47 protein-coding genes and 2 tRNA genes (1 of these 49 running past the window's edge) are annotated in these 57,671 nt (G+C 67.8%); 26 read left to right on the top strand and 23 right to left on the bottom strand.

Going from position 1 to position 57,671, the window contains the following annotated elements:
• On the bottom strand, positions 1-271 hold the 5' end (the start) of the coding sequence (locus tag VH571_RS06455) for an acyl-CoA thioesterase (RefSeq protein WP_423263811.1). The gene continues 617 nt to the left of window position 1, outside the view; the window shows 271 of its 888 coding nt (coding positions 1-271); it begins with the start codon at positions 269-271; the stop codon falls past the left edge of the window.
• Positions 272-292: 21 nt separating this feature from the next.
• On the opposite strand from VH571_RS06455, the gene VH571_RS06450 reads away from it, so the two are divergent.
• Entirely contained in the window at positions 293-970 is a 678-nt protein-coding gene (locus VH571_RS06450; protein WP_423263810.1) for a hypothetical protein, read from the top strand.
• Between the two features lie 105 nt (positions 971-1,075).
• Here VH571_RS06450 and VH571_RS06445 read toward each other — a convergent pair whose 3' ends face one another.
• From VH571_RS06445 to pepN, 3 genes are all read right to left on the bottom strand, one after another.
• Positions 1,076-1,561: a globin gene (locus tag VH571_RS06445; protein ID WP_423263809.1), complete on the bottom strand. Its 486-nt coding sequence runs from the start codon at positions 1,559-1,561 to the stop codon at positions 1,076-1,078.
• Positions 1,558-2,619 carry a mechanosensitive ion channel family protein gene (locus VH571_RS06440; RefSeq protein WP_423263808.1) on the bottom strand — a complete coding sequence of 354 codons (1,062 nt, stop codon included), beginning with the start codon at positions 2,617-2,619 and terminating at the stop codon, positions 1,558-1,560. The genes VH571_RS06445 and VH571_RS06440 overlap by 4 nt, the downstream gene beginning before the upstream one ends.
• Before the next feature lie 359 nt (positions 2,620-2,978).
• A complete protein-coding gene (pepN, locus tag VH571_RS06435; RefSeq protein ID WP_423263807.1) occupies positions 2,979-5,531 on the bottom strand; it encodes an aminopeptidase N in 2,553 nt (850 codons plus the stop codon).
• Positions 5,532-5,626: 95 nt separating this feature from the next.
• Here pepN and VH571_RS06430 point away from each other — a divergent pair, with 95 nt between their 5' ends.
• Positions 5,627-6,889 carry an MFS transporter gene (locus tag VH571_RS06430; RefSeq protein ID WP_162237126.1) on the top strand — a complete coding sequence of 421 codons (1,263 nt, stop codon included), beginning with the start codon at positions 5,627-5,629 and terminating at the stop codon, positions 6,887-6,889.
• Between the two features lie 130 nt (positions 6,890-7,019).
• Here VH571_RS06430 and VH571_RS06425 read toward each other — a convergent pair whose 3' ends face one another.
• Both VH571_RS06425 and VH571_RS06420 read right to left on the bottom strand, forming a co-directional pair.
• A complete protein-coding gene (locus VH571_RS06425; protein WP_423263806.1) occupies positions 7,020-7,580 on the bottom strand; it encodes a cysteine hydrolase family protein in 561 nt (186 codons plus the stop codon).
• Positions 7,577-9,064 (bottom strand): purine-cytosine permease family protein, encoded by a 1,488-nt coding sequence (locus tag VH571_RS06420; RefSeq protein ID WP_423263805.1) that lies wholly within the window; start codon positions 9,062-9,064, stop codon positions 7,577-7,579. Before VH571_RS06420 ends, VH571_RS06425 begins: the two co-directional genes overlap by 4 nt.
• Positions 9,065-9,103: 39 nt before the next feature.
• Here VH571_RS06420 and VH571_RS06415 point away from each other — a divergent pair, with 39 nt between their 5' ends.
• The 6 genes from VH571_RS06415 (at position 9,104) to VH571_RS06390 (ending at position 15,024) form a co-directional block, all read left to right on the top strand.
• Positions 9,104-9,727, top strand: coding sequence for a DsbA family protein (locus tag VH571_RS06415; RefSeq protein ID WP_055962805.1), 624 nt, complete (start codon positions 9,104-9,106; stop codon positions 9,725-9,727).
• Between the two features lie 242 nt (positions 9,728-9,969).
• Positions 9,970-10,455 carry a ribose-5-phosphate isomerase gene (locus VH571_RS06410; RefSeq protein WP_423263804.1) on the top strand — a complete coding sequence of 162 codons (486 nt, stop codon included), beginning with the start codon at positions 9,970-9,972 and terminating at the stop codon, positions 10,453-10,455.
• Between the two features lie 89 nt (positions 10,456-10,544).
• Positions 10,545-11,570 (top strand): Fpg/Nei family DNA glycosylase, encoded by a 1,026-nt coding sequence (locus VH571_RS06405; RefSeq protein WP_055962802.1) that lies wholly within the window; start codon positions 10,545-10,547, stop codon positions 11,568-11,570.
• Between the two features lie 48 nt (positions 11,571-11,618).
• Positions 11,619-12,233 (top strand): FMN-binding negative transcriptional regulator, encoded by a 615-nt coding sequence (locus VH571_RS06400; RefSeq protein WP_423263803.1) that lies wholly within the window; start codon positions 11,619-11,621, stop codon positions 12,231-12,233.
• Complete coding sequence (locus VH571_RS06395; RefSeq protein ID WP_423263802.1) at positions 12,230-13,720, top strand: amidohydrolase; 1,491 nt, start codon at positions 12,230-12,232, stop codon at positions 13,718-13,720. The genes VH571_RS06400 and VH571_RS06395 overlap by 4 nt, the downstream gene beginning before the upstream one ends.
• A gap of 86 nt (positions 13,721-13,806) precedes the next feature.
• A complete protein-coding gene (locus VH571_RS06390; protein ID WP_423263801.1) occupies positions 13,807-15,024 on the top strand; it encodes an acyltransferase family protein in 1,218 nt (405 codons plus the stop codon).
• Here VH571_RS06390 and VH571_RS06385 read toward each other — a convergent pair.
• Complete coding sequence (locus VH571_RS06385; protein ID WP_055962791.1) at positions 15,014-15,499, bottom strand: Dps family protein; 486 nt, start codon at positions 15,497-15,499, stop codon at positions 15,014-15,016. The two genes, VH571_RS06390 and VH571_RS06385, sit on opposite strands and share 11 nt — an antisense overlap.
• Before the next feature lie 214 nt (positions 15,500-15,713).
• On the opposite strand from VH571_RS06385, the gene VH571_RS06380 reads away from it, so the two are divergent.
• Together VH571_RS06380 and VH571_RS06375 are read left to right on the top strand one after the other, a co-directional pair.
• A complete protein-coding gene (locus VH571_RS06380) occupies positions 15,714-17,354 on the top strand; it encodes a histidine kinase (RefSeq protein WP_423263800.1) in 1,641 nt (546 codons plus the stop codon).
• Between the two features lie 9 nt (positions 17,355-17,363).
• Positions 17,364-18,029, top strand: a complete 666-nt coding sequence (locus tag VH571_RS06375; RefSeq protein WP_123942648.1) for a response regulator transcription factor — start codon at positions 17,364-17,366, stop codon at positions 18,027-18,029.
• A gap of 247 nt (positions 18,030-18,276) precedes the next feature.
• Here the strand turns inward: VH571_RS06375 and VH571_RS06370 are convergent, their stop codons facing one another.
• Together VH571_RS06370 and VH571_RS06365 are read right to left on the bottom strand one after the other, a co-directional pair.
• Complete coding sequence (locus VH571_RS06370; RefSeq protein ID WP_423263799.1) at positions 18,277-18,990, bottom strand: SGNH/GDSL hydrolase family protein; 714 nt, start codon at positions 18,988-18,990, stop codon at positions 18,277-18,279.
• Between the two features lie 105 nt (positions 18,991-19,095).
• Positions 19,096-19,166 (bottom strand) — tRNA-Gly (locus VH571_RS06365).
• 158 nt (positions 19,167-19,324) lie between these two features.
• Between VH571_RS06365 and VH571_RS06360 the strand changes: the two genes are divergently transcribed.
• The 5 genes from VH571_RS06360 (at position 19,325) to clpX (ending at position 23,974) form a co-directional block, all read left to right on the top strand.
• Positions 19,325-19,397: transfer RNA gene (locus tag VH571_RS06360), tRNA-Pro, on the top strand.
• Between the two features lie 119 nt (positions 19,398-19,516).
• Positions 19,517-20,842: a trigger factor gene (gene tig, locus VH571_RS06355; RefSeq protein ID WP_423263798.1), complete on the top strand. Its 1,326-nt coding sequence runs from the start codon at positions 19,517-19,519 to the stop codon at positions 20,840-20,842.
• 309 nt (positions 20,843-21,151) lie between these two features.
• Positions 21,152-21,739: an ATP-dependent Clp protease proteolytic subunit gene (locus VH571_RS06350; protein ID WP_055962771.1), complete on the top strand. Its 588-nt coding sequence runs from the start codon at positions 21,152-21,154 to the stop codon at positions 21,737-21,739.
• 28 nt (positions 21,740-21,767) lie between these two features.
• Positions 21,768-22,436: an ATP-dependent Clp protease proteolytic subunit gene (locus tag VH571_RS06345; RefSeq protein WP_055962768.1), complete on the top strand. Its 669-nt coding sequence runs from the start codon at positions 21,768-21,770 to the stop codon at positions 22,434-22,436.
• 260 nt (positions 22,437-22,696) lie between these two features.
• Entirely contained in the window at positions 22,697-23,974 is a 1,278-nt protein-coding gene (clpX, locus tag VH571_RS06340; protein WP_055962765.1) for an ATP-dependent Clp protease ATP-binding subunit ClpX, read from the top strand.
• Positions 23,975-24,047: 73 nt separating this feature from the next.
• On the opposite strand, the gene VH571_RS06335 is transcribed toward clpX, so the two are convergent.
• Positions 24,048-26,117, bottom strand: a complete 2,070-nt coding sequence (locus VH571_RS06335; RefSeq protein WP_423263797.1) for a M3 family metallopeptidase — start codon at positions 26,115-26,117, stop codon at positions 24,048-24,050.
• 43 nt (positions 26,118-26,160) lie between these two features.
• On the opposite strand from VH571_RS06335, the gene VH571_RS06330 reads away from it, so the two are divergent.
• On the top strand, positions 26,161-26,982 hold the full coding sequence (locus VH571_RS06330; protein WP_423263796.1) for a methyltransferase domain-containing protein: 822 nt from the start codon (positions 26,161-26,163) through the stop codon (positions 26,980-26,982).
• Positions 26,983-27,135: 153 nt separating this feature from the next.
• Here VH571_RS06330 and VH571_RS06325 read toward each other — a convergent pair whose 3' ends face one another.
• The 4 genes from VH571_RS06325 to valS form a co-directional block, all read right to left on the bottom strand.
• A complete protein-coding gene (locus tag VH571_RS06325; RefSeq protein WP_423263795.1) occupies positions 27,136-28,605 on the bottom strand; it encodes a LamG-like jellyroll fold domain-containing protein in 1,470 nt (489 codons plus the stop codon).
• Positions 28,606-28,746: 141 nt separating this feature from the next.
• Positions 28,747-29,349, bottom strand: a complete 603-nt coding sequence (locus tag VH571_RS06320) for a hypothetical protein (RefSeq protein WP_423263794.1) — start codon at positions 29,347-29,349, stop codon at positions 28,747-28,749.
• Between the two features lie 89 nt (positions 29,350-29,438).
• Positions 29,439-29,708, bottom strand: a complete 270-nt coding sequence (locus VH571_RS06315) for a hypothetical protein (RefSeq protein ID WP_423263793.1) — start codon at positions 29,706-29,708, stop codon at positions 29,439-29,441.
• Complete coding sequence (valS, locus tag VH571_RS06310; protein WP_423263791.1) at positions 29,708-32,377, bottom strand: valine--tRNA ligase; 2,670 nt, start codon at positions 32,375-32,377, stop codon at positions 29,708-29,710. Before valS ends, VH571_RS06315 begins: the two co-directional genes overlap by 1 nt.
• A gap of 218 nt (positions 32,378-32,595) precedes the next feature.
• Between valS and proP the strand changes: the two genes are divergently transcribed.
• On the top strand, positions 32,596-34,182 hold the full coding sequence (gene proP, locus VH571_RS06305) for a glycine betaine/L-proline transporter ProP (RefSeq protein ID WP_423263790.1): 1,587 nt from the start codon (positions 32,596-32,598) through the stop codon (positions 34,180-34,182).
• Positions 34,183-34,266: 84 nt separating this feature from the next.
• Here proP and VH571_RS06300 read toward each other — a convergent pair whose 3' ends face one another.
• The 4 genes from VH571_RS06300 to VH571_RS06285 are packed head-to-tail and all read right to left on the bottom strand — an operon-like array spanning position 34,267 to position 39,459.
• Positions 34,267-35,967 carry a dipeptide ABC transporter ATP-binding protein gene (locus tag VH571_RS06300; protein ID WP_423263789.1) on the bottom strand — a complete coding sequence of 567 codons (1,701 nt, stop codon included), beginning with the start codon at positions 35,965-35,967 and terminating at the stop codon, positions 34,267-34,269.
• Positions 35,964-36,827 carry an ABC transporter permease gene (locus VH571_RS06295; protein ID WP_423263788.1) on the bottom strand — a complete coding sequence of 288 codons (864 nt, stop codon included), beginning with the start codon at positions 36,825-36,827 and terminating at the stop codon, positions 35,964-35,966. Before VH571_RS06295 ends, VH571_RS06300 begins: the two co-directional genes overlap by 4 nt.
• The gene (locus VH571_RS06290) at positions 36,824-37,756 is read right to left on the bottom strand and encodes an ABC transporter permease (RefSeq protein ID WP_423264016.1); all 933 of its coding nucleotides are present in this window, start codon (positions 37,754-37,756) and stop codon (positions 36,824-36,826) included. Before VH571_RS06290 ends, VH571_RS06295 begins: the two co-directional genes overlap by 4 nt.
• 41 nt (positions 37,757-37,797) lie before the next feature.
• Positions 37,798-39,459, bottom strand: coding sequence for an ABC transporter substrate-binding protein (locus VH571_RS06285; RefSeq protein ID WP_423264015.1), 1,662 nt, complete (start codon positions 39,457-39,459; stop codon positions 37,798-37,800).
• Between the two features lie 38 nt (positions 39,460-39,497).
• Between VH571_RS06285 and VH571_RS06280 the strand changes: the two genes are divergently transcribed.
• Both VH571_RS06280 and VH571_RS06275 read left to right on the top strand, forming a co-directional pair.
• Positions 39,498-40,112, top strand: coding sequence for a TetR/AcrR family transcriptional regulator (locus VH571_RS06280; RefSeq protein WP_423263787.1), 615 nt, complete (start codon positions 39,498-39,500; stop codon positions 40,110-40,112).
• 139 nt (positions 40,113-40,251) lie between these two features.
• The gene (locus VH571_RS06275; RefSeq protein WP_423263786.1) at positions 40,252-42,006 is read left to right on the top strand and encodes a hypothetical protein; all 1,755 of its coding nucleotides are present in this window, start codon (positions 40,252-40,254) and stop codon (positions 42,004-42,006) included.
• 126 nt (positions 42,007-42,132) lie between these two features.
• Here VH571_RS06275 and VH571_RS06270 read toward each other — a convergent pair whose 3' ends face one another.
• Together VH571_RS06270 and VH571_RS06265 are read right to left on the bottom strand one after the other, a co-directional pair.
• Positions 42,133-43,143 (bottom strand): cation diffusion facilitator family transporter, encoded by a 1,011-nt coding sequence (locus VH571_RS06270; RefSeq protein WP_423264014.1) that lies wholly within the window; start codon positions 43,141-43,143, stop codon positions 42,133-42,135.
• A gap of 112 nt (positions 43,144-43,255) precedes the next feature.
• The gene (locus VH571_RS06265) at positions 43,256-44,788 is read right to left on the bottom strand and encodes a hypothetical protein (RefSeq protein ID WP_423263785.1); all 1,533 of its coding nucleotides are present in this window, start codon (positions 44,786-44,788) and stop codon (positions 43,256-43,258) included.
• Positions 44,789-45,286: 498 nt separating this feature from the next.
• Between VH571_RS06265 and ileS the strand changes: the two genes are divergently transcribed.
• Genes ileS through ndk form a run of 4 tightly spaced genes read left to right on the top strand, consistent with a single transcriptional unit; the run spans position 45,287 to position 51,032 of the window.
• On the top strand, positions 45,287-48,580 hold the full coding sequence (ileS, locus tag VH571_RS06260) for an isoleucine--tRNA ligase (RefSeq protein ID WP_423263784.1): 3,294 nt from the start codon (positions 45,287-45,289) through the stop codon (positions 48,578-48,580).
• Entirely contained in the window at positions 48,573-50,090 is a 1,518-nt protein-coding gene (locus VH571_RS06255; RefSeq protein WP_423263783.1) for a bifunctional folylpolyglutamate synthase/dihydrofolate synthase, read from the top strand. Before ileS ends, VH571_RS06255 begins: the two co-directional genes overlap by 8 nt.
• Complete coding sequence (locus tag VH571_RS06250; protein WP_423263782.1) at positions 50,087-50,572, top strand: DUF4233 domain-containing protein; 486 nt, start codon at positions 50,087-50,089, stop codon at positions 50,570-50,572. Before VH571_RS06255 ends, VH571_RS06250 begins: the two co-directional genes overlap by 4 nt.
• 40 nt (positions 50,573-50,612) lie before the next feature.
• Positions 50,613-51,032: a nucleoside-diphosphate kinase gene (gene ndk, locus VH571_RS06245; protein WP_055962733.1), complete on the top strand. Its 420-nt coding sequence runs from the start codon at positions 50,613-50,615 to the stop codon at positions 51,030-51,032.
• Positions 51,033-51,108: 76 nt separating this feature from the next.
• Here ndk and VH571_RS06240 read toward each other — a convergent pair whose 3' ends face one another.
• Positions 51,109-51,981, bottom strand: coding sequence for a DsbA family protein (locus VH571_RS06240; RefSeq protein ID WP_423263781.1), 873 nt, complete (start codon positions 51,979-51,981; stop codon positions 51,109-51,111).
• A gap of 277 nt (positions 51,982-52,258) precedes the next feature.
• Positions 52,259-52,879: a vitamin K epoxide reductase family protein gene (locus VH571_RS06235; RefSeq protein WP_235481035.1), complete on the bottom strand. Its 621-nt coding sequence runs from the start codon at positions 52,877-52,879 to the stop codon at positions 52,259-52,261.
• A 341-nt stretch (positions 52,880-53,220) separates the two neighbouring features.
• Here VH571_RS06235 and VH571_RS06230 point away from each other — a divergent pair, with 341 nt between their 5' ends.
• Positions 53,221-56,073, top strand: a complete 2,853-nt coding sequence (locus VH571_RS06230) for an Rne/Rng family ribonuclease (RefSeq protein ID WP_423263780.1) — start codon at positions 53,221-53,223, stop codon at positions 56,071-56,073.
• 28 nt (positions 56,074-56,101) lie between these two features.
• The gene (locus VH571_RS06225; protein ID WP_423263779.1) at positions 56,102-56,917 is read left to right on the top strand and encodes a hypothetical protein; all 816 of its coding nucleotides are present in this window, start codon (positions 56,102-56,104) and stop codon (positions 56,915-56,917) included.
• Positions 56,918-57,026: 109 nt separating this feature from the next.
• Here the strand turns inward: VH571_RS06225 and VH571_RS06220 are convergent, their stop codons facing one another.
• Positions 57,027-57,302, bottom strand: a complete 276-nt coding sequence (locus VH571_RS06220) for a DUF4031 domain-containing protein (protein ID WP_423263777.1) — start codon at positions 57,300-57,302, stop codon at positions 57,027-57,029.
• Positions 57,303-57,473: 171 nt separating this feature from the next.
• Here VH571_RS06220 and VH571_RS06215 point away from each other — a divergent pair.
• The coding region (locus VH571_RS06215) for a large ribosomal subunit protein bL21 (RefSeq protein ID WP_423263776.1) at positions 57,474-57,671 on the top strand (198 nt) is incomplete at its 3' end.

Here is a 57,671-nt window from a genome sequence, read left to right as displayed (position 1 = left end):
TCCGGTCGACCTGGAACGACACGGGAAACTCGACCTTGCCGGCGCGCAGGAAGTAGGCGTGCAGGGAATGCGGCACGCGCTCGCCATCGACGGTCTGCGCGGCCGCCATGAGCGACTGCGCGAGCACCTGCCCACCGAACACACGCCCATTGGGCATCCACTGGCTCGAGCCCTCGAAGGTGTCGGTGCCCGACGGTGTGAGCTCGAGAGCATGGAGAAGGTCGGCCAGGGGGTCGGTGGCGGCCGCGAGGTGCGACGGGTCGGAGTTCATCAGCGGTAGTTTAGATCGCTCATGACTACCGCATTCACGCTCCCCGACTCGCTCTCGCTCGACGACTTGCACACCTTCCTCGCGCGGGCTGCCGCGGTCGACGACGGTGCCGTGCGCCTCATCGGAGCGGGCGGGGTGCTCGCCGCCTACGTCGGCGTCCTCAGCCCGGCCGGTCTCCTCGACGCGAGCCCGACGGTCTTGGGTTTGCGAACGTATGCCCTGGCCGAAGGAAGCGAAGCGACCTTCGACTCCGTGGTGCCGATCCGCTCCGTCCAGGAGCGACTTGTGCGGCTCCAGAACGAGGTCGTCGACCCCACCGCCGCCGTCGTCGTCGCGCTTCCACCCGTCGTGATCGCGGCCTCCTGGGCCGCCATCTCCCCGCCGCGAGGTGGCTGGCAGGCGGCGGCCGCAGTCGACGCGGCCGTCCTCGAGGCCACGGCCAAGGCGGGAATCGACGAGGTCGCCCGAGTCATCCCGACGGGAACGGGCGAGCAGATCGTGCAGAAGGTCCGCTCGGGCGTCTGGACGCGCCCGATCGACGGCACCGACGGGGTTCCGGCCGGTGCGGCCTTTGCGGCGCTGACGCTCGGGTTCCTCTCCGGTGAGGAGCCGACCCGGGTCTTCACGGTGGGTGCCTGGACACGCCTCTCAACCAGCCGCGGGCACGTGCTCGTGAAGCGGCGTTCCTCGTTGCTCTAGCCGTCGGATCCTGGGGTCGAGCCGAACACGGCCCGGCGCCATCGCGCGCGAGCCTCGTCGACGACCTGCGCGCAGGCAGCTACGAGAAGCTTGGTCGCGTGTGAGTCATTCGGCGAACGAGTTGACCATCGCGTGTGCGGCTCGATCGAGGTAGCCCCACAGCATCGCGTCGTCGAGAGGCGCGAGGTCGAGCGAGTCGACCGCATCGCGCATGTGCACGAGCCAGCGGTCCCGTGCCGCGGGAGTGATCGTGAACGGGTTGTGCCGCATGCGAAGCCTCGGGTGTCCGCGTTCGTCGCTGTACGTCGTCGGGCCACCCCAGTACTGCTCGAGAAACCCCGTCAGCCGCTGAATGGCGCCCTCGAGGTCGTCGGCCGGGTACATCGGCCAGATGATCGGATCGGTCTGCACGCCCTCGTAGAAGCGTCGCACGAGTTTCTCGAACGTCGGGCGACCGCCGACCTTGACCCAGAAATTGCCCTGGGCATCGTCGTCGCCCCTACCTGACCGAAGTGTGACGGGTTGCCCCAGAGGCAGAGAGCGCTGGTGTTCCACCGGCTCACCAGAAGGGACAGGGTGCGTTTCGGTCATGCCTCATTGTCTCCCGTGGGCGGGGCGTTCCTGCCCCGACGTGGTGCCCGCGGCGCCTTGTTCCGCCCCTGCACCGGCGTCGGCTGCGTCTCGATCGGGCGAGCCCCCCGGATGTTGGTGGCCTCCTCGAAGCCCGACAGGACCACGCTCTGCAGCGAGGGGAGGTGGATGCCCTTCGCGTCGAGCGCGCGGACGATGCGGAGGCGCAGCTCGCGTGCGACCGCGTCTTTGTCGGCCGACCGGGTTCGAACGGCGAGACGGATGACGAGGTGCGACTCCGAGATCGACTGCAGGCCCCAGATCTCGGGCTTCTCGAGCATGCGCGTCTTCCAGCGGGGCTGCGCGGCAACCGCCGCCGACGTCGTGAGCACGATCGACTCGACTTCGTCGATGTCGTTTTCGTATGGAACGGCGATGTCGATGATGGCGCGGGCCCAGCCCTGCGACATGTTGCCGACGCGCAGGATCTCGCCGTTGCGGACGAACCAGAGGGTGCCGTTGACGTCGCGCACCTGAGTCACACGTATGCCCACCGCCTCGACGACGCCGGTCGCCAGCTGGACGTCGACGATGTCGCCGACTCCGAGCTGGTCTTCGACGACCATGAACAGGCCGCTCAAAATGTCTTTGACGATGTTCTGCGCGCCAAAGGCGAGGCCGGCCGCGATCACGCTCGCCGCACTGACGAGCCCGACCGTGGCGACATTCAACGTGGCGAGGATCGTCGCTATGGCGATCACCGCGATGACGACCGTCGCGACGTTGTTGAGGACGCTGCCGAGAGTTCGAGTGCGCTGGACCACCCGCACCGCGCGCAGGGGAGAGTTGAGCGCCTGAGTGTCGTCGACGTTTTGCTTCTTCTTGACGCCCGTGACGATCTGGTCGACCACACGACGGATGACGAAGTGGACGATGATGCGGAGCACTACCGCACCGACGATGACGCCGGCGACCGCGATCGGCGTGCCCCAGGCGTCCCAGAAGGCGCTGGCCCCGGTCGCGATGTCGTCGGCGGCGCTCGTCTTGGTCGCAGCGGCTGCGAGGAGTTGAGTGACCATTCGGCCAATGCTACGAGGAAGAGTTCAAGGGTCTGCTGAGCGACCCGGGCCTGCGGCGCCGAGATCGCAGTAGTGGTCGGGCCCTGGCGACCTCAACTGCGATCTCGACGCCTGGCCCGGGCCTCGCGAGGTGCCTGGGGCTCGCGAGCCGCCGGCGACCCGCGAGATGGCCTGATCTCCGCGATCGCAGCGCATTCGCCGGAGATCAGGCCATCTCGCGGGACCAGGCCAGCGAGACGCACGATCCGGCCGGCACACAGCGAAGCGGCGGCACCCGTGAAGGGTGCCGCCGCTCGGCGTCGGGATGCAGCTCGCCAGCCGGCTAGCCCACTAGCCGGCCAGGCTGCCGGCCGCAGCCGCTACTTGTCGGCGGCCTGAACCCGCAGAGCGCGCTCCGTGCCGGCCACGTTTTCCGTCACGATGCGTCGCAGGGCCGGTGTCTCCGGGTTGGCCGCGAGCCACGCCTGGGAGGCTTCGACGAGGGCGGAGTCGGCGAGCACGGCCGGGTAGAGGCCCGAGACGAGGGTGTCGGCGATGTGGTAGCTGCGCGTCTCCCAGATCGTGGTGAGCGAGTCGAAGTACTTCGCGACGACCGGCTCGAGGATCGACGGGTCGTTCGTGTGCTGGAAGCCCATCGTCGTGGCCCGCACGATCGCATTCGGCTGCTCGTCGGAGTCGACGATCGACGCGAAGGCAGCGAGCTTGCCCGCGCTCGTGGGGATCGTCGCTCGAGCCCGTGCCGCCGCCTGAGCGCCGTTTGCCGTGTTGTCGGCGGCGAGTGCCGCATCGATCTCGGCGGTGCCGGCTCGGCCGACGAGCACGAGGCCCTCGAGGATCTCCCAGCGCAGGTCGGTGTCGATCTCGAGACCCTCGAGAGCGATCGATCCGTCGGAGAGGCCCTGGAGGGCGTCACCGTGGGCATCGGTCGACGCGATGTTCGCGAAGAACTTCACGAACTGGAACTGCGCGTCGGAACCGGCCTCGGCCGCCTGCGCAAGCGCCCACAGGGCGTCGCCGACCTCGGTGATCGTCGCCGCACGGGTGGCGGGGTCGACGTAGCTGCGGGCCGCCTGCGTGAGCTGCGACAGCGTGGTGCGGATGGTCGTCGACTCGGTCTCGGTCGCGATGTTGGCCAGTACCAGCTTCACGTAGTCGCGAGCGGCGCTCTCGGCGTCGCGGGTGGCATCCCACATCGAACCCCAGACGAGCGCGCGAGCCAGCGGGTTGTGGATCTTCGCGAGGTGCTCGATCGCCGTGGCGCGGGAGACGTCGTCGAGACGGATCTTCGCGTAGGCGAGGTCGTCGTCGTTGATCAGCACCAGGTCGCCTCGCTTGAGGCCGACCAGCTCGGGCACGTCGGTGCGTTCGCCGTCGACGTCGATCTCGACACGGTCGGTGCGCACCAGCGAGTCGCCGTCGAGCGAGTACAGGCCGATCGCGAGGCGGTGAGGCCGGATCGTCGGGTAGTCGGCGGCAGCGGTCTGCAGCACGGCGAACGAGGTGATGGTGCCCTCGGCGTCGACCTCGATCTCGGGGCGGAGCGTGTTGACGCCCGCCGTCTCGAGCCAGAGCTTCGACCAGCTCGTCAGCTCGCGCCCGCTCGTGACCTCGAGTTCGGTGAGGAGGTCGCTCAGCTCGGTGTTGGAGTGGTGGTGCTTCTTGAAGTAGGCGGCGACACCCGCGTAGAACGCGTCGATGCCGACCCAGGCGACGAGCTGCTTCAGCACCGAGCCGCCCTTGGCGTAGGTGATGCCGTCGAAGTTGACCTGGACGTCTTCGAGGTCGTTGATCGTTGCGACGACCGGGTGGGTCGAGGGCAGCTGGTCTTGGCGGTAGGCCCAGCTCTTCTCCATCGCCTGGAAGGTCGTCCAGGCCTCCGTCCACTCGGTGGCTTCGGCGGTCGAGATGGTGGAGGCCCACTCGGCGAACGACTCGTTCAGCCAGAGGTCGTTCCACCACTTCATCGTGACGAGGTCGCCGAACCACATGTGGGCGAGCTCGTGCAGAATCGTGACGACCCGGCGCTCCTTGATGGCGTCGGTGACCTTGCTGCGGAACACGTAGGTCTCGGTGAAGGTGACCGCCCCAGCGTTCTCCATGGCGCCCGCGTTGAACTCGGGCACGAAGAGCTGGTCGTACTTGTCGAACGGGTAGGGGAAGTCGAACTTCTCCTCGTAGTAGGCGAAGCCCTGGCGGGTCTTCTCGAAGATGTAGTCGGCGTCCATGAACTCGGACAGCGACTTGCGGGTGAAGATGCCGAGGGGGATCTCGCGGCCGTCAGAGGAGGTCAGCGACGAGCGGACGACGTCGTAGGGGCCGGCGACGATCGCGGTGATGTAGCTCGACATGACGGCGGTCGGCTCGAACGACCACGTAGCCGTCGCCGTAGCGGGATCCGTGCCGTCGACAACGGGCTCGGGCGTGATCGAGTTGGAGACCATCTGCCAGCGAGCGGGCCCGGTGACGGTGAACTGGAAGGTCGCCTTGAGGTCGGGCTGCTCGAACACGGCGAACACGCGGCGGCTGTCGGGCACCTCGAACTGCGAGTAGAGATAGACCTCGGAGTCGACCGGGTCGACGAAGCGGTGCAGGCCTTCGCCCGAGTTGGTGTATTCGGCGTCGGAAACGACGGTGAGCTCGTTGGAGGCGGCGAGGCCGTCGAGCTGGATGCGCACGCCGTCGTTGATCGACGCGACGTCGAGCGCCTGCCCGTTGAGAGTGACCGAGTGCACGGTGCGGGTGAACGCGTCGATGAAGGTCGAAGCGCCCTCGGTGGCCGTGAACTTCACGGTCGTCGTCGAGCCGAAGACCTCCTCGCCGCGGGTGAGGTCGAGCGAGATCTCGTACGACTGGACGTCGACGATGCTCTTGCGCTCTTGCGCTTCGACACGGGTGAGGTTCTCTCCAGGCATGTTTTCTCCACGAGCATCGGGTGCTCCGTCGGTGGTGAGTGAGGTGGTGGGCTCGTGGCCCTCGACCACACTACTGGTGGGCGAGAATTGGGGGTGTGAGTTCTCCACAGGCGCCCCCGGGTGACGAAAAGACCCCAGGATCCAGCCCGGCCCCGTCGAGTGGATACCTCGCGGTCCTCCGACTCCCGCACGCCCTCCGCGTCTTTCTCCCGGCCTTGATCGGGCGGCTCGCGTTTGCCACGGTCGCCCTTTCCCTGTTGCTCACCGTCGAGGCAGCAACCGGGTCGTACGGCGCGGCCGGGGCGGCCTCCGGGGTGTTCGGAGTGGCCAACGTCGTGGCTTCGCCCATTCGCGCGCGCCTGGTCGACCGGTGGGGTCAGCGGCGAGTTCTCGCCCCTCTCGCGATCGGTCACGCGGCGAGCCTGGCCGTGCTGGCGACTCTGGCGTCGTCGGGGAGTCGGCCGCTTTGGATCCTGATCGCTCTTGCCGGTCTCGCGGGCGTCTTCGCCCCGCCGCTCGGAGCCGCCATGCGCGTGCTCTGGGCGCAGCTGACCGACTCTCCGGTGCTTCGAGCCCGGGCCTACGCTCTCGACGCGATCTCGCAGGAGACCCTGTTCACGACCGGTCCGCTCGTCGTGGCGGTCGTCATCGCCGTCTGGTCGCCTCCGGCCGCGCTGTACATGACCGCCGCCCTGTCGCTCGTCGGCACTCTCTTCATGACGAGCGGCGCGGCCTCCCGTGCTCGGGTCGCCGCCACCGTTCCGGCGAAACGGTCGTCGCGTCCGCTCGCACAACCGGGGTTCGTCTCGGTCGTGCTAGGGCTGCTGGGTGTCGGGCTCGCGCTCGGCGCTGTCGAGGTCGCCGCACCGGCCGCGGGCGAGGGATCGGCGTCGATTCTCGGCCCCGGGATCCTTCTCGCCGTCTTCTCTGCCGCCTCGGCCGTGGGCGGCCTCGTCTACGGACACCGCACCTGGTCGTCGCCACCCGGTCGTCGCCTCCTCGGCATCGGCCTGGGGATGGGCGTCTCGTGCGCCCTGCTCGTCTTCGTGCCTGGCCTCCTCGGGCTGGCCGTGGGGCTTGTCGTGGTCGGGTTCTTCCTCGCGCCGGCGTTCGTCACCGGCTACCTGCTCGCCGACGAGTTGACCGACGCCGACGTGCGCACCGAGGCGTCGAGCTGGATCGACACGGCGGTGAACACGGGTGCTGCGCTCGCCGTCGCGGGGTGCGGTGCCTTGATCGACGGTTCTGCACCCGGCGTGGCCTTTCTCGCCGGCGGAATCGGCGCCCTCGTGTGCCTGGCTGTAGCCGCTCCCGGGCTGGCTCGTGTGCACCGTCTGCCTGCGCGCGTCACTGCCTGATCTGCTCCCGTTCCCGAATTCGAAGGAGAATCGTGAGCCGGTCAACGCAAAATCAAGGATCCGACGGCCTCACCGACAAGGATCTCCTTCGAATTCGGGCGGTCACCCCGTCGGCGAGGGTCGGCGCCGCTCAGAGCGCTGCGAGCACCTCGTCGGTCGTCGTGATCTCGATGAGTGGCGCGTAGAGCGCCATCACGTCGAGGGCTCGCTGGTGGTCGAGTTCGCTGAGCCCTGCGCAGGCATCGGCAACGACCCGCACCCGTACCCCGGCGTCGGCCGCGGCGAGGGCCGTCGACAGCACGCAGCAGTCGGTCGAGACCCCGGCGAGCACGAGATCGGTGGCACCGCCGAGCGCCTTGGCGGTCTCATCGCTCCATTTGCCGAACGTCGGGCGGGTGACCACGACGGCGTCTCCGACCGGGAACTCGGGCATCAACTCGTAGAGGGGATCCGTGTCGGGCACGAGCGCGAACGGCCACTCCTCGTAGTACGGAATCCAGGCTCCGGTGGGTTCGGCCGGTGCCACGAAGCGCGTGAGGGCCACGCGAGTGCTGAAGGCGGGCCGGAGCTGCTGTATACGCGAGCTGGCCAGCCCGAAGTCGGGCGTGAACCAGTCGCTGCCCGGGTCGCCGAAGACCCGCTGCATATCGATCGCCATCAGCCACGGCGGCGTGGCGAACGTCAGGCTCATACGATGTCTCGATCGAGCTGGAGGATGCCCTCCTGCTGCCGGACGACCGGGCGCATGAAGAGCAGCGTTCCCAGGTAGCCGATGAGGAGTGCGGCCAGGACGCCGAGGTTGGCACCGCCCCATTGCTTGAGGAACGCTCCGTCGCCCAGCAAGTAGCCCTGCCACCCGAGCCAGCCCGCGGCTGCGTTTGTCACGAGCCCCCAGCCGATGGCGGTGCCCAGAACGAGAAGACCGACTGTGACCCACTGGACGGAGCCGTAACGGCCCTTTGCCGCGAAGAGTTCGGAGACGGAGTAGTCGGCCTTTCGCAACTGAACATCGGCGAGGAAGATCCCCGCCCAGGCTGCGATCGGAACGCCGAGTGTGATGAGGAAGCCCTGGAAGGGCCCGATGAAGTCGTTGGCGAAGAAGACGACATAGATGGATCCAGCGATCATCAGGACACCGTCGACTCCGGCGGCGAGATAACGGGGGATCTTCAGACCGGCATTGAGAAGCGCCAACCCAGACGAGTAGATGTCGAGGACGGCTCCGCCGACAAGGCCGAGCACGGCCACGAGGGCGAACGGTATGAGGAACCAGATCGGCAGAATCGACGCCAGAGCGCCGATCGGGTCGGGCCCGACCGCCGCACTGAGTTCTGCCGAGCTTCCGGCGAGAAGCAAGCCGAATACGACCAGAACGATCGGGGCGGCGGAAGCGCCTAATGTCGTCCAGCCCACGACCCCGCGACTCGACGAACGTCGGGGCAGGTAGCGGGAGTAGTCGGCCGCCGCGTTGACCCAGCCGAGACCGAATCCGGTCATGACCAGGACGAGGGCGCCGATGAAGGCTGCCGCATTGCCAGCCGGGAGAGCCGAGACGGTCGAGAAATCGACCTGATGCGCCGAGAGGACGATGTAGACGACCGTGAGGACGCCTGTGATGATCGTGATCCACTTCTGCAGGCGGATGATGAAGTCGAACCCGAGCACTCCGCCGAGAACGACGAGACCCGCGACCACGATGAGCGCGACCACCTTGGTGACGATCCCGCCGTTCCATCCGAGCTCTTCGAACACGGTGGCGACGGCCAAGGCGGCTGTCGAGGTGAGGGCGGTCTCCCAACCGACTGTCAGGATCCACGAGAGTATCGACGGCACACGGTTGCCCCTGACACCGAATGCTGCTCGACTCAGCGTGAGCGTCGGAGCGTTGCCTCGCTTGCCTGCCACCGAGATGAAGCCGCACAGCAGGAACGAGAAGACGATGCCGACGACGCCGAGGATCACCGCCTGCCAGAAGGAGACACCGAACCCGAAGATGTAGACGCCGTACGGGATGGCGAAGATCGACACATTCGACGCGAACCACGGCCAGAACAGCTGGCGCGGCGTGCCCTTGCGCTCCGACTCGTCGATGACGTTGACGCCGTTCACCTCGACCCCGCGCGGGGCGGAGTCAGCGGGCGTGGGGCCGGGGCTGGATGACACGGACGTCGACATGGGCGCTCTTCTCTCGGGCTTGGGTTCTAGGCTCAACCCATGACCGACACAGTAGCTTCCACCTCCGTCACCGCCGTTGATTTCTGGTTCGATCCCTCGTGTCCGTGGGCCTGGATGACGAGTCGGTGGGTCGACGAGGTCGCCGCGCACCGCAACCTCGAGGTGCAGTTCCACGTCATGAGCCTGGGGCTCCTGAACGAAGACAACGACGGCTTCGACCCGGCCGTCCTCTCGATGCTTATTCGCTACACGCGTGTCGTGACCGCAGCGACCGAGCTGCACGGGCAGGGCGTCGTGAAGCCGCTTTACGACGCGCTCGGCACCCGCATTCACCTCGACGGGCGCAAAGACGACCAAGATGCCGTCATCGCGGAGTCGCTCGCCGAGGCCGGACTGCCGGCAGACCTCGCCAAGTACGCCGACACCGACGAGTACGACACCGCCATGCGCGCCAGCCACGACGACGGAATCGGCCGGGTCGGCCAAGACGTCGGCACCCCGGTCATCGCTGTCAACGGCACCGCGTTCTTCGGGCCTGTCATCAGCCCGGCGCCCAAGGGCGAGATCGCTCTCACCCTGTGGGACGGCGTCGTCGCTGCGGCGTCGTACGACGGGTTCTTCGAGCTCAAGCGCAGCCGCACCCGAGGCCCCGACTTCTCGTAGCCCGCGCCGGGCTGCGTCGGGCTCGAGGCGTTGCGCCGGGGCAGTCGGCGGGTGTTGTGGGGTGTGGGCGGGTGSTGCAGCACCCGCCCACTGCTGAGAACACCCGCCCACTCGTCGTCGACTGCGGAGAACACCCGCCCACTACCCATAACACCCGCCCATCACCCACAACACCGACCGCGTCACCCAGCGCGCACCGGTCGGCGCAGAGACACACTCGAACCGGAAATAGAATGAAGGCCATGCGCATCCACGTGGGAACCGATCACGCCGGCCTCGAATTCGCCCAGACCCTCATCTCGCACCTCGAAGGCCAGGGCCACGAGGTCACCGATCACGGACCGAAGTCGTACGAGCCGCTCGACGACTACCCGTCGTTCTGCATTGCCGCGGCGCGAGCCGTGGTCCGCGATCAGAGCGAAGGGCTGGAGAGCCTCGGAGTGGTCTTCGGCGGCTCGGGTAACGGCGAGCAGATCGCCGCCAACAAAGTCGAGGGTGTGCGTGCGGCGCTGGCCTGGAACACGGCCACCGCCCAGCTGGCTCGTCAGCACAACGACGCCAACGTGGTCGCCATCGGTGCCCGTCAGCACACCGAAGACGAGGCGATCCGACTCATCGACGAGTTCATCAAGACGCCCTTTTCGTTCGAGGAGCGCCACGAGCGTCGCATCGCGCAGCTCGCCGAATACGAGACGACCGGCGCCATCAAGGGTCACCCGGTCGGCTGAGCAGCTCGAGACAGATCGCCTGGCAGCACGGCCTAACCATCGTCGTCCGTTTCGGCCCCGTTGTCAGGGGTCGCGTCTAGCCTGGATCAATGCCTGAAGGTCATTCCGTCCACCGCATCGCCAACCAGTTCGAGCAGAGCTTCGTCGGTCACCGAATTCAGACGTCGAGTCCGCAGGGGCGGTTCGCCTCCGGCGCGAAGCGGCTCGACGGGGCGACGATGGTCGACGCCAAGGCCGTCGGCAAGCAGATGTTCCTCGAGTTCGACAACGGCCTGTACCTCCACGTTCATCTCGGTCTCTACGGTGCGTGGGATTTCGCGGGAGAGATCGCGACCGGGGCCGCCATGGCCGAGTCGCGAGTCCGCCGCACGGCCACGCGCAAAGCCGAGTCTGCGACCCCCAACGAGGCTGCGACCCCCAAGGCGGACGACGCCCCCGAGCCGGTGGCCGACGACGACGGCGAGCACTCGATGAGCAGCATCGGCGCACCTCGAAAGCGGCGGGTGCGCATGGCCGAGCAAGAGAAGCAAGAAGACGACGTCGAGAGCTTCCCGCCCGAGCCCATCGGTCAGGTGCGAGTGCGACTTCTGAGCGACACGGCAGTTGCCGATCTACGGGGTCCGACGAAGTGTGACGTGCTCGATGCCGAGCAGGTCGACGCGCAGATCGCCAAGCTCGGGCCCGACCCGCTCGTCGATTCTCCTAAAAAGGGTGGCGATCGGTTCGTCGCGACGGCCCACAAGAAGCGCACGCCGATCGGTCTGCAGTTGATGGATCAATCCATCGTCAGCGGCATCGGTAACATCTACCGCGCCGAGCTCCTCTTCCGCGCCCGTCTCAACCCGCACACGCCCGGCAACCAGGTCTCCGAAGACACCTTGCGAGCGATTTGGAAAGACTGGACCAAACTCCTCAAGTCCGGTGTCGAGCTCGGTCAGATGATGACCATGAGCGGCCTCTCCAAGCAGGCGTACGCGAAGGCCCTGCGCAGCCGGGCCGATCGACACTGGGTGTACCACCGCGAAGGGCTGCCTTGTCGCGTGTGCGGCACCCACATCGTGATGGAGGAGGCGGCCGGCCGAAAGCTGTACTGGTGCCCGGTCTGCCAAGCCTGAAGCCCGACCACCCCTGAGGCCGAAGCCGCCCTCTGCCAGAATTACCCCATGCGGCACACACCCCACTTCCTTCTCGAAGACGTCGACGAGGTCAAGCGCCTCATCCGAGAGAATCCGTGGGCGACGATCGTCTCCTCGACGGCGGCTGGCCTCGTCGCCTCCCACTACCCGGTCGTGCTCGAAGAGACCGCGGGCGACGAGATCAGCATCGTCAGTCACGTGGGGCGCCCCGACGAGAAGCTGCATGAGCTGGGGCAGCACGAACTCCTCGTCATTGTGCAGGGCCCTCACGGCTACATCTCGCCCGGGTGGTACCCGAGCGACCAGATCATCCCCACCTGGAACCACGTCACCGCGCACCTTTACAGCACTCCCGAGATCCTGTCCGACGACGAGAACTTCCGCGTTCTGGGCGAGCTCGTCGACCATTTCGAGGCCCGCATGCCCGAGCCCGTGTCGCTCGAGCTCGACGCCGACGGCTCCCGCCGGGTCGCCAAGGGCACGGTCGGAATCCGCCTGAGGGTCGCCCGCTTCGACGCCAGAGCGAAGCTCAGTCAGAACAAGGATCCAGCCGTCGTCGATCGCATCATCGACGCTCTCGAGAACGGCGCCGAGTATGCCAGCCCGGAGCTCGCCGCCGAGATGAAGCGGGTCCGCGAGTGACCGCGAAACCGCAGCGCGAGCCTGCAGCGACGGGGCCCGACCTCCTCCTCCGCGACGTCCGCGTCGTCGGCCGCGATCACGCTCCCGTCGATGTCCTCGTCGAGGGCGGCGTCGTCTCTGCTCTTGCACCCGACATCACGCCGGGATCCGTCGAGACTGTGGAGTGCGGCGGGAGGTTCCTCGCGCCGGGCCTGTGGGACAACCACGTGCACATGGAGCAGTGGGCGCTCGTGCGCCAACGCCTCGATGTCACGTCGGCGGGATCGGCTCGCGAGACGGTCGATCTGGTGCGCGATCGGATCCTTGAAGACCGCCCCGACGACCGCGACCTCCTGGTCGGCTACGGGTTCCGTGATGCGCTGTGGTCGGACACCCCGACGGCGGAGCTGCTCGACACTGCGGGCGAGTTCCCGGTCGCCCTGGTCAGCGCCGATCTGCACGCCGTCTGGCTCAACAGCAAGGGTCTCGCGCTGGTCGGCCAGTCGACTCACCCGACGGGGCTGCTGCGCGAGCAGGCCGCGTTCGATGCATCCGGCGTCATCACCGCGATTGACAGCTCGCGCATGGACGATTGGGTCGACGAGGCGTCGCGTGCCGCGGCGGCTCGGGGCGTGGTCGGCATCGTCGACCTCGAGATGACCCTGTCGATCGACGCGTGGGCAAAGCGGGTGACCGAAGGATCCGACGCCCTCCGTGTTCGCACCGGCGTTTACCCGGGCGACCTCGACGAAGTCATCGCCCGCGGCCTCCGCACGGGCGACGCCGTTCCGGGCGGCGCCGGGCTCGTCACGATGGGCCCGGCGAAGATCATCACCGACGGGTCGCTCAACACCCGCACCGCCTACTGCCACGACCCGTATGCGCAGGGCGGGGGAGTCGGTCTGCCGTCGTTCTCGTTCGACGAGCTCACCGAGCTGATGCGTCGCGCGTCGAAGGCCGGTCTCGTGCCGGCGGTGCATGCCATCGGCGACCATGCCAACTCGCTCGCGCTCGACGCGTTCGAACTCGTCGGCTGTGGGGGATCGATCGAGCACGCGCAGCTGCTCCGGGCGGTCGACGTGGCGCGGTTCGCGCGGCTCGGCGTCATCGCGAGCGTGCAGCCGGAGCACGCCATGGACGACCGCGACATCGCCGAGGTCTACTGGGCCGGACGGACGCGCCGGGCGTTCGCGCTCGAGTCGTTGGCGGCGGCGGGTGTGGCTCTGCGCCTCGGCTCCGATGCACCGGTCGCGCCGCTCGACCCGTGGATCGCGCTCGACGCCGCGGTCACGAGAAGCCGCGACGGCCGTGAGCCCTGGCATCCCGAGCAGAGTCTGCCCGTGGCCGTGGCCCTCGCCGCCTCCACCGACGGCCGTGACTCCGTCACTCAGGGCAGCCTCGCCGACCTCGTTCTGCTCGACGCCGACCCATTGGCGACGGACGACCTCCGGGGTATGCCGGTCGCGGCGACCCTCCTCGGCGGCCGATTCACACACTCCGCGCTCTGAGCCCAGCGGGATTGTTCACTCGGACGACCCCTGTTTCGTCCTCAGGGAGGTATTTTGACCTCCGCAGCCCTGCCAGTGTGGTTGCTATGGGGAAGCAATCACGCGTGCATCTGTCGGGGCTGGATGGATTGCGAGGAGTCGCCGCGCTCTCCGTGCTCGGCTATCACGTGTCGAACATCTTGTCGCCGGGCGTCCGCCATCGGTCACCGGAGCTTTTCTTCGCGCTCCACCAGGGCCTCAACCTCTTTTTCATCCTCTCGGGATTCTTGCTCTTCCTCGGGTTCGCCGACCGCCTGATCGACGGTCGCGGACTGCCGAGCACGAGGCGCTACGCGACGAACCGGGTGCTGCGTCTGTGGCCCGCATACGTCGTGGTCGTCGCCGTGACGAACTTCGCCTTCGGGCTGTCGTTCCTCGGTCGTGGGCGGACGGGGCATGTCGATCCCGGTACCTTCGTCGCCGATCTGACCCTCCTCCAGACCTTCTCGCCGCACACGATCCGCACGGGTCTCGAAGTGGCGTGGACCCTCACCGTTGAGCTCACCTTCTATGCTTGCCTGCCCATGCTGGTGGCGCTGGCCACTCGGGTGGGGCGCGGCCTCGGTGGATGGGCGCGAGCCTGCATCCCGGTCGTCGTCCTCGCACTGGTGGGGGCCGCCGGTCTCGTCTGGCAGGACCGCACGAACCCGCACGGCTGGTCACACGACTGGGAGTCCGTCGCGAGTCGCAGCCTGCTCCTTCACGCTCAGCTCTTCGCCCTCGGCATGGTGGCTACTCTCGTGTTCGTCGCGGTGCAACGTGGGGCACTGTCGGGCGCCGGGCGCAGGATCCTGCGGTTCGCCGCTTCTCTCATCGCTGTCGCCGCGGCCGTCGTCTGCCTCACCCGCCCCTGGTCCGACGTCGCCGACCTGCTCGCGCCGCTCTGCCTCGCCGCTCTGCTTCTCGTCTCGGTCGTTCCGACAGCCTCGGGCCGCCCGGGTTGGGTGGGCCGCGCTCTCGAGCTCCCGGTGCTCCGGGGCCTCGGCTTGATCTCGTACAGCGTCTACCTCTGGCATATGCCGGTGGTGCGGGGATTCGACCGCTGGGCTCCCCGGTTCGGCGAGGGCGGTTGGGCATCGTACGTCGTGGCCGTGGCATGCGTCGGCGGCATCACCCTGGCTCTGGCGACGGCGACCTACCTCACGGTGGAGCGTCCGGCCATGCGCCTGCGTGCGCGCAACCCGGTCTCGGGCCCGGACGCGACGAAGCCGCCACTCCCGGAGGAGCGACGGCTTCGCGGCAGAGTGCCGGAGACTACTGGCTGACGTGCGCCGAGAGGAACCAGCGGTCTTTGTCGAGGCCGCGAGCGATCTCGATGGCGACGTCTTGCGAGGAGGCGTCGATCTCGCCGAGCTCGTCGATGGCGGTCTGCACCGAGACGCGGGCCGAGTCGATCTGGGCGACGATTCCGGCGATCGTGGCGTCGATCTGCTGGAAGCCGGCCTTGAGCGGCGGGTTAGTCGTGGTGGCGGCGACGGTCTCGAGGCGGCCGTCGACGGGGAGGCCGAGGGCGACGATGCGCTCCGCGGCGAGGTCGGCGTACTCCTGCGCGTGGCCGACGACCACGTCGAGCAGTTCGTGCACGGCGATGAAGCTGATGCCGCGAACGTGCCAGTGCGCCTGCTTGCCGTTGACGGCAAGGGCGGTGAGGTTCGTGACGATGGGGGTGAGGAACTGGGCGGTGGCGGCTGCGACGTCGGGGTCGACGGAGCTCTGCGTGACGGTGGTGACTTCGGACATGGAGTGTCTCCTCTGCGGGTGAAGGCCTTGGGGCCTCTCGGTTTCCCCAACGCTAGAGGTCGCGCGAAATTCCGACAAGCAAGCAGAGGCTCGGCTTAGTGAGGCTTGCCTTGCCGGGATCGGGGGTAAACCCCCGAGAGGCTCGGTCGCTGGCACCATTGGGGGAGCCTCCGGATCGCGCCACGCTGGAGTCATGATCACCGAGACGAGCCCGATGCCACCCACCACCGCCCCCGCTGCCGAACCACCGCCGCGCGCCCTGTACTGGCGGCTGTGGGCGGCCTTCCCCCGAGACATCGGCTATCTCGCGCTGACCGGGGTGCTGGTCGTCGTGGCGTTCGCGGCCTACGGCATCGTCGGCCAGATCCTGGTCGGCACCGGCAACGGCCTCTTCGCCTTCGTGGCGTTCTTCGTCCTCCTGCTTGCGGGCCTGTACTTCGGCCGCCTGTTCGGGGCAATCGAGCTCGTTCGGCTGTCGTGGGCGCGCCACCCGGCTCCTCGACCGGTCGCCTGGCGAACGCTGACCTTGACCGGGCGGTTCAAGCGCCTCGTCGAGGTGGCCGCCGATCCGCACTACTGGCTGTACTTCGCGTTCACGACGATCGTGTTCCCCTGGCTGGGTGCCCTCGTCGTCGCCGTGACGGTCGGGATGTTGCTGATCGTCGTTGGTGGGATCGTCGGAGGAATCCTCATCCTCGTCGTTTCCGGGGAGGGGGGCTTCGCTGAAATAAACAGCAGTTGGGTGAGCTCTGCACTCCTCGATCACGCGCCCGCGGCGGCCGTCGTCGCCTTCGTCGTGGCGCTCGGAGCCCTGGCCCTCCTCCCGTTCGTCACCCGCGGCATGGTGCTTGTCCAGGGCGCCGTCGCCACCTGGATGCTCGGCGGCTTCCGGTCCGAGCAGCTCAAGGCCGAGGTCGCGGGCCTCGAGGTCTCGCGGAGCGCGGCCGTCTCGGCCGAGGGCACAGCCCTGCGGAGGCTCGAACGCGACATCCACGACGGGCCGCAGCAGCGGCTCATCCGGCTGCAGATGGATCTCTCCGCCGCCTCCCGAGTCGTCGACACCGATGGCACTCGGGCTCGGCTCCTGATCGACGATGCGAGCGCCCAGGCTCGCGAGGCTCTCGAAGAGCTCCGTGCCCTCTCGCGTGGTTTCGCTCCACCCCTGCTGCTCGACCGCGGGCTCGCTGCCGCTCTCGACGCAGTCGTCGACCGATCGACGGTGCCGACCCGCTTCACCGACGAGCTGCCCGACGGCATCGAGATCCCGGTCGAGATCGAGCGGAATGCGTACTTCATCGCGGCCGAGCTGCTCGCCAACATCGGCAAGCACTCGCGCGCCGACCGGGCCGAGCTGATCCTGTCAGCGCCGACCCTCGCCGGGGCGACCGAGCTCCGCGTGATCGTGACGGACGACGGTGCCGGCGGTGCGACGGTCCGGCCGGGTCACGGGCTCGCCGGCATCGAAGAGCGCCTCGTCGGGCTCGGCGGTCGTCTCGAGCTTCGGAGCCCCGAGGGCGGGCCCACACACGCGAGCGTCAGGATCCCGATGGCGCCGGCAGTGCCCGAGGCCGAGGCCGACGCGCCTGCCGTCGATCCCGACCGGCCTCGCGTCGGCCCCGACCAGCCTCGCGTCGATCCCGACCGGCCTGCCGTCGGCCCCGACCAGCCTCGCGTCGATCCCGACCAGCCTGCCGTCGACTCCGATGCCACGGCCGAACTGGACCACCTTTTCGGCGAGACACCGCCCGACCAGGCGCACACGCGGCCGTACCCCACCGAGGAGCTGCCGAGGGTCGGTGACGAGCCGTCGGATCCTTCGGTTCGGCTGTCCAAGCCTGCCGAGCGCGACTCGTAGGCTGGGGGAGTGACCACCGGATCCGAGACACCTCGCCGCCGGGTCGTCGTGGCCGACGACTCCGTGCTGCTGCGGGAGGGGCTCGTGCGCCTGCTCGACGAGCTGGGCACGGAGGTGGTCGGCTCGTACGGCGATGCCGAGGCAATGCTCGCCGATCTCGATCGTGCGCGCCCGGATCTGGCGGTTCTCGACGTGCGCATGCCGCCCACCCATCGCGACGAGGGCGTGCGGGCGGCGATCGAGCTGCGGCGGCGCACCCCGTCGACGGGCATCCTGCTGCTGTCGCAGTACGTCGAAGTGGCGTACGCCCGAGAATTGCTGAGCGCAGGATCCGACGGGGTCGGCTACCTCCTGAAAGACCGGGTCACCTCGATCGACGAGCTGGGGTCGGCGCTCGATCGGATTTCGGACGGCGCGACGGTGCTCGACCCCGAAGTCGTCGGAGCGCTGCTCGGTCGGCGCAGCGATCCTCTCGCGGCTCTGACGCCACGCGAGCGGGAGGTGCTCGCGCTGATGGCCGAGGGGCGCACCAATTCGGCCATCTCGGCGGCGCTGTTCATCGGCACGGGTGCCGTGGAGAAGAACGTGACCGCGATCTTCCAGAAGCTCGGCCTCGACGACTCGGGTACGGATCACCGGCGAGTGCTGGCCGTGCTGGCGTTCCTGCAAAGCTAGCTCGCGCGCCACCTGCCCGGGTTCGTGACCTCGGTTCGTGACCTCGGCTCGTGACCTCGCGTGAATCGGCCAATCTCGCGCGCCGCGGCGCTGGCACCTCGGCCGATTCGCGTCACCTCGCGAGCTGGCCCTCACGGAAACCTGCCATCGCGATTCGACGCGGTTCGGCCATACTGACTCGGCGCGCCGCGTCGCAAAGGCCGATCCGAGTCGCTTTGCGATGCCCCACCCGAGGCGACTCGGGCGCTCAGCCGACCTTCGGGGTCGCCATGACGCGCACGATCGCATCGCGGTAGGCGAGCCCGACGAGTCGGTATCCGGCCGTGGTCGGGTGAGTGCCGTCGAGCGAGGTGCCGGGTGCGTAGACGTCGCCGTCGCGCGCGAACCCCCACGGATCGACGAAGTCGTAGCCCGCGGTCACGGCGTAGGCGTGGAGGTGCTTCTCATACAGGGCGGCCTGGCGAGGGTGGCGATCATTGGGGGGAATCGCCCCGATGATCACGTGCTTCGGGTGCAGGGTCGCGATGACCTTCTCGTAGCTCGCCCGCGAGTCGGCGAACGAGATCTTGTGACGCACGTCGTTGGTACCGGCCATCAGCACGAGAACGTCGACCTTGGCGATGGGCTTCACGGCCGCGGCCATCTGCTGGATCGTGGTGCCGCCGACGGCCCAGCCGCCCACGTAGTCGACCCCGTTGCCCTTGGCGTAGGTGATCCAGGTGTTGGGGGTGAGGCCCTCCGACAAGCTGCGGCCGCCGCCGGCGGTTAGAGAGTCGCCGACGATCGCGACGCGCACGCCGGGAGTCGAGCCCTCGGGCACGGGGGCGCCGGTCGCCATCGGTGCGACGGTCGAAAAGCCGCCGGCGTTCGGCTCGGAATGGGGGAGCGTGGCACAGCCCGCGAGCACGACGATCGTCGCAGTCAGAAGACCGCCGACAAGGATCCGATTCACCGCGCGCACCCGAATATTATGGCGGTTCTCTCGCAGGCGTCGCGACGCCTGACAGGGGGGTCACAGCGACACAAAAGAGGCAAGCGAGGACATCGCCCGGTGGGCTATCTACGGAGGGGATGACGGGAATCGAACCCGCATCATCAGTTTGGAAGACTGAGGCTTTACCACTAAGCTACATCCCCGCAAAAACAGGCCGTTGACCTGTCGTGCGTGGTCAAGCATAGGGCATTCTTCGACCCGCTCAGTTTCAGTGGCTGGCAACGGGCTAGACTTCACGAGGTTCTTTTCGCCCCGACCTCAACGGGGATCTCAGGGAAGGCCTAAAGCGATACAGGAATACCGGGGCGTAGCGTAGTGGCTAGCGCGTCCGTTTTGGGGGCGGAAGATCGCAGGTTCGAGTCCTGTCGCCCCGACGCAGTAGCAAGAACGTGCAGTAGCAAGATCCACGCACTAGACAAGCTCGTCAGAAGCGCGGCGTCACATGCGCGCCGCCAGAAGCACCGCAGAACACCGACACAGGAGAAGTACGACATTGGTCAAGACCACGGTTGAGCAGCTCGGCCCCACCCGCGTCAAGCTCAACATCGCGGTGAGCCCCGACGACCTCAAGCCCGGAATCACGCACGCTTACGGCCACATCGCCGAGAGCGTCTCGATTCCCGGCTTCCGCAAGGGCAAGGTTCCGCCGCCCATCATCGACCAGCGCGTCGGCCGTGAAGAGGTTCTGAACCACGCTGTCAACGAGAGCATGGACACCTTCTACCGTGCCGCGGTCGAAGAGAGCTCGATCCGCCCCCTCGGTCGCCCCGAGGCCGACGTCGTCGGATGGCCCAGCACCAAAGACTTCTCGGGTGACCTCCTCCTCGCTATCGAGGTCGACGTCCGCCCCGAGTTCGAGCTGCCTGCCTACGAGGGCCTCGAGCTGACCGTCGACTCGGTCGAGATCAGCGACGACGAGGTCGACGAAGAACTCGCCAACCTGCGCACGCGCTTCGGCACCCTCATCACCGTCGACCGTCCCGCCGCCAAGGGCGACTTCGGTCAGATCGACCTGATCGCGACCATCGACGGCGTTGAGGTCGACAACGCCAAGGGCATCTCGTACGAGATCGGCTCCGGCGACCTCATCGAGGGCATCGACGAGGCGCTCGACTCGCTGACCGCGGGCGAGACCACCACCTTCGAGTCGAAGCTGCTCGGTGGCGACCGCGAGGGCGAGACCGCTCTCATCGAGGTCACGCTGACCGCAGTCAAGGAGCGCGAGCTCCCCGAGGCCGACGACGACTTCGCCCAGATCGCCAGCCAGTTCGACACCATTGACGAGCTCAAGGGCGACCTCAAGGAGCAGCTCGGCCGCTCCAAGGCGGTCGGCCAGGGCGGACAGGCTCGCGACCAGCTCGTCGAGAAGCTGCTCGAGCTCGTCGAGATCCCCGTGCCCGAGAAGCTCGTCGAAGACGAGGTGCACCGTCACCTCGAGCAGGAGAACCGCCTCGAAGACGACGAGCACCGCGCCGAGGTCAAGGATTCCTCCGAGACCGCCTTCCGCAACCAGATCCTTCTCGACGCCATCGCCGAGAAAGAAGAGGTCAAGGTCGAGCAGGACGAACTGACCCAGTACCTCATCCAGGGCGCTGCGCAGTACGGCATGGAGCCCGGCGAGTTCATCAAGGTGCTCGACGAGAACGGCCAGATCCCGGCTATGGTCGGCGAGGTCGCTCGGTCCAAGGCTCTCGCCGTGGTCCTCTCCAAGGCCACCGTGAAAGACGACAAGGGCGCCGACGTCGACCTGTCGGCATTCACGGCCGCCTCCGGTGTCGGAAGCGACGCGGGCGACCACGAGGGTCACGACCACGCGTAGTCGCTAAAGAAGTTCCCGAAGAGGGCAGGATCCCGAGGATCCTGCCCTCTTCGCGTTTCTCGGCTGACCCGCCCCGCCGAATTTGAAGGAGATTCTCGAACCCGACCCCGTCGGATCCTGATGTCTTCGTTCCCGGCGGCACGTTTCTCCTTCAAATTCGGGAGCGTGCTGCCGGGCGACCGAGCTTGTCGAGGTCCGGCACCGCGACGGGAATCCGCGCAATAGATACAGCCGTGGGCGAACACCCCGGAAACCGCGCGTTACACCCCCTAAGTTCGTATGCAAGCGACAACTGAATGGGAGCACCACATGGCCGACGTAACACTGCCCAACAGTGTTTTTGACCGACTTCTCAAAGACCGCATCATCTGGCTCGGCTCGGAGGTGCGTGACGACAACGCCAACGAGATCGCTGCCAAGCTTCTCCTGCTCGCGGCCGAAGACAGCGAAAAAGACATTTACCTGTACATCAACTCGCCCGGCGGGTCGATCACTGCCGGCATGGCGATCTACGACGCCATGGAGTTCGTGCCGAACGACATCGTCACCGTCGGCATCGGCATGGCCGCGTCGATGGGGCAGCTGTTGCTCACGGCCGGCACCAAGGGCAAGCGCTACATCACGCCTAACGCCCGCGTGCTCCTCCACCAGCCGCACGGCGGTTTCGGCGGAACCTCGTCCGACATCCAGACGCAGGCTCAGCTCATCCTCTCGATGAAGCAGCGCCTCGCCGAGATCACGGCCGCCCAGACCGGCAAGACGGTCGAGCAGGTCAACGAAGACGGCGACCGCGACCGCTGGTTCACCGCGCAGGAGGCCCTCGAGTACGGCTTCGTCGACCACATCCGTTCCTCGGCCTCCGACGTCATCGGCGGCGCCGGAACCGATCAGGAATAACTCCCCCTCACACCAGTAAGGAACAGACATGGAACTGCCAATGATGGGTGGAGCGGGCCGGTTCGAGCGCGCTGAGACCCCGAGCTCGCGCTACGTCCTGCCCAGCTTCGAGGAGCGCACGGCCTACGGCTACAAGCGTCAAGACCCCTACGCCAAGCTCTTCGAAGACCGCATCGTCTTTCTCGGCGTGCAGGTCGACGACGCGTCGGCCGACGACGTCATGGCTCAGCTGCTCGTGCTCGAGTCGATGGACCCCGACCGCGACATCACGCTGTACATCAACTCGCCCGGTGGCTCGTTCACGGCCATGACGGCCATCTACGACACGATGCAGTACATCCGCCCTGACATCCAGACGGTCTGCCTCGGTCAGGCGGCTTCGGCTGCGGCCGTGCTGCTCGCCGCTGGCACCCCCGGCAAGCGTCTCGCTCTGCCGAACGCCCGCGTCCTCATCCACCAGCCCGCCACCGGCGGTTCAGGTGGCGGCCAGGCGTCCGACATCGAGATCCAGGCGGCTGAGGTGCTCCGTATGCGCACCTGGCTCGAAGAGACGCTGTCGAAGCACTCCAACAAGACGCCCGAGCAGGTCAACCGCGACATCGAGCGCGACAACATCCTGGGCGCCCCCGAGGCTCTCGAGTACGGTCTGATCGACCAGGTGCTCACCTCGCGCAAGAACCTCGCGCTCACCAAGTAGCGCGGGCCAGAACCACCACCGGAGGCCCCGGGCCCGATCGGCCCGGGGCCTTCGCTGTACCGGCGGGGAGCGAGCAGCGAAGCGCAGGATCCTGGTCCAAGCGTTTACGACCCCGGTGCCGAATCAGAGATGGTCGCCCGCTCCGGCGATTCCGGCGTCGTGGTCACGCGGGTGTCGGGGGTTCGGGTTAGGCTCGTTCAACGAAGACCGTCAGGTCACTCGAGGCCTTTATGGCCACAGAAGTGTTAGGGAGGCCGAGCATGGCACGCATTGGTGAAAGTGCCGACCTGCTCAAGTGCTCGTTCTGCGGCAAGAGCCAGAAGCAGGTTCAGCAGCTCATTGCGGGCCCCGGGGTCTACATCTGCGACGAATGCGTCGAGCTGTGCAACGAGATCATCGAGGAGCGCCTCGCCGAAGCGGGCGAGGAGCCCTCGAGCGAGTTCGACCTGCCGAAGCCCCGCGAGATCTACGACTTCCTCGAAGAGTATGTGATCGGGCAGACGCCGGCCAAGCGGGCTCTCTCGGTCGCCGTCTACAACCACTACAAGCGCATCCGGTCGATGAACACGCTCACGTCGGCCGACTCCCTGGGCGACGACATCGAGATCGCCAAGTCGAACATTCTGCTGATCGGCCCGACCGGTTGCGGCAAGACCTATCTGGCTCAGACGCTGGCAAAACGACTCAACGTTCCGTTCGCTGTCGCCGATGCCACGGCCCTCACCGAGGCGGGCTACGTCGGTGAAGACGTCGAGAACATTCTGCTCAAGCTGATCCAGGCCGCCGACTACGACGTCAAGCGGGCCGAGACCGGCATCATCTACATCGACGAGGTCGACAAGATCGCCCGCAAGGCTGAAAATCCGTCGATCACGCGCGATGTCTCGGGGGAGGGCGTGCAGCAGGCGCTCCTCAAGATTCTCGAGGGCACGGTCGCGTCGGTGCCGCCCCAGGGTGGGCGTAAGCATCCCCACCAGGAGTTCATCCAGATCGACACGACGAACGTCCTCTTCATCGTCGCCGGCGCCTTCGCCGGTCTCGAAGAGATCATCTCGTCGCGCGCCGGCAAACGCGGCATCGGCTTCGGCGCCCCTCTGTATGAGAAGGGCAACGACGTCAACCTCTTCAGCGAGGTGCTCCCCGAAGACCTGCACAAGTTCGGCCTGATCCCCGAGTTCATCGGTCGCCTTCCTGTTGTCACGACGGTGTCGCAGCTCGACCAGGAGGCTCTGATGGAGATCCTGACCAAGCCGAAGAACGCCCTCGTCCGCCAGTATCAGCGCATGTTCGAGATCGACGGCGTCGAGCTCGACTTCGAGCCAGAGGCCCTCGAGGCCATTGCCGACCTCGCGGTGGTCCGTCAGACCGGTGCTCGCGGTCTCCGCGCGATCATGGAAGAAGTGCTCGGGCCGATCATGTTCGATGTGCCGTCAGACGACAACGTGGGCGGGGTCGTCGTCACTAAGGCGTCCGTGCTCGAGAACGCCGCGCCGACCATCGTTCCGCGGGTGATCGAGCGCGCCGAGAAGAGCGCCTAGACCGCAGAGGCCCGCCGATAACGGAGGCCCCCGCACCCGAGAGGGTGCGGGGGCCTCTGTCGTCGAGACGGCGCTACTGCAGACGGCGGCGCACGAGGAGGGGCTCGACGGCGGCGTCTCGTCCGCGGAAGTCGCGGAAGGCCGCCAGGGGATCCTTCGATCCGCCCACGCCCAGAAGTCGCGACCGGAAGCGATCGCCGTTCGCCCGGGTCAGCCCGCCGTTCTCGGCGAACCACTCGACGGTGTCGGCGTCGAGCACCTCGCTCCAGATGTACGAGTAGTAGCCGGCGTCGTAGCCACCCGAGAAGGTGTGCGCGAAGTAGGTGCTCGAGTACCGGGTGGGCACGGCCGGGTTGTCGAGGCCGACGGCTGCGAGGGCAGACGCCTCGAAGACCGCCACGTCATCGACGCTCGTGAGGCCCGCGGCCTCGTCGACGGTCAGCGCATGCCAGGCCTGGTCGAGGAGCGTCGCCGCAAGGTACTCGCTCGTCTCGAAGCCCTGATTGAACCCCTCGGAGGCGGTGAGTCGATCGACGAGCTCGGCGGGCATGGGCTCACCCGTCTCGAAGTGGAACGCGTAGTGCCCGAGCACCTCCGGCCAGAGCAGCCACATCTCGTTGACCTGGCTCGGGAACTCGACGAAGTCGCGGAAGACGTTGGTGCCCGAGAAGTACGGGTAGGTCACCCGAGCGACAAGCCCGTGCAGGGCGTGCCCGAATTCGTGGAACATCGTCGTCACCTCGTCGAGCGTCAGCAGCGTCGGCGATCCGGCCGGCGGCTTCGAGACGTTGAGGTTGTTGACGACGACCGGCATGTGGCCGAGCAGCGCCGACTCCGACACGAGCGGGTTCATCCAGGCGCCGCCGCGCTTCGAGTCGCGCGTGTAGAGGTCGAGCACGAAGAGCCCGACGGGGGAGCCGTCGTCGTCAGACACCTCGAAGACCCGGGCCTCCGGGTGATAGGCCACCAGGTCGGGGCGCTCCTCGAAGCGAAGACCGTACAGTTGCGTCGCGGCGTAGAACACGCCGTCGCGCAGCACCCGGTCGGCCTCGAAGTACGGTCGCATGGCCGACGCGTCGAAGTCGTACTTCTCGGAGCGAACCTTCTCGGTGTAATAGGCCCAGTCGTGCGCGGCGATCTCGGCGCCTTCCGGGAACGCAGGATCCGACGCGGCCACCCGCGCGAGATCGTCCTGCTCGGCTCGGGCGTTTCGCGCCGCCGGGGGTGCGAGCCGCCCCAGCAGGTCGCGGACGGCCTCGGGCGAGCCGGCGGTCTGGCCCGCCGTGACGTAGGCGGCATGCGACGAGAACCCGAGGAGCGCGGCCCGCTCGGCACGAAGCCGGACGATGTCGAGGAGCACCTGCCGGTTGTCGTGCTCGCCGCCGCGGCTGCCCCGCGATCGAGAGGCGGTCATGATGCGCTCGCGAAGGTCGCGATTCGTGAGTGAGGCGAGCAGGGGATGGCCGGTGAACAGGGTCAGCGCGATGAGGTAGCCGCCCTCGAGGCCTCTCTCGGTGGCCGCCGCGGCGAGCGAGGCGATCGTGTCGCTCGACAGCCCGTCGAGCTCAGCGACGTCGTCGACGGTGATCGCCAGCTCGTTGGTGTCGGCGAGGAGGTTCTTCTCGAAGCGCGTGGTCAGCGTCGAGAGCTCGGAGTTGAGGTCGCGAAGGCGCTGTTTGTCGTCGTCGCCGAGGCCCGCCCCGGCACGGCTGAAGTCGGAGTGGAGGCGTTCGACCAGGTAGACCTCCTCCGGGGTCAGGTGGGCGGTGGCACTGGTACCCAGATCGTCGTACACCGCCCGGATGCGAGCGAAGAGTCGCGGGTCGAGACGGATCGCGTCGGAGTGGGCGGCGAGCTGGGGAGCGAGCTCCATTTCGAGGGCGCTCGTCAGGTCGTTCGAATCGCTCGACGACTTGTTGAAGAAGACGTGCTCTACGCGGGAGAGGAGCTGGCCGCTGCGCTGAAGCGGGATGACCGTGTTGTCGAAGGTGGCCGGCCGCGGATCCTCGGCTATGGCCTCGATCTCGGCCAGCTGCTCGGCGAGACCCCGCTCGAACGCGGGGGCGTAGTCGGCGTCGGAGATCCGGTCGAAAGGCGGCAGTGCGTAGGGAAGCGTGCTCGGTTCAAAGAACGGGTTCGTCATCAGGCCAGCCTATTGCGCTGTCTTCTCGCGCTAGCGTGGGGCCATGTCACCGGAACAGAAGCCCACCGACGCGAAATACACGCACGGCCACCACGAGAGCGTGCTCCGGAGTCACAGCTGGCGAACGGTCGAGAACTCGGCCGCCTACCTGCTTCCGCATCTCGCTCCGGGGCTGTCGCTGCTCGACGTCGGCGCGGGGCCCGGCACCATCACCGTCGACTTCGCAGAGCGGCTCGCGCCGGGTCGCGTCATCGGCATCGACTCTGCGCCCACCATCGTCGAACAGGCGTCGGAGCTGGCCGCGTCGAAGGGGATAGACACGGTCGCGTTCGAGACCGCCGACCTCTACTCGCTTCCCTACGCCGACGACACCTTCGACATCGTGCACGCGCACCAGGTGCTGCAGCACGTGGCCGACCCGGTGGCGGCACTCGTCGAGATGCGCCGCGTCGCCAAGCCCGGTGGCATCGTCGCGGCCCGCGACGTCGACTACCGCGGAACGATCTGGGCCCCGGAGAACCCCGGTCTCGACCACTGGATGACCGTGTATCAGCTCGTGCACCGCGGCAACGGCGGCGAGCCGGACGCCGGTCGGCACCTGAAGAGCTGGGCTCTCGAGGCGGGGCTGACCGACATCGTCTCGTCGGCGTCGATCTGGTGCTTCTCGTCGGACGAGGAGCGCACATGGTGGGGCGACAGCTGGTCGGTGCGCGCGCTCGAATCGGCGTTCTACGCCGACGCCATCGAGAAGCGGGCCGCCACCGACCTCGACCTCCACGCGATCTCGCAGGCGTGGTTGGCGTGGCGCGATGCCCCCGACGGCTTCTTCGCCATGCCGCACGGCGAGCTGATCGCGCGCGCCTAGCAGCAGAGTCGTTCTTCGTCACCGTCTGGACGGCGACGGTGATCGTCCAGGATCTGCTAGTGCTGCCGGTCGGTGATCAGCAGATCGTGGACAGTCAGGGCAGACGAGCGGTGTCGGCGACCTTGAGCGAGAGCTCGACCTCGGCAACCGGAGTCAGCGGCCAGCGGCGTAGTGCGTGGCTACCTGCTGGGCTGTGAGGGCCTTCAGGTAAAGAGCGGTGTTGTCGAGGCCACCTTCGAAGAAGCTATTCGCGGGGGCGCCCGGATAATACGAGCCGATCTCGTCGTAGCCGATCCGCCAGTAGCCTTTCGTCGCTTCGGCCTGCTTGTTCTTGTTAGTGCCGACGAGGACACCATCAACATAGAGGGCCATTCCGGCCGACGACATCATCGCCGTGGCGAGATGCCAGTGGCCGTCGGTGTAGCTGCGCGGAGACGTGACGGTGTAGGCGCCGTAGTTCCACAGACCGAAGGTGACATGGCCCGTCTGATCGATGTAGATGTGCCGGTCGCGCGCGGTCGATGCTCCCGTTGCCTGGCTGCTGAAGCCGATGAGGCGGCCACCGTTCTCCGTCGTCGTGAACCAGGTCTCGATCGTGAAGACCTGCGGAGCCGAGGTGACCCCGTGACCCGACACGTACGCTGTTTGCCCGTCGAGTTGCAGGTAGGGGCTTGAGTCGCCGCAGGAACCCGCAACTCGGGTCGCGCTGCCCTGAATGGTTCCTGCTCCGATCTGCTGCGCCGAGTTCTCGGCGACGGTGCCGGCGACCTCGTTGTAGCCCAACCAGAAGAACGGTGCATCGGCGACCTTGTCGAGACAGGGGAAGCGCTTCGTCTCCGCGGAGGCGTGGGTGGTCGTGGTGGTCGACCACGCAGCCCCGGCCCCGAGGATCGTAATGAGGCAGGCCACCGTTCCGATCGCGACGACGGAGAGCCCGACGCCGCGGGCGGAAGCGGCGCGCCGCAGGCGCGAAGCGCTGGTGACGAGAGACCGCGCCTCGTCGGCCCGGCGCAGTCCCTGTCGTAGTGGGGCGTCGAGACGGCCGACTGCTAGGAGGGAGGCGACTGCGGCACCCGAAACGAGGAGGGGGATGACGGCACCAGTGGCGAGCCAGACGGCCGGCCAGCCGACCAGGGGCACGCGGAGGACTCCGACGCCGAGCACGGAGCTCGGGGCAGTGGCCGTGGAGTCGTCGCCCGGATTGGCATCGCCCCGGGTAATGAGGCCGCGATCGGACTTCTCGACGAGGCGATGGAGGCGCAGGCGGTCGGCATGATCGGGGTCGTCGGCGAGCAGGACCTGCCCGACGGCAATGTCGTCGGCCTCGAGCGGCATCGCGACGACGACATCACCGGTGAGGATGCGCGGTGCCATCGAGCCGCTCATGACGCTCGTCGGTAGCCAGCCAAATAGTGCGGGCACGGCCGCCCAGAGCATCAGGCAGAGTAACGACAGCAGCGTGGTGCGGGCGATGACGGCGGCGAGAAGGCGGGTCCACGCGGCTATCGGCAATCTGTCCACCTCGGCGTTGTCGGCCTGTGCGCTGTCGCCTGTGGAACTGTCTGCAGTTGCGCTGTCGAGCAGCGTCGGGGTCGCTTCGTCGGAACGAGAGTGAGCGGTCATCGGGGCCTCGGGCGGGTCGGTGAAAGCGTCTGCGGGGAGGGGCCGGGCGCCGATCGAGACGGCGCCCGGCTCCGGGCGTGCAAATGAGAGCCGGGCATAGGGCGTTCAGCCGTCCGGGCCGTCGTCCTTCGCCCCGTCGTGTCAGATCGACTGAGCCTCCCAGGTGAGGTCGACGGTCGCGGTGCCGTCCTGTGCCGTGTTAGGAGCCGTGTCTGCCAGTCGGTACTCGATCTTGAAGGTGCGCGTGGCCGAAGCGGCGTCGTCGTGACTCCAGCTGCCGAGACCGGTGGCGTAGTCGGTCGAGTTGGTAGCGAGCTCGGCCAGCGTGCCGGTGTAGACGGACGCGTTGCTTGCGAGAGCGGTGAACCCGGCGCAGGAGCCGAATCCGCCGCCGTCGCCCTGGGTCACGGTGAGCTCGAGGTGGTCACTGAGACCGTTTGTCGTGCCGGCATTCGCGGCGTAGAAGCGAATGTCTTCGTCAAGGCTCGACGCGGAAGAGACCGTGATGCAGTTTTCGCCGGTGGAACCGGGCTGGAGGTCGGTGGCGGCGAAGAGCGCGCTGCCCGAGTCGTCGTCGGTCAGCTCCACGGAGCCAGCCGACCAGTTGTTGGCCGTGTTCTCCGTCGTCGACGAGAACGCCGAGTACGACGTCTGCGCGACGATCAGGCCACTGACGAGGACGGCGGCCGGGGCGGCAACGAGGCCGGCAATGCGGACGGTGCGGGTTGTGGGGAGAGAGGTCATCTGAAGACTCCGGAGATTGGGCGCCAGCGTCGGATCGCTGAGCGTCTTGCTCCAAAATATCAGAGTAAAAAATTTAATACAATATAAATTTAATTGGGGGAGAGGGGATTATCTTCCTCCACGTCGACCGGCTCGTGGATGGACGCCGTGTCGGCCACCGCGTCGTAGCGGATCGTGGTGCCATCGTCGAGCTCGACGACCGGCTTGCGTTCGAGCCAGGTCAGAGTCCAGCGCCAGGTCGCGGCGTCGACAGCCTGGTCGGCGAGCTCGCGCTCGACCTGAGCGACCGCCGCGACGACGGCGGCCGGAAGGCGGTCGGGGGTCTGGCCCCCGACCGACCAGCGCGTTCCGAGTTGCATCAGGCGCCCGTCGCCGGGGCCGCGGGGGCTGCCGGCTGCTCGGCGAGCACGATGTCGCTGACGGCCAGAGCGTCGCCCGCGTCGAATGTGAGCGACTCGATACGGCCCACCGCTGACAGGTCGACGGCAGCCGTGCGGAGCAGCTCGAGCGAATCGGCGGGAGCCACCACCACAGCCGACGTGACGGGAGTCTTCTGCGACGCCTTGGCATCGGTCTTGGCGCGACGGATGGAGATGAGCGCCTCGCCCACGAGCTCGAGCAGACCGGTGGGAGCCACGATCTCGCCGACCTCCGCGAGCTCGGCGACCGTGGGCCACGGAGCAGTGTGGATCGACGAGTCGTGCGTCCACGACCAGACCTCTTCGGTGGCGAAGGGGAGGTAGGGGGCGAGAAGCCGCAGCAGGCCGTCGACCGTAGTGCGGAGCGCGAGCACCGCGGAAGCCTGGCCGCCTGCCGAGGCGGCGCCGTCGGATCCTGCGCCTTCGCTAGAGGCGGAGCCGTAGGCGCGCTCCTTGACGAGTTCGAGGTAGTCGTCGCAGAAGGTCCAGAAGAACTTCTCGGTGCCTTCGAGCGCCTTGGCGTGGTCGTAGTTCTCGAGGGCGTCGGTCGCGGCCTCGATCACGCGGGCGAAGTTCGCCAGGAGGTCGAGGTCGAGGGGCTCCGTGACGCTCGCGCCTTCGACGGGCTCGGGGAACGAGTAGACGAACTTGGCGGCGTTCAGCACCTTGATCGCCAGACGTCGACCGACCTTGATCTGCTTGGGGTTCTGCGGGTCGAAGGCCGCGTCGGTGCCGAGGCGCGACGAGGCGGCCCAGTAGCGGACCGCGTCGGAGCCATGGTCGTCGAGCATCGCGGCCGGGGTGACGACGTTGCCCTTCGACTTCGACATCTTCTTGCGGTCGGGGTCGACGATGAAGCCCGAGATCGATGCGTTCTTCCACGGCACGGTGTCGCCTTCGAGCTGCGCCCGGAGCATCGTGGAGAACAGCCAGGTGCGGATGATGTCTTGCCCCTGCGGGCGGAGGGAGTACGGGAAGACGAGGTCGAAGAGCTCGGGGTCGGTCTCCCACTTGCCCGCGAGCTGCGGGGTGAGCGACGAGGTGGCCCAGGTGTCCATTACGTCGACCTCGCCCTGGAAGCCGCCGGGGATGCCGCGCTGCGACTCGTCGTAGCCGGGAGCGGCGTCGGACGACGGGTCGACGGGCAACTGCGCCTCGGTCGGCACGATGGGCCGATCGAAGACGGGGTTGCCGTCGGAGTCGAGCGGATACCAGACCGGGATCGGCACGCCGAAGAAGCGCTGACGCGAGATCAGCCAGTCGCCCGAGAGGCCCTTCACCCAGTTCTCGTAGCGGACGCGCATGAAGTCGGGGTGGAACGAGACCTCTTCGCCGCGCTTCAGCAGCGTCGACCGGAGTTCTTCGTCGCGGGCGCCGTTGACGATGTACCACTGGCGGGTCGAGACGATCTCGAGGGGCTTGTCGCCCTTCTCGAAGAACTTGACGGGGTGGGTGATCTTCTCGATCTCACCGGTCAGCTCGCCCGACTCCTGGAGGAGCGACACGATGGCGGCTTTCGCGCTGAAGACGGTCTTGCCGGCGAGTTCGCCATAGGCGGCGAGACCCGCCTCGCTCGTGATCGCCGACGGTGCCTCGCTGATGAACCGGCCGTCGAAGCCGAGCACGGAGCGGTTCGGCAGATCGAGTTCACGCCACCAGATGACGTCGGTCGTGTCGCCGAACGTGCAGATCATCGCGATGCCGGAGCCCTTGTCTTTCTGAGCCAGGTGGTGCGCGAGCACGGGCACCTCGACGTTGAAGAGGGGAGTGCGGACGGTCGTGCCGAAGAGGGCCTGGTAGCGCTCGTCGTCGGGGTGCGCGACGAGGGCGACACAGGCGGGGAGCAGCTCGGGTCGTGTGGTCTTGATCTTGATGTCGCTGCCGTCCGGGGCGTGGAACGAGAGCGTGTGGTACGCACCGGGCATGTCTTTGTCTTCGAGCTCGGCCTGGGCGACGGCGGTGCGGAACGTGACGTCCCACAGCGTTGGGGCCTGCGCCTGATACGCCTCGCCCCGTTCGACGTTGCGGAGGAACGCTTTCTGGGCGACGGCCTGCGACTCGCCCGCGATGGTGCGGTACGACTGGGTCCAGTCGACCGAGAGACCGAGCTTGCGCCAGACGTCTTCGAACTGCTTCTCGTCTTCGACGGTCAGGCGCTCGCACAGCTCGATGAAGTTGCGGCGAGAGATAGGCACCTGGTCGGCGGCCTTGGACGACTTGTTGTCGCCGCCCTCGAACGGCGGCGTGAAGTCGGCGTCGTAGGGGAGCGACGGGTCGCAGCGAACGCCGTAGAAGTTTTGCACGCGGCGCTCGGTCGGGAGCCCGTTGTCGTCCCAGCCCATCGGGTAGAAGACGCTCTTGCCGCGCATGCGCTCAAAGCGCGCCTTGACGTCGGTGTGCGTGTAGCTGAACACGTGACCGATGTGCAGCGACCCCGACGCGGTCGGGGGAGGAGTGTCGATCGAGAAGACGTTCTCTTTGGTCGCCGAGCTGCGATCGAATTTGTACGTTCCGTCGGACTCCCACGCGGGGCCCCAGACGTTCTCGAGGCCTTCGAGGGCGGGCCTGTCCGGAATTCGAGAAAAACTGGCAGGCATGGGACGAGTCATGGACGTACTCCTTCGATATGGGCGGCACCGTGTCGGTGGGGAGGTGCCTTGCGTGTTCTGCAGGCGAGTTTACGGGATCGGAACGCAAGGATCCGAGGCGGTCGCGGCAGCCCCGGATCCTTGCGTCCTCAAGCGCTGAAATGTGATTCTTTTCTAGCTAAATTTTGCCCTCTGGTAGGCTTTCGGGGTTTTTGCATCGACAACTGGAGTGAATGTGTATGAGTGATCAGTCAGCCCGTCCTGCGACACCCATCAAGAAACACCGCCCGAATCGGCAAGGACGCCGCAGACTGACCAGCGACGACGTGACCGTCGTCGAAGAATCGCAGCTCAAGAGAGCCGTCGCGGCCGCCGCGCTCGGCAACGGCATGGAGTGGTTCGACTTCGGCGTGTTCGCCTACCTCACCACCACCCTCGCCAAGGTCTTCTACCCCTCGCTCAGCCCGACGCTCAGCGTGATCCTCACCTTCGCGACCTTCACCGCGGCGTTCATCGTGCGCCCCATCGGCGGCGCCGTCTTCGGTCCGCTCGGTGACCGCATCGGACGCCAGAAGGTCCTCGCCGTCACGATGATCATGATGGCGGCCGGAACCTTCGCCATCGGGTTCCTGCCCGACTTCAACACGATCGGTGTCTGGGCGCCCCTCCTGCTCCTCCTGGCCCGCCTCGTGCAGGGCTTCTCGACGGGTGGCGAATACGGCGGAGCAGCGACGTTCATCGCCGAGTACTCGCCCGACAAGCGTCGCGGCTTCATGGGTTCGTGGCTCGAGTTCGGCACGCTCGGCGGCTACGTGCTCGGTGCGTCGCTCGTCACCGTGCTGCAGTTCGCGATGCCCGAAGACACGCTGCTCTCGTGGGGCTGGCGGATTCCGTTCCTCGTCGCGGGCCCCCTTGGTCTCGTCGGCCTGTACCTGCGACTGAAGCTCGAAGAGACGCCGGCGTTCCAGAAGCAGCAGGAGGAGGCCGCCGAGCGAGAGCACGTCAAGGTGCCCTTCATCCGTCTCTTCGCCGAGAACTGGCGCGCGCTGATCGTCTGCATCGGCCTGGTGCTGGTGTTCAACGTCACCGACTACATGCTGTTGTCGTACATGCCGACCTACCTCACGTCGACCCTCGGTCGAGACGCGACGAACGGGCTGATCCTCGTGATCGTCGTCATGGTGCTGATGATGGCCGTCATCTCGATGGGGGGCCGGCTCTCCGACCGCTTCGGTCGTCGCCCCGTGCTGTTCGCCGGCTGCATCGGGTTCCTCGTGCTCTCCTGGCCCGCGCTCAAGCTCGTGCAGAGCGAGTCGACGCCCCTCGTGTTCGTGGGCTTGCTGATCCTCGGTCTCGTGCTCGTCACGTTCACGTCGACGATGCCCTCGACGCTGCCGGCGCTGTTTCCGACGATCATTCGCTACGGCGCCCTGGCCATTGCGTTCAACGTGTCGGTGTCGCTGTTCGGTGGCACGACGCCCCTCGTCACGGAGTCGCTCGTCGCCTGGGCCACCTCGAACGGCTACAGCTGGGCCAATGACATCCCGGCGTTCTATCTGATGATCGCCGCGGTGATCGGCCTTGTCGCCGTCTGGTTCACCAAGGAATCGGCGAACGTGCCCCTGCTCGGATCCGGCCCGTCGGTCGCGACCGAGGAGGAGGCCGAAGAGCTCATCGCCGCCTACGCCGACGAGTCGAGCGAGGTGTCGAAGTCGGAGTGGGCCGTGGAGTTTGCGATGTCGGGGCCGATCGACATCGTGCGACCGCCGGCCGAATCCACTGCCGAGGCCGAGGCCGAGCCCGAGGCCTCGTCGCCCCGCAGCTAGTCGCGGCACCGCTTTTCGGAGAGCACACCGTCGTTGGGCGGTGTGCTCTCCGTTTTGTGGTGTCTTGCGCTATGCGCCCGGCGGTCAGTCGGCCGACGAAGCGGCGGCGAGCAGGCCGCGCGTGTAGGAGTGCGTCGGCGCCGAGAAGACCTGCTCGGTCTCGCCCTGCTCGACGATTCGCCCGGCACTCATCACGGCGACCCGGTCGCTGACATGCCGCACCACATCGAGGTCGTGCGAGATGAAGAGATAGGCGAGGCCGTGCCGTTCCTGCAGCTCGTCGAGCAGATCGAGCACCTGCGCCTGCACCGTCACGTCGAGTGACGAGACCGGTTCGTCGCACAGCAGCACGCGAGGCCGGGGCGCGAGCGCGCGAGCGATGGCGACGCGCTGCCGTTGCCCGCCGGAGAGCGTGGCAGGCAGGCGGGACGAGACGGAGGCCGGCAGGCCCACCTCGGCCAGCAGGGCGTCGATTTGAGCGGCGTGGGCGCGGATCCTCGTCGTCTTTCCGTTCGTCAGAGCATCGACCAGGATCCGGCCCACCGTCATGCGGGGGTCGAACGACGAGAGCGCATCCTGGTAGATCGCCCCGAGCAGCGCCCGGCGGGGTCGGCGTTCGCGCTCGGGCAGCGGGTTCCAGGGGGCGCCGAGCAGCTCGACCGATCCGTGATCGGGGGAGTCGAGGCCGAGCAGCAGCCGCGCCGTGGTGGTCTTGCCCGAGCCGGAGGCGCCCACGAGACCGAGCGTCTCGCCGGCGCGGAGGGTGAGCGAGACATCGTCGACGGCGGTGAAGGTGCCGAAGCGCCTCGTGAGACCGTACGCCTCGAGGACGCGTTCAGAACTCTGGTCATTTGGGCGTTTTGCGGGTGATCCGGCTCGTTTTTCGCCGGTTCTGCCAGAGTTCTGAACGGTCGGGCCGCCGACCGAGAGCCGCGAGCCCCGCGGTTTGCCCGCGGGCACGGCCGCGACGAGCGCCCGCGTGTACGGGTGAGCCGGAGAGTCGAGGATCTGCGCCGTTGGCCCCTGCTCCACGACCTCGCCGGCCCGCATCACGACGATGCGATCGGCGAGGCGTCGCACCGCGCCGAGGTCGTGGCTGATCGCCAGCACGGCCGTGCCCTCGTCGCGGATGCGCGCCAAACGGTCGATCACGACGCGCTGCACCTCGGCATCGAGCGCCGTCGTCGGCTCGTCGGCGATGACGACGTCGGGCCCCAGTGCGAGCGCCGCAGCGATGAGCGCTCGCTGACGAAGCCCACCCGAGAGCTCACCCGAGCGCTGCGCGCGACGAACCGCAGGATCCGGCATCCCGACCTCGGCCAACACCTCGAGCGCCCTCTCCCGCCGCTCGGCCGCGCCCAGCGTCGTGTGCAGTCGAAGCGCGTCATCGATCTCGCGCCCGATCGGCCGCAGTGGGTCGAGCGAGACGAGGGCGTCCTGCTGCACGAGGCCGATGCGAGGGCCGCGGATGCCCCGCCACTGCCGCTCGGAGAGGCCGGTGAGGTCGGTGTCGTCGAGGGCGAGGCGGGTGGCCGTGACGGTGCCGCCGGACAGGCCGAGGAGCGCGCGGGCAGTGACGGTCTTGCCGGATCCTGATTCGCCGACAAGTGCGACGCACTCGCCGGGTGCCAGCTCGAAGGAGACGGTGCGCACGGCCTCGACGCCGTCGAAAGCGACACGGAGATTCTCGACGTGGAGACCGCGGGTGCCTGGCGCCCGGCCGGAAGACGACCCGCTCGCAGGCGTTCCGCTGGCAGGCGGCCCACTCGCCGTCGTCCCGCTCATCGGCGACCCGTCCCGGCGAAGGCGCGGCCGACGACCGTCGTGGCGGCAGCCGTGGCTACGATCGCCAGGCCGGGAAAGACGGTCATCCACGGGGCGATCTGGAGGTAGGTGCGACCAGCCTCGAGCATCGCGCCCCACTCCGGAGCGGGCGGCGGAGAGCCGAGACCGAGGTAGCTGAGCGACGAGGCCCAGACGATGGCCTGGCCGACGCCGAGGGTGGCGAGCACGACGACCGGCGCGAGAGCGTTCGGCAGCACGTGCCGCACCAGCAGTGTGAGCGGGCCACGCCCGAGCACACGCGCGGCCTCGACCATCTCGGAGGAGCGGACAGCCCGGATGCGGGTGCGGAAGATGCGGGCGTATCCGGGGGCTGTGGCGAGTCCGACCGCGAGGGTCGCGGGGATCGGTCCGGGGCCCGCGAAGGCGATGATCACGAGCGCCAGTAGCAGCCCGGGCAGCGCGAACAGCACCTCCAGCACGCGGGAGACGGCGGCGTCGGTCAGGCGAGTGCCGACCCCGGCGGCGATTCCGAGCACGAGACCGAGGAGAGTGCCGATGAGCGTGGCGGCGATACCGATGAGGAGGGAGGCGGAGGCGCCGTGGACGACCCGCGTGTAGAGGTCGCGGCCGGAGTCGTCGGCGCCGAACGGGTGGGCGAGCGAGGGGGCCGAGAAGGCGTCGACCGGGTGGACTGCCAGCGGATCGCCGGGGGCCAGGAGGCCGGGGGCGACAGCGGCAGCGAGAACGCCGAGGAGGACGGCTCCGGCGACGACGCGGGGGGCCGTCACGCGGCTGCGCCATTCGGCGGCACGGGTGGGTGCGGCGGCGGGCAGGACGGGGAGCTCGGGAAGGATCGTCATGCGCTCGCCCCCCGGGGGTCGACGGCCTTCTCGGCCAGGTCACCGAGCGCGACCACGACCACGTACGCCAGAGCGGAGACCAGCGCGACACCGGTGACGAGCGGGATGTCGCGGAGCGTGACGGCGTCGAGCAGGGTGCGGCCGAGCCCGGGCCTTGCGAACAGCGACTCGACGACGATGGCGCCGCTCAGGAGTGAGCCAAAGGCCCAGCCCGACAGGGCGAGCCCGGGAAGCGCGGCGTGGCGGAGAAGATGGCGCCAGAACAGCCCGGACGGCCCCTCGCCCCGAGCCGTCGCAGTGAGGGCGAACGGCGCCGCCGCGGCGTCGAGCAGCGAGTCGCGGGTGACCTGGCCGAGGAAGCCGGCCACGGGCACCGCGAGCGTCACGACCGGCAGCACCAGGCCGATCGGCGTGCCCGTGCTCACGGGAGGCAGCAGGCCGAGACCGGTGGCGAAGACGACGATGAGCACGCTCCCGAGCAGGAAGTGCGGAACGGCGGAGGCGACCACCTCGAGACCGGACGAGACCGCTCGGGCGACCCGCCCGGATCCTGCGCTCCACCAGGCCACACCGACCGCAAGGATCCAGGCGGCCACGAGAGACAGGGACGCCAGCAGAAGCGTCGGGGGCACCTGCGCGGCGAGCACCGACGACACCGACTGCTTGAGCGAGTACGAGGTGCCGAGGTCGCCCCGCGCGAGGCGGCCGAGCTGATCGAGGTACTGCACGAGGAGAGGTTGATCGAGGCCGTACTGGCGCCGGACCAAGTCGAGCGCCTCCTGCGACGCCTGCGACCCGGGCCCGCCGAGGATGGCCTCGGCGGGGTCGCCCGGCACGAGCCGGATCGCGAAGAAGATCAGCGTCGCGACGGCCCAGAGCACGAAGAGCGCCCCGAGCACCCGCCCGGCGATGAAGCGCACGAGGTTCAGCGCCGCACCATTCGGCGCCGCATCTTTCAGCGCTGCACTTTTCAGCGTTGCACCCACGCGTCGTAGAAGGTCGGCGTCGACACCGTCGGCATCGCTCGAAGCCCGTGCACGCTCGTGCGGTACAGGTAGTGGTTCTGCTGGTCGTACAGAGGGAGCACGTAGTAGCCCTCGAGCACGCTCTTCTGCACCTGTTCGTAGAGGTCGGCGCGCTTCGTCGCGTCGGACTCCGCGCTCGCCTGCTTCAGAAAGGCATCGACTTCGGGTGAGTCGACCTGGGCGTTATTGGCGAAGTAGCCGCTCGGGGCCGGGGTGATGCTCGCCGAGTCGTACAGCACTCCGAGGACGCCGGGGCCGACCTTCGTGTAGGGAGCGCTCACGATCTCGTACTTGTGGGCGGCGAGGGCTCCGTACCAGCTCGACAGGTCGAGCTGCGAGATCTCGACGTCGAAGCCGAGCGATTTGGCTTCTTCTTGGATCTGTTCGAACAGGGCTCGCTCGGCCGGGATCGACTGGTTGGTCGAGACCGGGAACCGCACGGTCAGGCGCTTGCCGTCTTTGGTGCGGTAGCCGGCGCTGTCACGGGTCGTCCATCCGGCGGAGTCGAGAAGGTCGTTCGCCTTCGTGGTGTCGATGTCGAAGAGCGACGGATCGGAGTACGCGTCTTTCTCGACACTCGAGAGAAGCGAGTACGAGCGCTTCGCGGTGCCGAAGAACAGCGACGTGATGCCGTCGTTCACAGCCACGCCGCGGATGAAGGCCTCGCGGACGCGTTCGTCATTGAACGGCGCCTGCGAGGAGTTCAGTTCGAGCCGGTTGGATGCTCCGGGGCGCGGGGCATCGAGCTCTGTGATCTGGTCGCTCTTCTTCGCGGCGACGATGGTGTCGGGCTGGGCGTTGTCGATCACATCGACCTGGCCCGCCTGAAGCGCGGCGTAGCGCGAGGCCGAGTCGGGCAGGAACCGCCACACGATCTTCGCGAGGTACGCCTTGCCGGTGTGCGCGGCGTCTTTCGGGGGAGAGGTGTAGCCGTCGTTACGCTCCAGGGTGATCGACTGCTGCTTCGTCCATTTGACGACCTTGAACGGACCGGTGCCGACCGGTGACTCGCAGTTGACGGCCTGCGTGCGCTTGAGGGCAGTGGGTGACTCGATCGCGAGCCACGGCTGCGAGAGCGAGTCGAGCAGTGAGCTGTCGGGGCTCGAGAGGTCGAAGCGCACGGTGCTGTCGTCGACAGCGACGGCCTTCTTCACCTTGGCGAGCGCGAGGTACCCCGTCGACGACAGCGTCGTGGGGTCTTGCACATGCTTCACGTTGGCGACCACGGCAGCGGCGTCGAAGGCCGTGCCGTCGGTGAACTTGACGCCCTTCTTCAGCGAGAAGGTCCAGCTGAGGCCGTCGGAGGCCTCTTTCCACGACGTCGCGAGCCACGGGATCACGTCGCCGGCGGTGTTCTTCGACACGAGCTCTTCGAGGTATTGCGTCGACACGAGCGCCTGCGGATAGTTGCCACCGACGTGGGGGTCGAGGCAGGTCGGCTCGGCGTCGCCCGAGGCGTAGGTCAGGGTGCCGCCCGAGACGGGCTTCGAGCTGGCGGTGTCGGACGGGGGTGCGGCGGTGCAGCCGCTCAGAACGAGCGCACTGGCCGCGGTGAGACCGAGGAGAGCGAGGAAGGGGGCGCGAGTAGTAATTTCTGGACTCCGTATAGTAAGTGGCCAATCGAGTCTAGCGGGAGAATGCTGACGTGACACCTTCTGCACGCACGGGCCGCCCCCGGCGCTCGTCGGCCGAGATTCTCGCCGATGCGGCCTCCGAGCTCTTCCTCGAGAATGGCTACGCGGGCACCACCGTCGATCAGATCGCCCAACGCGCCGGAGTGAGCCGCGCCACGTTCTTCAACTACTTTGCAGGCAAGGCCGATCTGCTCTGGCTCGACCTCGACGAGAGCCTTCGGTCGCTGCCGGGCGCTCTGCTCGAGGTGGGCGGGTCGGATGCTTCGCTCTCCGCTCCCGACAGTGTGGCTCGAGCGCTCGTGCTCGTGGCGCAGCGGCACGACGACTCCCGGGTGCCCTGGGCCCTGTCGCAGGGGGAGACGATGCGGCTCGGCGACGACCTCACTGCGTCTGGCGCGGCGCGGTTCGTGGCGCAGCACTCGATCGTCGCGGCGTTCGTCGCCGAGCGGACCGAGGCGCGCGCCGGCGACGCGTGGCCGCAGGTGGTGTCGGCGGCGCTTCTCGGTGCGGCTGGAGCGGCCGCGGTCGCGTGGGCGCGAGCCGGAATCGGCCGGGGCAGTCTCGAAGACGCGGTGGAGCCGGCCGTCGAGGCGGTTGCCGCCGGGCTCGGGGGGCACACACTCTAGCCGGACGGGTGTCGTCATCGGCATCGCCGAACTGGTACCTTCGCTCGACGGCCCGAGATCACCGGGCCGTGGCGTTGCTCGGGGGTGGGTCAGAGCGGCGACAGGCCTGCCGACTCACGCCGAAAGACAGACGAGTTCTTTGACGAAACCCGATTTCCGAGCCGCAGTGGCTCTTCCCGTAGCGCTCGCCCTGATCGTCGGAGGTTCCGTGCTCTCCGCCGGGGCAGCATTCGCCGCCGAGCCCGGCGCGGCCGCGACGAGCGCGCCGACGGCGTCCGCAACGCCCACGGCGACCCCGACACCGAAGCCCACGGCAGCGGCGAAGGCCGCCGCGCCGAAGGCGGCACCTAGCGACCTGAAGGCAGCGACCGTGCCCGCGGCCGACCGCGACGGCTACGTGCGCGTCACGGGAGCCCGCGACATCACGATCACCGGCACAGCGCCCATCGGCGCCAAGGTCGTCGTCACCGACAGCTGGGGTGAGCCGATCAAGCGCCTCACGACGACGGCGACGTCGTTCTCGATCCCGCTCCACTTCGCTGATGACGCCGGCTACGAGCAGTACCTCAGCGTGTACGCGACCTACAAGGGCGAAGACCTCAGCGAATACGACTTCGACGTCGAGTTCGACGCCGAACAGAGTGCGACGCCCACTATCACCGACCCGACAGCCGCCGTGTCGTACGAGGCCTCGCCCTTCCCGTTCTCGAACGGCGAGCCGCTCGCGGTCGTGCAGTTCTCGGGAACCGGCACGCCCGGTAGCGACGTCTACCTCGTCGCGCAGACCTCCGACGAGGAATCAGGGGGCGACATCTTCACCTTCGACTTCAATGACTCGGTTTCGGTCGGGGACGACGGCACCTGGACGTCCGACCACACCGTTTCGTTCGGCACGGAGAAGGTCAGCGCCTATCAGGTTGTGACGAACGATGAAGGCGACGAGATCACCCGGGAGTCGGAGCTGTCGAATACGATCGGCCTGACCATCACGGTCCCCGCCGGAACCGTCGTCCCGCCCACCGTCCTCGAGCCCACGTACGACGAGTCGTCCTTCGGCTCCTTGGGCTTCTCCTTCAGCTCGTCGGACACCGCAGCGGCCTCCTCCGCGGCGGAGCCCGCGCGGACCCAGGCCCAGAAAGTGAAGGCCCGAGCTGCGCGCGCCGAGGATCCTTCGCTCTCGTCGTCGTCCTCCTCGCGTGCATCCGTTCTGCCCCGGGCAGTTCAGGCGCTCGCCGACGAAGCCGACGAGACAGACGCCGAGATCGAGAAGTCGCTCGACGAGATCATCGACGAGCTCGGCATTCCCGTCAAAGGGACGGCCAGTGCGGCCACCCCGGGCAAGCTCGCCATGAAGGTCTCGGGAACGGGCACGCCCGGGCAGCATGTCGTGCTCTACGAGGAGCGACCCCTGACGTCGCTCTACTACTTCGAGGCGCTGTACCCGACCCTCTTCTCGGGGGAGTTCGAACCCGAGGTGCTGAACGCCGATTCGGCGACCGGTGCCGCGCGGCTGAGTTCGCCTCGCGCCCTGAGCGGTGACCCCGCCTCGACGACGCCGTTGCCCGTCGACGACGGCTCGATCGTCGTCGCGGCGGACGGCACGTGGTCGACGACCCTGTCTCGCACGCCGGGCAACTACATCATGACCGCGTTCCAGGTCGACCCTGCGGCGACCGGCGATGCGGCCTATTCGGTGCCCTCCGACATCCGATTCATCCACCTGACCGGCACGCCGTTCGTCACGTCGGCTGCTGTCGCTGGCGCGGCTCCGGCCGAGCTCGCCTTCACCGGGTCGGACTCCGGCCCGCAGGCGCTCGTCGGATTCGCGGTGCTGGGCCTCGGCGTCGGGCTCCTCGTGGTGGCGCGTCGCCGCCGGGGCTCGGCGTCGGCCTAGGTCGCCTGCGCCGCGTACTCGACGCCCTTAGTCGCGTTTTGCAGGTTTAGTCGCGAAATACCGCGACTAGACCTGCGAAACGCGACTAGCTGTCTGCGCGAGTGCTGCAGGGGACCGGATGCGACCTCAGGCCAGCGACCCCGGCGCCGCATCCCGCGCCTTGGCGGGCGACAGGCTCGGCTCGTCGGGCGTCGAGAGCGTCAGCACGGCCTCTTCGACGATGTCGTGCCCCTCGAGGGCGCGCTCGATGCGGCGGAGTGCCACGGCGACGTGCTCCTCGTCGGCATTGCCCACGATGTCGACAGCGGCCACGACGTAGAGGCGGCTCGGGCCGACGAACTCGGTGTGCAGGTAGGTGACGCGATCGATGTCGTCGCGCTCGAGGAGGCGGCGCAGCACGGTCGACTCGACCTCGTCTGTCGGGCTCTCGCCGATCAAGAACCGTCGGTTGCGATCGATCAGCACGACCGCGACCACACCCAGCAGCACGCCGACCAGGATCGATCCGATCGCGTCGAAGACGGCCGATCCGGTCACCTGGTGCAGGAAGATGCCGAGGAAGGCGATGAGCAGTCCGACAAGGGCCGCCGCATCTTCGAAGAAGACGGCACGAAGCGTCGAGTTTGAGGATCCGAGGACGTGGCGGAGCACAGGGATCCTGCGTTTCTTTGCAACACCCCGCGCCTGCCGCAGCGCCTGGATGAACGAGGCTCCCTCGAGACAGGCGGAGACGCCGAGCACGACGTAGTTGACGACGAAGCTCGTCTCCTCTTCGGCCGAGCCCAGTTCGGAGATGCCGTGGTAGATCGACACGACGGCGCCGACGGTGAAGAGGCCGAATGCGGCGAACATCGACCAGACGTAGGTCTCTTTGCCATAGCCGAGCGGGTGGTCGGCGTCGCGTCGGCGACCGCCCCGGCGATCGGCGACGAAGAGGAAGATCTCGTTGCCGGTGTCTGCCCAGGAGTGCGCGGCCTCGGCGACCATCGAGGCAGAACCGGTCAGGAGCGACGCGATGGTCTTCGCAACGGCGACCAGGAGGTTGGCCGTGAAGGCGACGATGACGGTGAGCGAGCTCTCGGGCTTGGCGCTCCCAGCGGACGAACCCTCGCCCTCGCGGGACGAACCGTCGCCCATGGCAGTCGAGCTGTGGGCGTCGGGTGTCGTCATGTGCCCAGTCTGCACCCACCGCTCCGGGGTGGTTTCGGGGCGGTGGGTGCAGCCGGTGCTGCGAGGCGGGGAGCCCGCGTCAGCGCGACATCGTGATCGGCGCGGTCGAGTACGACGTCGAGGTGCCGCCACCCGGGTGGCGCAGCGTGACCTGGACGTAGTACGCCCCGGTTGCCTTCGAGCCCAGCGTGAAGCGGCGGTGGTTCGAGCCCTTGGTGACGGGGATGTCGGAGGCGAGGGTCGTGTATCCGCTGCCGCCGGGCGCCTTCTTGCCGACCTTGATCGTGGCCGTCGTGCCAGCGATCCACGCGGCATCGTGGAACTTGATGACCGTCGAGGCCTTGGCCGCCGGGGCCTTCCGCAGGTGGATCGATGACAGGTGCCAGGTGTTGGCGCCCGGATCCTCGTTGGGGTCGAAGCGCAGCGAGGTGATCGTGCGGCCCTTCCAGCCGAGACGCGGCGAACGCGAGTTCTCGTCGAGCGGATTGCCCTTGGCCAGGTCGACGCTGAGGGTGCGGGCGTTCGGGCCGGAGTAGGTGACGATGTCGTTGCTCTCCTGGGGGGCGGTGGTGCCCTTGGCGTTCCACACGAGCCGCGCCATCTTGCCGCCGCCCGGGCTGTTGGCCAGCGAGTAGCCACCGTTGTAGGTCAGCCGGAACGAGAAGTACCGGTAGGTGCTGCCCGGGAAGGCGCTGACGGGCAGCAGCACCTCCGGGTCGTTGCGGTTCGATCCCGAGTTGGTGGCGGTCATCCCGGCCGCGCCGTAGCCCTTGACGGTCGCGTTCTTGACCTTCACCCCTCGGGCTGCCGCCGCGCTCGTGAAGACCCACTGCTTGCGCCCTTGGGCGGTGCTGATGTCTTTGCCCTCGGTGGTGTTCGGGCTGTCGACGACCGAGATCGGTCGCGAGATGACCTTGACTCCGTCGTAGGTGCCTGCGGGGTAGGCAGCGAGCGAGCCGGTCTTCTTGTAGATGCGGAGCCAGTCGATCTTCGCGAGGATCGGGCTGGTCTTCGATCCCGAGATGGTCGGGGCGATCCGGAACCGGACGATCGGCTTGCCGTGATCGTTCCACGGCCTCTTTGCCCCGACGGTCGACTTAGAGGTCAGGTTGAAGTTGTAGACGTGCGTGCCCTTGTACAGCTTGAAGGTCTGGCCGCCCCCGCAGGTCGCGAGGGTGGTCGAGCAGGTCCACCACCAGATGGCGCCGACGCCCGACGAGGGCTGGTTCATCTTGAACGACACGTGGTCGTAGCCGCTGGGTGAGACGGGCTTCGCGGCGCCGTCGCGCCCCACGGCGAGAGAGCCCGGCTGCGAGATGATCGGTGTGAAGTAGTCGCCGCCGCCGACGCGCAGGTTCATCACCCCGTTTTTGATACTCAGGCCGCGGACGCGGGCCGCGTCGGTGTTCTGATCGCCCGAGTTCGAGTAGTCCCACGGGTCGCCGTAGGCGCGGGTCGCGAAGTCCGGAGACTCCGCCTGGGTGGTCGCGGCCTGAGCGCCTGAGGCCGGTGCCGCGAGATCGATGGCACTGGCGAGTGGCGCCGCGACGACGATCGCGACGGTGAGAGCAAGCGCGCTGCGGCGCCGTGATGCGAGACGTGTGGACGCCATGATGGATCCCCTGACCGACGGTCCCCGAAGACCGTCTTTTTCACACTAGGCAGGCCGAACACGCCCTAGTAATCCCCGCTTTGGGGGACTGGTACCGCCTGTCTGTGGGCCTTTGTGCGGACCCCGTGTGGGCCTTCGTGCGGACCACCGACGTAAAGCACAGACGAGGATCCGGCCGACCCGTCACCGACTCATCGTGATGGCGGCGCTCGACCTGCCCCGATCCCCGCTTCGAGGGCCACGGTCTGCGGCTACACTTGGAGCGCACTGATCCGGCCATCACCGGGGAGCACTCGGAAGAACGCTTGCAGCGAGCAGACCACGGTCTGCGAAGTGCGGGCCGGTAGAACCGAGCGGGGCAGGCCCGACATCGCCTGACAATGAGTGGCCCTCCGGCAATCGAGGTGGGCAAGCGGGGTGGTACCGCGACTCCCGGTGACATCCGGTAGCCGTCCTCGTGCGAGAAGCAAGCACCGCGCATCTGCACTGGAGTTGACAATGGCCGCTGAGTTCGACGAAACCACCGAGTCCGCCCGCACCGATCTCGACCACGTCGGCACCGGTCGTCGTGCCGTTCCCGCGTCGCCGAAGTTCCCCGACGTCGAGCAGGGCATCCTCGCCTTCTGGAAGCGCGACGACACCTTCCGGGAGTCGATCGCCCAGCGCGAGGGCTGCGAGGAGTGGGTCTTCTACGATGGCCCCCCGTTCGCCAACGGCCTCCCGCACTACGGTCACCTCTTGACGGGCTACGCCAAAGACGTGTTCCCCCGGTTCCAGACCATGCGTGGCAAGCAGGTGCACCGACGCTTCGGCTGGGACACCCACGGACTCCCGGCCGAGCTCGAGGCGATGCGCCAGCTCGGCATCACCGAGAAGCACCAGATCGACGAGATGGGCGTCGCGCAGTTCAACGCGGCCGCCCGCAAATCGGTGCTCGAATACACGGGGGAGTGGCAGGAGTACATCACCCGCCAGGCACGGTGGGTCGACTTCGAGAACGACTACAAGACCCTCGACACCTCCTTCATGGAGAGCGTCATCTGGGGCTTCAAGACACTCCACGACAAGGGCCTCGCCTACGAGGGCTTCCGCGTGCTGCCGTACTGCTGGCACGACGAGACGCCGCTGTCGAACCACGAGCTGCGCATGGACGACGACGTCTACAAGATGCGTCAAGATCAAACCGTCACGGTGACGTTCCCCCTCGTCGGCGAGCGGGCCGAGGTGCTCGGGCTGACGGCCGTCAAGGCTCTCGCCTGGACCACCACCCCCTGGACTCTCCCGACGAACCTCGCGCTCGCGGTCGGCCCCGCCATCGAGTACTCGGTGTTGCCATCCGGCCCGCTCGGTGCCGCTGACGGGTCGGCCGACGGGCTCACCCGCTTCCTCCTCGCGACCGATACCGTCGCCGCCTACTCGAAAGACCTGGGCTACGAGAGCGCCGACGACGCGCTCGCCGCGGTCGAGCGCACTGTGCAGGGACGCGAGCTCGACGGGGTCCAGTACGACCGGCTGTGGGATCACTATGCCGACCTCGAAAAGTGGGGTACTGAAAACGCGTGGCGGATCCTGGTCGCCGACTACGTCGCCACCGGCGAGGGCACCGGCATCGTCCACCAGGCTCCCGCCTACGGTGAAGACGACCAGCAGGTCTGCTCGGCCGCCGGCATCCCGACGATCATCTCGGTCGACGAGGGCGGGCGCTTCCTGCCGATGTTCGGCGAGGTCGCGGGCCTGCAGGTCTTCGATGCGAACAAGCCGCTCACGCAGATGCTGCGTGCCGAGGGGCGTCTGCTCCGCCAGGCCAGCTACGAGCACAGCTACCCGCACTGCTGGCGCTGCCGCAACCCGCTGATCTACAAGGCCGTGTCGTCGTGGTTCGTGCGCGTGACCGACTACCGCGACCGCATGGTCGAGCTGAACGAAGAGATCAACTGGGTTCCCGAGAACGTCAAGCACGGCCAGTTCGGCAAGTGGGTCGAGAACGCGCGCGACTGGTCGATCTCGCGCAACCGCTACTGGGGATCGCCGATCCCGGTGTGGAAGAGCGACAACCCGGAGTACCCGCGCGTCGACGTCTACGGCTCGCTCGCCGAGCTCGAGGCCGACTTCGGTCGTCTGCCGCTGAACGCGGAGGGCGAGCCCGACCTGCACAGACCGTTCATCGACGACCTCACCCGTCCCAACCCCGACGACCCGTCGGGCGCATCGACCATGCGTCGCATCGAAGACGTCTTCGACGTCTGGTTCGACTCCGGCTCGATGCCGTTCGCGCAGGTGCACTACCCGTTCGAGAACCAGGAGTGGTTCGACAGCCACAGCCCCGCCGACTTCATCGTCGAGTACATCGGGCAGACCCGCGGCTGGTTCTACGTCATGCACGCCCTGTCGACCGGTCTGTTCGATCGTCCGGCCTTCTCGAACGTGATCAGCCACGGAATCGTGCTGGGCTCCGACGGCCAGAAGATGTCGAAGAGCCTCCGCAACTATCCGAACGTCAACGAGGTGTTCGACCGCGACGGCGCCGACGCGATGCGCTGGTTCCTCATGTCGTCGAGCGTGATCCGAGGCGGCAACCTGATCGTGACCGAAGAGGGGATCCGCGAGAGCGTCCGGCAGTTCCTGCTCCCGCTCTGGTCGACCTACTACTTCTTCACGCTCTACTCGAAGGGGCACCAGCCGACCTGGCGCACCGATTCGACGGACGTGCTCGACCGGTACCTGCTGGCCAAGGCCGGTCAGCTCGTCGACGACGTCGCTCACGACCTCGAGTCACTCGACTCGCCCCTCGCGACCGCGAAGCTCCGCGACTTCGCCGATGTGCTCACCAACTGGTACGTGCGTCGGTCGCGCGATCGTTTCTGGTCGGGTGATGACCACGACGCCTTCGACACGCTCTACACCGTGCTCGAGACGCTCACCCGCGTGGCCGCGCCGCTGGCGCCTCTGGTCACCGAAGAGATCTGGCAGGGCCTCACCGGAGGTCGCAGCGTGCACCTCACCGACTGGCCCGATTCGTCGGCGTTCCCGCGCGACGACACGCTCGTCGACTCGATGGACCGGATCCGTGCGATCGCGTCGTCCGGCCTGGCGCTCCGCAAGTCGACCGGGCTGCGGGTTCGCCTCCCGCTCGCCTCGATCACTGTCGTATCTCAGGATCCCGCGCAGCTGTCGCCCTTCTCGGCCATCCTCCGCGACGAGCTGAACGTCAAAGAGGTCACCCTTGACGCCCTCACCGAAGAGTCGCTCGGCGACTACGGCGTGACTCGCAAGCTCACGGTCAACGCCCGGGCCGCCGGTCCGCGCATCGGCAAGCAGGTACAGCAGGTCATTCCGGCCGCCAAGAAGGGCGACTGGTCGCTCGGCGACATCGACGCGTCGGGCGAGCAGGGCGTCGTCGTGGGTGGTATCGCTCTCATCCCCGGCGAGTTCACACTCGAGCTCACCGTGGCCGAGGGCGCCGGGGCGATCGCCTTCGTCGGTGACGGCGGCTTCGTGCTCCTCGACACGCAGATCACGCCCGAGCTCGCGGCCGAAGGGCTCGCCCGCGACGTCGTCCGCGCCGTTCAGGCCGCGCGAAAATCCGCGGGGCTCGACGTGAGCGACCGGATCCGACTGACCCTCGGCGTCGACGCGGCGGCCGAGGCTGCCGTCGAGGCGCACCGCGACCTGATCATGGGTGAGACCCTCACTCTGAGCCTCGAGGTCGATCTCTTCTCCGAGGCCCCCGACGACGCCGTTCCGGTCGGCGACGGTGCGGCCGTGACAGTGCAGGTGAGCAAACATGAGTGACACCCCCGCAGGCCCCGGCCGCGACGACGACGACGACGAGACTGTCGACCCCGGGCCGCTGCCCGACGTGTTCGGCACGCGCGACGACTTCGGCGACTTCCCCTCGATGGGCGACGACGACGAACGCGATCACGACGATCGTGACGACGAGAAGGAGCTCGACGAGTCCGCCGACGAGGCGGGAGCCCGTCTGGTCTACGAGGCCCTTCTCGCGCGCATCGGTGAGAACACCCCGCAGCCCCGCCTCGAGGCGACCCGTCGTGCCGTCGAACTCCTCGGCGACCCGCACCGCAGCTACCCGGTGATCCACATCACCGGCACCAATGGCAAGACGTCGACCAGCCGCATGATCGAGAGCATCCTGCGCGCCTACGGACTGCGCACCGGCCTGATGACGAGCCCGCACCTGGTCAAGGTCAACGAGCGGATCGTGATCGACGGCGAGCCGATCAGCGATGCCGCGCTGGCCGCCAACTGGCGAGACATCGCACCCTTCCTCAGCATGGTCGACGACGAGCTGACGGCGGCCGGCGAGGAGCCGCTCACCTACTTCGAGGCGCTCACGGTGCTTGCTTTCGCGTCGTTCGCCGACGCACCCGCGGACGTCGTCGTGCTCGAGGTCGGCATGGGCGGCGAGTGGGATTCCACCAACGTCGCCGATGGTCAGGTCGCCGTCTTCACCCCGATCGCGCTCGACCACACGAAGCGGCTCGGCTCGACCGTGCTCGAGATCGCCCGCACCAAGTCGGGCATCATCAAGCCCTCGTCGAACGTCGTCTCGGCCGCGCAGGTGCCCGAGGCGCTGGCCGAACTGCAGCGCGCCACGGAGCTCTCGGAATCGACGTTCGTCTCGGAGGGCGCCGGATTCCAGGTGCTCGAGTCGAAGGTCGCCGTCGGCGGTCAGCTGATCTCGGTGCAGGGGATCGCCGGCCGCTACGAGGAGATCCCGCTGCCGTTGTTCGGTCGCCACCAGGCACAGAACGCGGCGGTGGCGATCGCAGCCGTCGAGTCGTTCCTCGGCAACGGCACCCAGCCGCTCGACCCCGAGATCCTCACGGAGGGGCTCGCCGGCTCGTCGTCGCCCGGTCGACTCCAGGTGCTCAGCAACGATCCGACGATCCTCGTCGACGCCGCGCACAACCCGCACGGTGCGCACTCGCTGGCCGAGGCGCTCGGCGAGTACTTCGACTTCGACCGCGTCGTCGCCGTGCTCGCGATCCTCTCGGACAAAGACGCGGGTGGCATCATCCGTGCCCTCGCGCCCGTCGTCGAGCAGTTCGTCATCACGCAGTCCGATTCCGATCGGGCCATCGACGCCGACACGCTGGCCCAGATCGCCGTCGGCATCGTCGGCCCCGACCGGGTGACCGTCGAGACGAACGTGGTCTCTGCGCTCTCGATCGCCCGCGACCTCGCCGACGAGACCGAGAAGGGCGGTGTCGTCGTCACCGGATCGATCACGCTGGTCGGTGAAGTGATGAGCCTGACGCTCGAGGCCGGAGACAAGTGAGCAACGTGACGAGCGATCCTGACGGGGCCGCCTCGGATCCTGAGGTTCCCGTGTCGGATGCCGCGACCGGGCGCAGCCCCCGCACCGCTCGCCCGCGTCGCCAGCGCTCGCTGACCGAGAGCCTGCTCTCGATCATGCTGGTGCTCGAGGCATGCGTGCTGTTCTTCCTTGTGCTGAACGTCGGCGGTGCCGGGGTTCTGCCCTGGAGCGTGGCCCTTCTCGGCGGCGCCGGGTTCGTCGTTCTCATGCTCGTCGCCGGCGCCGGCCTCCGCTACCGCTGGGGCGTCGTGCTCGGCTGCATCGTTCAGGTGCTGCTGGCGTTGACCGGGATCCTCGTCGTCTTGATGTACGTCGTCGCAGCAGTCTTCATCGGCATCTGGATCTTCTGCCTGGTCAAGGGCATCCAGATCGACCGACGGAACGCCGCCCTGCGCGCGTGGATGGAGGCCAATCCCGGCCTCGATCCGCGCGACTATCAGTAGTGCAACCCTTTCTCATCGCCCCCACCCCTAAGGAGCCACCGTGTCCGATCTCGAAGAAACCCTGGTCCTCGTCAAGCCCGACGGCGTCGCCCGTAACCTGACCGGCGAGATCCTCCGCCGCATCGAAGCGAAGGGATACGGTCTCGTCGACATCAAGCTCGTCGAGGCCGACCGTTCGCTCCTCGCAGCTCACTACGAGGAGCACGTCGGCAAGCCCTTCTATGAGCCGCTCGTCGAGTTCATGGAGTCCGGCCCCGTCGTCGCCCTCCGAATCGGCGGCAACGGCGTCATCGCCGGCTTCCGCTCCTTGGCCGGTGCCACCGACCCGACGAGCGCGGCACCCGGAACGATCCGCGGCGACCTCGGCCGCGACTGGGGCCTCAAAGTGCAGCAGAACCTCGTGCACGGCAGCGACTCGCCTGAGTCGGCCGCGCGCGAGCTCGCCCTCTGGTTCGCCTAGGCACCTGCGGCCACAGCGCCGAACGGCCCCGCACCTCTGACGAGGTGCGGGGCCGTTTCTTTGTGCGGGGGAGCGGCTAGCTCGTCGCCTGGCTGGTCACGAACGACGAGAACGCCGCCGCGTCGGTGAGCGAGCCCGAGTACGCCTGACCGTTGACGATCACGGTGGGTGTGCCGGTGAGCTTGGCGAGCGACGAGTTCGGCAGCTTCTCGTTCAGCGCCGCCTTGGTCTGGTCGGCGACGAAGCCCTTGAAGGTGCCGTCGTCGATGCACGACGAGATGTCGGGGCTCGTCGCGCCGGCGGCCGTGATCAAGCTCTTGAGCTTCTCGTCGGTGAGCCCCTTGGAGCCCTCGGCCGGCTGGTTCGCGAAGAAGGAGGTGTTCACCGCCAGGAACGAGTCGGGGTCGTAGTTGGCGACGCACATGGCCGCGTTGGCCGAGCGAGTCGAGTACTTCGTGCCGAGCGACGACGCGTCGAGGATCGAGATCGGGTGGATCTCGTAGGTGATCGCACCCTTCTTGAGCCACGTCGAGATCTGCGCTTCGTTAGTGGTCTCGAACTGGTTGCAGTAGGGGCACTGGTAGTCGAGGTAGACCGAGATGTTGACGGTCTTGTCGAGCTTCTTCTGGTCGGTCGGAGTGATGCTCCCGCCGGCGGGCACGGCCTTCGTCTCGACGGCGGTGATCTTGCTGGTCGACGCGCTCCCTTGAAGAAGGATCCCGCCCGACGCCATGTTCTTCGGGCCGGGGCCGGCGGGCTGCACCGAACTGACGATGATGAGCGTGACCGCGGTCACGAGGGCGAGCGCACCGACGATGATTCCGCTGACCAGGAGGCTCTTGTTGCGGCGACGGCGTCGGGTGGCGGCCTCACGGGCGACGCGCGCTTTCTCTCGGGCTTCGTCGCGACGATCGCGCTTGGTCTGACCGGTCTCGGGGGGCGGTGTCATTGGTCCTCAGATCTGCGTAAACATCGGCTGTCGATCAACGACAGTAGCCGGGGCAGGTGTCTGGCCGAGGCTGAACGGTGACACGTCATGGATTTCCTGGGAGATCCCCCAGGGCCTCTTCAGTATCCGAAATGAACTCGCCCGGGCTTGGCGGACCCCCGGATGGCCAGACAACCCCAGGATGCCACCCCCGAATTGGCCAGCGGGGGGTGCCTCAGCGGCCGCGCCGCGCGCCGCGCGCCGCGCGGCGCGCGGCGGGCGGGCTTGGGAGGGCGAATCAGCCGAACAGCACCGAGAGCAGCAGCGGGAAGTGCTGGATGATGATGATGACGATCACGAGGTAGTTGACCACCGGGAGCACCCACGAGTAGGGCAGGAAGGCGCGCATGCGGCGCTGGAGCGTCGTGCTGCGAGTGAGCTTGCCGTTCGCGAGGTTCCAGACGGTGAAGACCCAGAACATCGGGATCGTGGCCGTCCAGACGAGCATGCACCACGGGCAGAGGGCGCCGATGAAGAACACCGTCTGAATGAACAGGAACGTGACAAACGCCCAGGCCAGGAAGAGGCCAGCGTTGAAGGCGATCCAGAACCAGCGCGCGAACTTCGCCCCGGCGAGCAGCGCGACTCCTACGGCTATCGGGGCGACGAACCCCGCGACACCGAGGATCGGGTTCGGAAAGCCGAAGAGGTGCGACTGCCAACTGTCGATCACGGTCGAGCACGAGACGAACGGATTGATGTCGCAGGCGAGCCCCTTGGTGGGGTTCTCCAGGAGCTCGTACTTCTCGACGACCAGCTTGAACGAGCCATAGAACCCGACCACCCCGGCCACGATCAAGAGGATCGCGGTGAGCGGATGCTGGATTACGGGCTTGGTGGAAACCTTGGCTGACGGCACCCACGGATTATGACACGCAGAGAATCCACCCCGACGGGCAGGGCGTGCGATAATCGGGACAGTCCCAGGGTGAGAGCCGGGCGAGCTTTCCGACCGTGACGGTCGGCTGCCAGAAACGACAGGCAAGACGGTCGCCAGAAACGACGGGCGACCGAACAGATTTCCACGGATCCTGACCGGATCCCGTGACAGAACAGATTTCGCGGAGCAGCGAGATGCGGCGACCAGGGGTCGCTTCGTCCAGTCAGGTTCACGCGCACATGATTTCCCGGCGGCAATCCGGGTGGTGTTCGAACAGAGCACCCGCAGAACGTCGCACGGGGCGAGGAGTTGCACCACCAATGGTGGAGAAGAACGAAAACAGTCCCAAGAGAAGAAGTCGCCTGTTCGCCGGATTCCGGTCGAAGCAGGCAGCGAAGCAGGCGGAGCCCACGGCTTCGACCGCACCTTCCTCTCATTCCGAGCGAGCCGACGCGGTGCTGAGCGCCCCGGCCGCCGACACGAACGTGCCCCAGGAGGCGACCGCTGTGACCCAGCCCGACAGCACCATCGACAACGCCGGCAACGACGGCACCGGCACGAACAACGACAGCGCCGCTTCGGCCGAGTTGGTCGACACCGAGACGATCGAGCGTGACGCGGCCGACCAGACGCCCGTCGTCCCGTCGGCCTCGCCGTTCGAAGCGCCGCTCAGCACGACGAGCCTCATCTTCCACGCGCCCGAGATCTCGCCGTTGCCGGCGCGCTACGACGACGACGAAGACGACGACGACCGCGATCAGGGGCCGGCGCGTCGTCGATCCCGAAGCCGCGGCGGCAACGGAGGCGAGGGCTCCGACGAGGTCTCGACGAGCCGCACCCGTTCGCGCGCCAATCGCGAGCCGCGTGAGCGCCCCGAGCCCGAGCTCATCACCGAGCCCCAGCGCATCAAGGGCTCCACCCGCCTCGAGGCCAAGAAGCAGCGCCGTCGCGACGGCCGCGACGCCGGTCGCCGCCGCCCCGTGGTCACCGAGGCCGAGTTCCTCGCCCGGCGCGAGAGCGTCGACCGCAAGATGGTCGTCCGCTCGCAGGGCGACAGCATCCAGATCGGCGTCATCGAAGACGGCATCCTGGCCGAGCACTACGTCGCCAAGTCGCAGAACGTCTCGCTCATCGGCAACGTCTACCTGGGCCGCGTGCAGAACGTGCTCCCCAGCATGGAAGCGGCGTTCGTCGACATCGGGCGCGGCCGTAACGCCGTGCTCTACTCCGGCGAAGTCGACTGGGACAAGATCGAGCACGGCAACCAGCCCCGTCGCATCGAGCTCGCCCTCAAGCCGGGCGATCGCGTCCTGGTGCAGGTGACTAAGGATCCAGTGGGTCACAAGGGCGCGCGCCTCACCAGCCAGATCTCGCTCCCGGGCCGATTCCTCGTCTACGTGCCGAACGGCTCGATGAACGGCATCAGCCGCAAGCTGCCCGACACGGAGCGCGCTCGTCTAAAGAAGATCCTCAAAGAGGCCCTTCCGGAGAACACCGGCGTCATCGTCCGCACGGCGGCCGAGGGCGCGACCGAAGAGCAGCTGACGCTCGACGTGAAGCGCCTCCTCAACCAGTGGGACGACATCTCGAAGAAGGTCGAGGCGGGCAACGCTCCCAACCTCCTGCACTCCGAGCCCGACCTGCTGATCAAGATCGTGCGCGATGTCTTCAACGAAGACTTCCACGAGCTCGTCATCGACGGCGAAGAGTCGCAGCAGACCATCGAGACGTACCTCTCGGCGGTCGCGCCCGACCTCCTCGATCGAGTCAAGGCCTATGAGGGCGACAAAGACTCGTTCGACGAGTACCGCCTCAACGAGCAGATCGACAAGGCCCTCGACCGCAAGGTCTGGCTCCCCTCTGGCGGCTCGCTCGTGATCGACCGCACCGAGGCCATGACGGTCGTCGACGTCAACACCGGCAAGTTCGTCGGGTCGGGCGGCAACCTCGAAGAGACGGTCACGAAGAACAACATCGAGGCCGCTGAAGAGCTCGTGCGTCAGCTCCGCCTCCGCGACATCGGCGGCATCATCGTCGTCGACTTCATCGACATGGTGCTCGAGACGAACCGCGACCTCGTGCTGCGTCGTCTCGTCGAGTGCCTCAGCCGCGACCGCACCAAGCACCAGGTCGCCGAGGTCACGTCGCTCGGGCTCGTGCAGATGACCCGCAAGAAGCTCGGCCTCGGCCTCATGGAGTCGTTCCAAGAGATCGGCGTCGACCGCCAGCAGGCCCAGGAGCAGCAGCAGCAGAACCGTCAGCGCTCGCAGGAGCGTCGTCGTGCCAAGCAGGGCGGCAACGGCGGTGCAGCAAACGGCAATAGCAACGGCGGAAGCAACGGCGGCGGCACTGGTCGCTCTCAGCGCGGTTCCGAGTCGCAGCCCGCGACTGGCACGATCCACGCCATCACCGACGACGTGAAGAACGCCCTCGCCAAGATCGCCGCGTCGACCGTCGTCCACTCCGACGACACTCCCGCGACTCCGGCCGAGACGGCTGCCGCGGTCGAAGCAGCCATCGATGCCGTTGCGGCCGAGAACGCGGCGGGCGATTCCGTGTCGGCGACCACGTCGGATCCTTCGGTTTCGACGGCAGCGTCGATCTCCCTCGACGACGACGCGACCGAGACGCCGGCCAAGGGCCGCTCACGTCGCGGCCGTGGCCGTCGTGCCTCGTCGTCGGCAGCGTCGGGTGAGGCCGAGACGTCGTCGGCACCCGCTGTCATCGATCTGCCGAGTGCCGGCTCGGCACCCGTCGAGTCGAAGCAGGCTGAAGAGACGCAGGCCGAGTCCGCGCAGGCGGAGCCGAAGCAGGCCGAGTCGACGCCGGCTGAAACCACGCCGACCGAGGCCCCCGTCGTCCGCGAGAAGGCGCCGTCGCGTCGCTCGCAGGCGACCGTGGTCCAGCCGGAGGCGACCGTCGCGATCCTCGACATCCCCGTCGCCAAGGTCGAGCGCGCACCGCGCAAGATCTCGACTCACGACGCCGAGCAGATCCTCGACTCCGTCCTGGGTGCGCTGCCCGAACCCAAGCAGCCCGGTCAGGGTCGCAACCGGTCGCGTCGCGCCTCCAGCACGGGAACGGCGGCCGCTCCGGCCTCTGCACCGGCGGCCGGTGACGACGAGGCGGGCCCGTTCATCCTCGGCGTGGGAGTATCGTCCGACGACCTGTAATAGCTGATCGGGCCGAGAGGAGTCGCGCGTGTCCACACCGATGACCCCTCCCGGCCCGCACTCGGCCCCGCACGCGTCACCCGGTAGGCGGGCGTCGTCGAGGCGGCGCCGCCGAGGTTCGCGCCTGCCGGAAGGCTTGGCAGGCGTCGGGGTCACGGCCGGGTCAGTTCTCGTCGCCGCCGTCGCCGTGGGAGTGCTGATCGTCGTCCGATTCGTCGTAGCGCTGATCCAGCTCCTGGGCAACGCGGTCGCCTACGATCCCTCGGCCTACGGCACCGGCTTTCTGGCCGCTCCGGTCGGGCTCTTCTTGCGCGGGGTCGTGCTCGACCCCCTGCCCTTCTACGTCGTCGCTCTCCTCGCCTTGGCCGTGGTCTTCCGCGTGACCGCGACCGTGTCTCTTCTGCTCGCCCTAGCGCGAGCCGTGGCAGCCGGAGCCGCCGGAGCAGCCGCACTCGTCGTCGGGGGCCTGATCGCCTCCGTGCCCTCGGGAGACGTAGCGGCAATTGTCGTCGGCACCGTGTTCGCGCCGCTCGCACTCGGCGTGCAGCTTACGGCCGTCCTCGCCGGGGGAGTCACGCTCTCCTGGCTCTGGGCGACGCGTCTCGAGGCGGCCGGAGCGGCCACCGCGGTCGCAGCGTCAACTGTCGACGGCGACGGCGACGGTAACGAGGATCCCTCGGTCGAGCCCCCCGAGGCCAGGCCGGTCGGTGGCGAAGAGGCGTCGGTCTCGGCCCACGCCGTGCCGGATCCTGCGATTCATCCTGCCGAGGCGCCTGCGCCGGCGCCCGCGCCGCCTTCCGACCCGGAGTCACTCGCCCGCTTCGCCCCGCCCGCTCCGCGCTAGGTCGCTGCCGAATTCGAAGGAGAAACGCCGGCACCGGCACGACAACTCAAGGATCCGACGGGGTGCGGCACCGAAATCTCCTTCGAATTCGCACACGGGGCACGCAGGATCAGCGCAACTGCCGTTTACGCCACTGCGGCACGCGCAACCCGCTCGCCTGCAGGCGCACGGCCAGCTCCTTGCCGCCCACCGGCAGCGCTCCGGCGGCAACGAGCTCGTCGTAGCGGCTCGCGGGAACGTCGTAGTGGTCGAAGTCGAACGCCCGTCGCGGGACGCCGTGAGCCTCGGCGAACTCGTGCAGCTCGTCGTACGACGAATCGCTGACGAGGTGCGACCACACGGTGTCGTGGGCGGGCCAGACGGGATCGTCGATCAGGATGCTCACGCCGAAAGGCTACTCGCCGCTGTTTGACGCTCCCGCCCCCGGCCGGTAGTCTTGGCCGTTGGTGCGTGCTCTCGAAGCCGCCCAGACTTCTCGGCCCGGCCATCTGCGCTCGGGCATATCGGGCCTCAGACGGCGATCGCCATCGGAAGCCACCCCAACCAAGGAGCATCCATGGCATTCGCAATCGTGCGCGCCGGTGGTCGTCAGGAGCGCGTCGAGGTCGGAACGATTCTGACCGTCGACCGTCTCAAGGCCGCCGAAGCCGACACCGTCTCGTTCGTCCCCGTCCTGCACGTCGACGGCGACACGATCCTGRCCGGCGACGACCTCGCCAAGGTCACCGTCGAGGGCGAGGTCTTGAACGACCTC

The organism is Frondihabitans sp. 4ASC-45, from assembly GCF_049472575.1.
Lineage (GTDB): Bacteria > Actinomycetota > Actinomycetes > Actinomycetales > Microbacteriaceae > Frondihabitans.
Note: the sequence above shows the minus strand (reverse complement) of the source record. Positions and strands in the feature narration are given on the sequence as shown.

Bases quoted from the DNA above. Each gene is read 5' to 3' on its own strand.
- VH571_RS06450 (WP_423263810.1), top strand. From the start codon at position 293: ATGACTACCGCATTCACGCTCCCCGACTCGCTCTCGCTCGACGACTTG.
- VH571_RS06445 (WP_423263809.1), bottom strand. From the start codon at position 1,561: ATGACCGAAACGCACCCTGTCCCTTCTGGTGAGCCGGTGGAACACCAG.
- VH571_RS06440 (WP_423263808.1), bottom strand. From the start codon at position 2,619: ATGGTCACTCAACTCCTCGCAGCCGCTGCGACCAAGACGAGCGCCGCC.
- pepN (WP_423263807.1), bottom strand. From the start codon at position 5,531: ATGCCTGGAGAGAACCTCACCCGTGTCGAAGCGCAAGAGCGCAAGAGC.
- VH571_RS06425 (WP_423263806.1), bottom strand. From the start codon at position 7,580: ATGAGCCTGACGTTCGCCACGCCGCCGTGGCTGATGGCGATCGATATG.
- VH571_RS06420 (WP_423263805.1), bottom strand. From the start codon at position 9,064: ATGTCGACGTCCGTGTCATCCAGCCCCGGCCCCACGCCCGCTGACTCC.
- VH571_RS06415 (WP_055962805.1), top strand. From the start codon at position 9,104: ATGACCGACACAGTAGCTTCCACCTCCGTCACCGCCGTTGATTTCTGG.
- VH571_RS06410 (WP_423263804.1), top strand. From the start codon at position 9,970: ATGCGCATCCACGTGGGAACCGATCACGCCGGCCTCGAATTCGCCCAG.
- VH571_RS06405 (WP_055962802.1), top strand. From the start codon at position 10,545: ATGCCTGAAGGTCATTCCGTCCACCGCATCGCCAACCAGTTCGAGCAG.
- VH571_RS06400 (WP_423263803.1), top strand. From the start codon at position 11,619: ATGCGGCACACACCCCACTTCCTTCTCGAAGACGTCGACGAGGTCAAG.
- VH571_RS06390 (WP_423263801.1), top strand. From the start codon at position 13,807: ATGGGGAAGCAATCACGCGTGCATCTGTCGGGGCTGGATGGATTGCGA.
- VH571_RS06385 (WP_055962791.1), bottom strand. From the start codon at position 15,499: ATGTCCGAAGTCACCACCGTCACGCAGAGCTCCGTCGACCCCGACGTC.
- VH571_RS06380 (WP_423263800.1), top strand. From the start codon at position 15,714: ATGCCACCCACCACCGCCCCCGCTGCCGAACCACCGCCGCGCGCCCTG.
- VH571_RS06350 (WP_055962771.1), top strand. From the start codon at position 21,152: ATGGCCGACGTAACACTGCCCAACAGTGTTTTTGACCGACTTCTCAAA.
- VH571_RS06345 (WP_055962768.1), top strand. From the start codon at position 21,768: ATGGAACTGCCAATGATGGGTGGAGCGGGCCGGTTCGAGCGCGCTGAG.
- clpX (WP_055962765.1), top strand. From the start codon at position 22,697: ATGGCACGCATTGGTGAAAGTGCCGACCTGCTCAAGTGCTCGTTCTGC.
- VH571_RS06335 (WP_423263797.1), bottom strand. From the start codon at position 26,117: ATGACGAACCCGTTCTTTGAACCGAGCACGCTTCCCTACGCACTGCCG.
- VH571_RS06330 (WP_423263796.1), top strand. From the start codon at position 26,161: ATGTCACCGGAACAGAAGCCCACCGACGCGAAATACACGCACGGCCAC.
- VH571_RS06325 (WP_423263795.1), bottom strand. From the start codon at position 28,605: ATGACCGCTCACTCTCGTTCCGACGAAGCGACCCCGACGCTGCTCGAC.
- VH571_RS06320 (WP_423263794.1), bottom strand. From the start codon at position 29,349: ATGACCTCTCTCCCCACAACCCGCACCGTCCGCATTGCCGGCCTCGTT.
- VH571_RS06315 (WP_423263793.1), bottom strand. From the start codon at position 29,708: ATGCAACTCGGAACGCGCTGGTCGGTCGGGGGCCAGACCCCCGACCGC.
- valS (WP_423263791.1), bottom strand. From the start codon at position 32,377: ATGACTCGTCCCATGCCTGCCAGTTTTTCTCGAATTCCGGACAGGCCC.
- proP (WP_423263790.1), top strand. From the start codon at position 32,596: ATGAGTGATCAGTCAGCCCGTCCTGCGACACCCATCAAGAAACACCGC.
- VH571_RS06300 (WP_423263789.1), bottom strand. From the start codon at position 35,967: ATGAGCGGGACGACGGCGAGTGGGCCGCCTGCCAGCGGAACGCCTGCG.
- VH571_RS06295 (WP_423263788.1), bottom strand. From the start codon at position 36,827: ATGACGATCCTTCCCGAGCTCCCCGTCCTGCCCGCCGCCGCACCCACC.
- VH571_RS06270 (WP_423264014.1), bottom strand. From the start codon at position 43,143: ATGGGCGACGGTTCGTCCCGCGAGGGCGAGGGTTCGTCCGCTGGGAGC.
- VH571_RS06265 (WP_423263785.1), bottom strand. From the start codon at position 44,788: ATGGCGTCCACACGTCTCGCATCACGGCGCCGCAGCGCGCTTGCTCTC.
- ileS (WP_423263784.1), top strand. From the start codon at position 45,287: ATGGCCGCTGAGTTCGACGAAACCACCGAGTCCGCCCGCACCGATCTC.
- VH571_RS06255 (WP_423263783.1), top strand. From the start codon at position 48,573: ATGAGTGACACCCCCGCAGGCCCCGGCCGCGACGACGACGACGACGAG.
- VH571_RS06240 (WP_423263781.1), bottom strand. From the start codon at position 51,981: ATGACACCGCCCCCCGAGACCGGTCAGACCAAGCGCGATCGTCGCGAC.
- VH571_RS06230 (WP_423263780.1), top strand. From the start codon at position 53,221: ATGGTGGAGAAGAACGAAAACAGTCCCAAGAGAAGAAGTCGCCTGTTC.